Origin of the sequence: Kitasatospora sp. NPDC056138 (assembly GCF_042264695.1) — a bacterium.
Lineage (GTDB): Bacteria > Actinomycetota > Actinomycetes > Streptomycetales > Streptomycetaceae > Kitasatospora.
Genome location: NZ_JBHJVK010000001.1, coordinates 284,161 through 334,040, shown reverse-complemented (window position 1 = coordinate 334,040; position 49,880 = coordinate 284,161). Strand labels below are relative to the sequence as shown.

The 49,880-nt window shown below is 72.6% G+C and carries 45 protein-coding genes, 4 tRNA genes and 1 pseudogene (1 of these 50 running past the window's edge); 36 read left to right on the top strand and 14 right to left on the bottom strand.

The window, feature by feature from the left end; all coding sequences use genetic code 11:
• Positions 1–226: 226 nt before the first annotated feature.
• Complete coding sequence (locus ACFC1R_RS01495; protein ID WP_375930844.1) at positions 227–868, bottom strand: TetR family transcriptional regulator; 642 nt, start codon at positions 866–868, stop codon at positions 227–229.
• A gap of 338 nt (positions 869–1,206) precedes the next feature.
• Between ACFC1R_RS01495 and ACFC1R_RS01490 the strand changes: the two genes are divergently transcribed.
• Positions 1,207–3,477: a PQQ-binding-like beta-propeller repeat protein gene (locus ACFC1R_RS01490; RefSeq protein ID WP_375930841.1), complete on the top strand. Its 2,271-nt coding sequence runs from the start codon at positions 1,207–1,209 to the stop codon at positions 3,475–3,477.
• Between the two features lie 80 nt (positions 3,478–3,557).
• Here the strand turns inward: ACFC1R_RS01490 and galE are convergent, their stop codons facing one another.
• On the bottom strand, positions 3,558–4,541 hold the full coding sequence (galE, locus tag ACFC1R_RS01485; protein ID WP_375930838.1) for a UDP-glucose 4-epimerase GalE: 984 nt from the start codon (positions 4,539–4,541) through the stop codon (positions 3,558–3,560).
• A 207-nt stretch (positions 4,542–4,748) separates the two neighbouring features.
• Here galE and ACFC1R_RS01480 point away from each other — a divergent pair, with 207 nt between their 5' ends.
• The 4 genes from ACFC1R_RS01480 to ACFC1R_RS01465 all read left to right on the top strand — a co-directional run bounded on the left by ACFC1R_RS01480 (position 4,749) and on the right by ACFC1R_RS01465 (position 11,922).
• Positions 4,749–6,371: a glycosyltransferase gene (locus ACFC1R_RS01480; RefSeq protein ID WP_375930835.1), complete on the top strand. Its 1,623-nt coding sequence runs from the start codon at positions 4,749–4,751 to the stop codon at positions 6,369–6,371.
• Positions 6,372–6,558: 187 nt separating this feature from the next.
• Positions 6,559–9,513: a CDP-glycerol glycerophosphotransferase family protein gene (locus ACFC1R_RS01475; protein WP_375930832.1), complete on the top strand. Its 2,955-nt coding sequence runs from the start codon at positions 6,559–6,561 to the stop codon at positions 9,511–9,513.
• Entirely contained in the window at positions 9,510–10,652 is a 1,143-nt protein-coding gene (locus ACFC1R_RS01470; protein WP_375930829.1) for a glycosyltransferase, read from the top strand. The genes ACFC1R_RS01475 and ACFC1R_RS01470 overlap by 4 nt, the downstream gene beginning before the upstream one ends.
• 160 nt (positions 10,653–10,812) lie before the next feature.
• Positions 10,813–11,922 (top strand): S1C family serine protease, encoded by a 1,110-nt coding sequence (locus tag ACFC1R_RS01465; RefSeq protein WP_375930927.1) that lies wholly within the window; start codon positions 10,813–10,815, stop codon positions 11,920–11,922.
• Between the two features lie 148 nt (positions 11,923–12,070).
• Here ACFC1R_RS01465 and ACFC1R_RS01460 read toward each other — a convergent pair whose 3' ends face one another.
• Positions 12,071–13,270: a sensor histidine kinase gene (locus ACFC1R_RS01460; protein WP_375930924.1), complete on the bottom strand. Its 1,200-nt coding sequence runs from the start codon at positions 13,268–13,270 to the stop codon at positions 12,071–12,073.
• Positions 13,271–13,578: 308 nt separating this feature from the next.
• Between ACFC1R_RS01460 and ACFC1R_RS01455 the strand changes: the two genes are divergently transcribed.
• From ACFC1R_RS01455 to htpX, 11 genes are all read left to right on the top strand, one after another.
• Complete coding sequence (locus ACFC1R_RS01455) at positions 13,579–13,986, top strand: NADH-quinone oxidoreductase subunit A (protein ID WP_375930826.1); 408 nt, start codon at positions 13,579–13,581, stop codon at positions 13,984–13,986.
• A gap of 71 nt (positions 13,987–14,057) precedes the next feature.
• Complete coding sequence (locus tag ACFC1R_RS01450) at positions 14,058–14,639, top strand: NADH-quinone oxidoreductase subunit B (RefSeq protein WP_375930921.1); 582 nt, start codon at positions 14,058–14,060, stop codon at positions 14,637–14,639.
• Complete coding sequence (locus ACFC1R_RS01445) at positions 14,636–15,844, top strand: NADH-quinone oxidoreductase subunit C (protein ID WP_375930823.1); 1,209 nt, start codon at positions 14,636–14,638, stop codon at positions 15,842–15,844. The genes ACFC1R_RS01450 and ACFC1R_RS01445 overlap by 4 nt, the downstream gene beginning before the upstream one ends.
• The gene (locus ACFC1R_RS01440; protein ID WP_375930820.1) at positions 15,841–16,800 is read left to right on the top strand and encodes an NADH-quinone oxidoreductase subunit H; all 960 of its coding nucleotides are present in this window, start codon (positions 15,841–15,843) and stop codon (positions 16,798–16,800) included. The genes ACFC1R_RS01445 and ACFC1R_RS01440 overlap by 4 nt, the downstream gene beginning before the upstream one ends.
• A complete protein-coding gene (locus tag ACFC1R_RS01435; RefSeq protein ID WP_375930817.1) occupies positions 16,800–17,378 on the top strand; it encodes a NuoI/complex I 23 kDa subunit family protein in 579 nt (192 codons plus the stop codon). Before ACFC1R_RS01440 ends, ACFC1R_RS01435 begins: the two co-directional genes overlap by 1 nt.
• Positions 17,375–18,064, top strand: coding sequence for an NADH-quinone oxidoreductase subunit J (locus tag ACFC1R_RS01430; RefSeq protein WP_375930814.1), 690 nt, complete (start codon positions 17,375–17,377; stop codon positions 18,062–18,064). Before ACFC1R_RS01435 ends, ACFC1R_RS01430 begins: the two co-directional genes overlap by 4 nt.
• Positions 18,065–18,070: 6 nt before the next feature.
• Entirely contained in the window at positions 18,071–18,439 is a 369-nt protein-coding gene (gene nuoK, locus ACFC1R_RS01425) for an NADH-quinone oxidoreductase subunit NuoK (protein ID WP_375930812.1), read from the top strand.
• Complete coding sequence (locus ACFC1R_RS01420) at positions 18,436–20,472, top strand: NADH-quinone oxidoreductase subunit L (RefSeq protein ID WP_375930809.1); 2,037 nt, start codon at positions 18,436–18,438, stop codon at positions 20,470–20,472. The genes nuoK and ACFC1R_RS01420 overlap by 4 nt, the downstream gene beginning before the upstream one ends.
• Before the next feature lie 52 nt (positions 20,473–20,524).
• Positions 20,525–22,111: a NuoM family protein gene (locus tag ACFC1R_RS01415; protein ID WP_375930806.1), complete on the top strand. Its 1,587-nt coding sequence runs from the start codon at positions 20,525–20,527 to the stop codon at positions 22,109–22,111.
• Between the two features lie 81 nt (positions 22,112–22,192).
• The gene (locus ACFC1R_RS01410; protein ID WP_375930918.1) at positions 22,193–23,743 is read left to right on the top strand and encodes an NADH-quinone oxidoreductase subunit N; all 1,551 of its coding nucleotides are present in this window, start codon (positions 22,193–22,195) and stop codon (positions 23,741–23,743) included.
• A 127-nt stretch (positions 23,744–23,870) separates the two neighbouring features.
• Complete coding sequence (gene htpX / locus ACFC1R_RS01405) at positions 23,871–24,734, top strand: zinc metalloprotease HtpX (RefSeq protein ID WP_375930803.1); 864 nt, start codon at positions 23,871–23,873, stop codon at positions 24,732–24,734.
• 7 nt (positions 24,735–24,741) lie between these two features.
• Here htpX and ACFC1R_RS01400 read toward each other — a convergent pair whose 3' ends face one another.
• The 5 genes from ACFC1R_RS01400 to ACFC1R_RS01380 form a co-directional block, all read right to left on the bottom strand.
• Positions 24,742–25,197, bottom strand: coding sequence for a hypothetical protein (locus tag ACFC1R_RS01400; protein ID WP_375930800.1), 456 nt, complete (start codon positions 25,195–25,197; stop codon positions 24,742–24,744).
• Positions 25,198–25,308: 111 nt separating this feature from the next.
• Entirely contained in the window at positions 25,309–25,677 is a 369-nt protein-coding gene (locus ACFC1R_RS01395) for a hypothetical protein (RefSeq protein WP_375930797.1), read from the bottom strand.
• 65 nt (positions 25,678–25,742) lie between these two features.
• Positions 25,743–26,384 carry a hypothetical protein gene (locus tag ACFC1R_RS01390; RefSeq protein WP_375930794.1) on the bottom strand — a complete coding sequence of 214 codons (642 nt, stop codon included), beginning with the start codon at positions 26,382–26,384 and terminating at the stop codon, positions 25,743–25,745.
• 65 nt (positions 26,385–26,449) lie between these two features.
• Positions 26,450–27,025, bottom strand: a complete 576-nt coding sequence (locus tag ACFC1R_RS01385; protein WP_375930791.1) for a TerD family protein — start codon at positions 27,023–27,025, stop codon at positions 26,450–26,452.
• A 264-nt stretch (positions 27,026–27,289) separates the two neighbouring features.
• A complete protein-coding gene (locus tag ACFC1R_RS01380) occupies positions 27,290–28,873 on the bottom strand; it encodes an LCP family protein (protein WP_375930788.1) in 1,584 nt (527 codons plus the stop codon).
• A gap of 317 nt (positions 28,874–29,190) precedes the next feature.
• Between ACFC1R_RS01380 and ACFC1R_RS01375 the strand changes: the two genes are divergently transcribed.
• The 6 genes and pseudogenes from ACFC1R_RS01375 to ACFC1R_RS01350 all read left to right on the top strand — a co-directional run.
• On the top strand, positions 29,191–29,598 hold the full coding sequence (locus ACFC1R_RS01375; RefSeq protein ID WP_375930786.1) for a BlaI/MecI/CopY family transcriptional regulator: 408 nt from the start codon (positions 29,191–29,193) through the stop codon (positions 29,596–29,598).
• A 353-nt stretch (positions 29,599–29,951) separates the two neighbouring features.
• Positions 29,952–30,353, top strand: a complete 402-nt coding sequence (locus ACFC1R_RS01370; RefSeq protein ID WP_375930915.1) for a YccF domain-containing protein — start codon at positions 29,952–29,954, stop codon at positions 30,351–30,353.
• Between the two features lie 276 nt (positions 30,354–30,629).
• The gene (locus tag ACFC1R_RS01365) at positions 30,630–30,833 is read left to right on the top strand and encodes a cold-shock protein (RefSeq protein WP_375930783.1); all 204 of its coding nucleotides are present in this window, start codon (positions 30,630–30,632) and stop codon (positions 30,831–30,833) included.
• 250 nt (positions 30,834–31,083) lie between these two features.
• A complete protein-coding gene (locus ACFC1R_RS01360; RefSeq protein ID WP_375930780.1) occupies positions 31,084–31,986 on the top strand; it encodes a squalene/phytoene synthase family protein in 903 nt (300 codons plus the stop codon).
• A 217-nt stretch (positions 31,987–32,203) separates the two neighbouring features.
• Positions 32,204–32,566, top strand: coding sequence for a nuclear transport factor 2 family protein (locus ACFC1R_RS01355; protein WP_375930777.1), 363 nt, complete (start codon positions 32,204–32,206; stop codon positions 32,564–32,566).
• Between the two features lie 16 nt (positions 32,567–32,582).
• Positions 32,583–32,714 (top strand): annotated as a pseudogene (locus ACFC1R_RS01350) (LysR family transcriptional regulator); the annotation flags it as partial.
• Between the two features lie 56 nt (positions 32,715–32,770).
• Here the strand turns inward: ACFC1R_RS01350 and mug are convergent.
• Positions 32,771–33,331: a G/U mismatch-specific DNA glycosylase gene (mug, locus tag ACFC1R_RS01345; RefSeq protein ID WP_375930774.1), complete on the bottom strand. Its 561-nt coding sequence runs from the start codon at positions 33,329–33,331 to the stop codon at positions 32,771–32,773.
• 122 nt (positions 33,332–33,453) lie between these two features.
• On the opposite strand from mug, the gene ACFC1R_RS01340 reads away from it, so the two are divergent.
• Positions 33,454–33,927: a hypothetical protein gene (locus ACFC1R_RS01340; protein WP_375930771.1), complete on the top strand. Its 474-nt coding sequence runs from the start codon at positions 33,454–33,456 to the stop codon at positions 33,925–33,927.
• 499 nt (positions 33,928–34,426) lie between these two features.
• On the opposite strand, the gene ACFC1R_RS01335 is transcribed toward ACFC1R_RS01340, so the two are convergent.
• Positions 34,427–34,915, bottom strand: a complete 489-nt coding sequence (locus ACFC1R_RS01335; RefSeq protein WP_045304362.1) for a YajQ family cyclic di-GMP-binding protein — start codon at positions 34,913–34,915, stop codon at positions 34,427–34,429.
• Between the two features lie 261 nt (positions 34,916–35,176).
• Between ACFC1R_RS01335 and ACFC1R_RS01330 the strand changes: the two genes are divergently transcribed.
• Positions 35,177–35,257: transfer RNA gene (locus ACFC1R_RS01330), tRNA-Tyr, on the top strand.
• Positions 35,258–35,414: 157 nt separating this feature from the next.
• Here ACFC1R_RS01330 and ACFC1R_RS01325 read toward each other — a convergent pair.
• The gene (locus ACFC1R_RS01325) at positions 35,415–36,014 is read right to left on the bottom strand and encodes a superoxide dismutase (RefSeq protein ID WP_375930768.1); all 600 of its coding nucleotides are present in this window, start codon (positions 36,012–36,014) and stop codon (positions 35,415–35,417) included.
• Between the two features lie 488 nt (positions 36,015–36,502).
• Between ACFC1R_RS01325 and ACFC1R_RS01320 the strand changes: the two genes are divergently transcribed.
• The 4 genes from ACFC1R_RS01320 to ACFC1R_RS01305 all read left to right on the top strand — a co-directional run bounded on the left by ACFC1R_RS01320 (position 36,503) and on the right by ACFC1R_RS01305 (position 41,908).
• Positions 36,503–37,075 (top strand): universal stress protein, encoded by a 573-nt coding sequence (locus ACFC1R_RS01320; protein ID WP_375930765.1) that lies wholly within the window; start codon positions 36,503–36,505, stop codon positions 37,073–37,075.
• A gap of 11 nt (positions 37,076–37,086) precedes the next feature.
• The gene (locus ACFC1R_RS01315) at positions 37,087–37,488 is read left to right on the top strand and encodes a hypothetical protein (protein ID WP_375930762.1); all 402 of its coding nucleotides are present in this window, start codon (positions 37,087–37,089) and stop codon (positions 37,486–37,488) included.
• 244 nt (positions 37,489–37,732) lie between these two features.
• The gene (locus ACFC1R_RS01310) at positions 37,733–39,604 is read left to right on the top strand and encodes an APC family permease (RefSeq protein ID WP_375930759.1); all 1,872 of its coding nucleotides are present in this window, start codon (positions 37,733–37,735) and stop codon (positions 39,602–39,604) included.
• Positions 39,605–39,913: 309 nt separating this feature from the next.
• Positions 39,914–41,908, top strand: a complete 1,995-nt coding sequence (locus ACFC1R_RS01305; RefSeq protein WP_375930912.1) for an APC family permease — start codon at positions 39,914–39,916, stop codon at positions 41,906–41,908.
• A 348-nt stretch (positions 41,909–42,256) separates the two neighbouring features.
• Here the strand turns inward: ACFC1R_RS01305 and ACFC1R_RS01300 are convergent, their stop codons facing one another.
• Positions 42,257–43,552: a hydrolase gene (locus ACFC1R_RS01300; RefSeq protein WP_375930756.1), complete on the bottom strand. Its 1,296-nt coding sequence runs from the start codon at positions 43,550–43,552 to the stop codon at positions 42,257–42,259.
• Positions 43,553–43,808: 256 nt separating this feature from the next.
• Between ACFC1R_RS01300 and ACFC1R_RS01295 the strand changes: the two genes are divergently transcribed.
• The 6 genes from ACFC1R_RS01295 (at position 43,809) to ACFC1R_RS01270 (ending at position 46,611) form a co-directional block, all read left to right on the top strand.
• Positions 43,809–43,881 (top strand) — tRNA-Thr (locus ACFC1R_RS01295).
• Between the two features lie 43 nt (positions 43,882–43,924).
• Positions 43,925–43,997, top strand: a tRNA-Met gene (locus ACFC1R_RS01290).
• An 82-nt stretch (positions 43,998–44,079) separates the two neighbouring features.
• Positions 44,080–44,244, top strand: coding sequence for a 50S ribosomal protein L33 (gene rpmG, locus ACFC1R_RS01285; protein WP_006604855.1), 165 nt, complete (start codon positions 44,080–44,082; stop codon positions 44,242–44,244).
• A 141-nt stretch (positions 44,245–44,385) separates the two neighbouring features.
• The gene (locus tag ACFC1R_RS01280; protein WP_375930753.1) at positions 44,386–44,844 is read left to right on the top strand and encodes a MaoC family dehydratase N-terminal domain-containing protein; all 459 of its coding nucleotides are present in this window, start codon (positions 44,386–44,388) and stop codon (positions 44,842–44,844) included.
• A 5-nt stretch (positions 44,845–44,849) separates the two neighbouring features.
• The gene (locus ACFC1R_RS01275; RefSeq protein ID WP_375930750.1) at positions 44,850–45,272 is read left to right on the top strand and encodes a MaoC family dehydratase; all 423 of its coding nucleotides are present in this window, start codon (positions 44,850–44,852) and stop codon (positions 45,270–45,272) included.
• Between the two features lie 298 nt (positions 45,273–45,570).
• Entirely contained in the window at positions 45,571–46,611 is a 1,041-nt protein-coding gene (locus ACFC1R_RS01270) for a UDP-N-acetylmuramate dehydrogenase (protein WP_375930747.1), read from the top strand.
• A gap of 319 nt (positions 46,612–46,930) precedes the next feature.
• On the opposite strand, the gene ACFC1R_RS01265 is transcribed toward ACFC1R_RS01270, so the two are convergent.
• Positions 46,931–47,950: an adenosine deaminase gene (locus tag ACFC1R_RS01265; protein WP_375930744.1), complete on the bottom strand. Its 1,020-nt coding sequence runs from the start codon at positions 47,948–47,950 to the stop codon at positions 46,931–46,933.
• Positions 47,951–48,041: 91 nt separating this feature from the next.
• On the bottom strand, positions 48,042–49,280 hold the full coding sequence (locus tag ACFC1R_RS01260) for a pyridoxal phosphate-dependent aminotransferase (protein ID WP_375930741.1): 1,239 nt from the start codon (positions 49,278–49,280) through the stop codon (positions 48,042–48,044).
• A gap of 249 nt (positions 49,281–49,529) precedes the next feature.
• On the opposite strand from ACFC1R_RS01260, the gene ACFC1R_RS01255 reads away from it, so the two are divergent.
• Both ACFC1R_RS01255 and secE read left to right on the top strand, forming a co-directional pair.
• A tRNA-Trp gene (locus tag ACFC1R_RS01255) sits at positions 49,530–49,602 on the top strand.
• A gap of 148 nt (positions 49,603–49,750) precedes the next feature.
• Positions 49,751–49,880, top strand: partial view of a preprotein translocase subunit SecE gene (secE, locus tag ACFC1R_RS01250; RefSeq protein ID WP_375930738.1) — the start only. Its footprint extends 230 nt past the window's final position; only the first 130 of its 360 coding nucleotides appear in the window; the start codon lies at positions 49,751–49,753; the stop codon falls past the right edge of the window.

The following is a 49,880-nucleotide window of genomic DNA, read 5'->3' as shown; positions in this document are numbered from 1 at the left end:
TTTTGTTTATAGTCCCCGGGCCTTCCGCTGACGTGTGGTCCGGCGCCCGGGCCCCGGGCCCGGCCCGGGCGGGGGGGGGGGGTAAATACCGCTAGCCCCCCCCCCCCACGGTCGTCTCAAGCGCGTCGCGGCACGTCGGCGAACCTCCCCCGAGGACACAACCGCCGTCCGACGCACCCCGGACAGGAGGCCGGAGTTGCGCGCTGGGTGGGTGGTGGGACAGCTGTTACTTGGGCGGCTTCTTACCGGTGACGCCCAAGTAGACCTGCAGAGCCAGATTCGGCTTGAGGTCCTTGACCTTGACGCCCCACGAGGTGAAGGCCTTCGAATGCTCCGCCGCCGAGGCGAGCAGCGAGACCAGCGCGCCCGAGACGGCGGCCGGATCGACCGTCTTGTCGGTCTTGCCCTGGTTCGCCCTGACGGCTTCGGTGAGCGGCGACACCACCGAGTTGAGGACCTTCATGCGGATCTTGAAGAACCGCTTGTCCCCCTCGGCTGCACCGAGAGTGACGACTCGGAGAATGGCGTCGTTCTTGCGCCAGAAGGCAAGGAATCCGTCCACCAGTTCTTCCGAAGTGGCGAAGCCGGTCTTTCCTGCCCAGGACTTTCCATCGACGAGCTCTTTGAGCCCGGCGCTGTCCTCGGCCATTTCCTCGGCGATCTCGAGGACTGCGCCCTCGACATCCGGGAAGTACTGGTAGAAGGTCGCGGGGGAGGTACCCGCCATACGGGCGACGTCGATGACCTTGACGTCCCGGTAAGGCGACGTGCTGAGCATCTCGCGGAGGCAGTCGAGCAGCTTCTGCCGCGTCTCCTGTCCGCGTCGCCCGGCGACGCGACCGTCGACGGTGCGAACTTGTCCTGTCATGCCGTCAGCTTACCGTGGCACGATCTTGTCGCGATTCGGTGATGCGACTATTACTCCGCCCGAGGGTGGTTCGCAGCGTTCATCCGGGCGCTCGGAGTGATATTCGGAGTGCATCCGAAGCCCCCCCGTGTGCTGATGACCCCACAGCGTGACGGCAGGTCGGCTGAGGGGTCCTCGGGTCGCTCAGAGTGATCGTCAGAGTCGGCTCCGGAGGGCCGCCGGGCAGCCCTGGCCCGGGCGTGTCACTGGCGGGGGAGATTGGATCCGGCGGGGCGGGCATTGGAGAATCGGGGCGGCGACCCGGCCAGGGTCGCCGCATACGGGGAGGAGGCAGCGGAGTGGACCAGCTGACGGCGCACGATCCGAGGCGGATCGGGCCCTTCGAGGTGCTGGGGCGGCTCGGCGCGGGCGGGATGGGCCTGGTCTACCTGGCGCGGTCGGCGTCCGGCCGACGGGTGGCCATCAAGACCGTCCGGGGGGAGCTGGCCGAGGACGAGCTGTTCCGGGTCCGCTTCGCCCGCGAGATCGCCGCCGCCAAGACGGTCGGCGGTTTCTACACGGCGGCCGTGGTGGATGCCGACGCCGACGCGCCGGTGCCCTGGCTCGCCACCGCCTACGTGCCCGCGCCCTCCCTGGAGGACCTGGTCACCGAGTGCGGGCCGCTGCCGGTGGACGCCGTCCGCTGGCTGATCGCCGGGATCGCCGAGGCCCTGCAGTCGATCCACACGGCCGGCCTGGTGCACCGCGACCTCAAGCCGTCCAACGTGCTGGTGGTCGAGGACGGCCCGCGCGTGATCGACTTCGGGATCGCCGCCGGAGTCTCCAGCGCCCGGCTCACCATGACCAACGTCGCCGTCGGCACCCCCGCCTACATGTCCCCCGAGCAGGCCAGGGACAGCCGCAGCGTGACCGGGGCCAGCGACGTCTTCTCACTCGGCTCGCTGCTGGTCTTCTGCGCCACCGGGCACCCGCCCTACCGGGGCGGCAACCCCGTCGAGACGGTCTTTCAGCTGCTGCGCGACCAGCCGGACCTCTCCGGACTGCCGGGCGAGCTGGTGGACCTGGTGCGGGCCTGCATGCGGCCCGCGGCCGAGCACCGGCCGACGCCGGCTCAGATCCAGTCCGAGCTGGCCCCGCACCTGTTCTCCCGGGACGACGCCTCCGGCGACGCGGGGGACTGGCTGCCCGCCAGCGCCATAGCCCTGATCGAGCAGAAGCGCGGCCGCCGCCCGGCCGCCCCGCCCCCGCCGCCGACCCCGGTGGTGCCGCCCCGGCCGCCCGCGCCGCCGCCGGCACCCCCGCAGCCGCCGGCCCGCAGTGGCGTCTTCGACGAGGAGGTGGCCACCGAGAAGCTGGCCGCCCGCCGCCGGCCGCCCGCCGGCCAGGGCTCGGCCGAGGTGCAGCTCTCCGGTGCGGCCGTGCGGATAGGGCCGGGACCGCGCGCCGACCAGACCGGTGCGGCCGACCCGGCCGGTGCCGGGACGGACTGGGTGCGCCGCGCCACCCCGCCCCCGGCAGCCCGCTGGCGGCCCTGGCGGTTCCGGATGTCCAACGACGTCTGGGGCACCCCGGTGGTCGCCGACGGCACCCTGTTCGTCTCCAGCTTCGAGGTGCACGCCCTCGACATCGGCTCCGGTCAGCGCCGCTACAAGACCCGCGACGTGGCCTGGGCCCTCACCGTGGACTCCGGCCGGGTGCACGCCGCCGACGGCCCGCACCTGTACACCGTGGACGTCGCCGACGGCACCGAGCGCTGGCGCAGCTCCCTGGACGGCTGGGTGTACTCGCTGGACGCCGCCGCCGGCGTGCTCTGCTGCGGCATCAGGGGCGGCGGTGTCCAGCTGCGCTCGGCCGCGACCGGCGCCGAGCTGTGGCGCGCCGACGACGCGCAGCAGGACTACGAGAACCCGCAGTCCGGCCCCGCGCTGGTGGCCGGCGCGCTGTACTACCACGGTGGCGGGCGGCTGCACTGCGTCGATCCGCGCGGCGGTGGAGCACGCTGGTCGGTGCCGGTCGGCGAGGACGTCCCGTCCCGGCCGGTCGAGCGCTCCGGAGTGCTGTACGTCACCGCGGGCCACCGGGTGCACGCGCTGGACGCCGCCTCGGGGCGGGAGCACTGGCGCTTCGACGCCGCCGTGGTGCTCTTCACCCCGCCCTCGCTGGACGGCGGTTCGGTGTACGTCGCGGACTACCTCGGCACCGTGTACGCGCTGGACGCGGTGAGCGGGCGGGAGCGTTGGCGCGGCCGCACCGGCAGCCGGCAGGGCGCCGAGCCGGTGGTGGTCGCCGACGGCACCGCCCTGGTCGGGGCCGGGGACACCCTGCATGCCTTCGACACCGCCTCGGGCCAGGAGCGCTGGCGCTACACCGCCAGGGGCGAGATCGTCGGCTCCCCGGCGGTCGCGGACGGCCTGGTCCACCTCGGCAGCCGGGACCACTCGCTGCACACCCTGGACCTGGCCTCCGGACGCCTGCGCTGGGAACTGGGCACCAAGGGCGAGCTCACCGGCTCCCCGGTGGCGGTCGGCGGCCGGGTCTTCGTCGGCAGCAAGGACCGCTGCGTCTACGCCCTGGACGCCTTCTACGGCACCGCCGTGCCCCAGGGGTGAGGCTTTTCACGGGCGGAAGGCCGGCCCTGACGGGCCGGCCCGTGCCACCGGAGGGCCGGGTCGGCCCGCAGGGGGCCGTCTCAGCCCTGGCGGGCCTCCGGGTGGCGGCTGAGCCACCCCTCCCAGGCGGAGGCGACCATGGTGTCGACGTCGTACTCGGCCGACCAGCCGAGCTCCTTGCGGATCAGGTCGGCGGCGGCCACCACCCGGGCCGGGTCGCCGGGGCGGCGCGGGGTGACCTCCGGGGCGGTGTCCCGTCCGGTGATCCGGGCGATCACGGCGAGCATCTCGCTGACCGACACGCCCTCGCCGCGCCCGATGTTGAGGGTCAGGCTGACCGGCTCGGTGGCGGCGTTGAGCCGCTTCACCGCCGCGACGTGCGCGGAGGCGATGTCCGAGACGTGGATGAAGTCGCGGATGCAGGTGCCGTCCGGGGTCGGGTAGTCGGCGCCGAAGATCAGCGGCGGCTGCCCGTCCGTCAGCCGCTGGAAGACCATCGGGACCAGGTTGGTGACGCCGTCGTCGGCCAGCACCGGCGAGGCCGCGCCCGCGACGTTGAAGTAGCGCAGCGACACCGTGGAGAGGCCGTACGCCTTGGCGGAGGCGTCCAGCAGCCACTCGCCGACCAGCTTGGTCTCCCCGTAGGGGTTGATCGGCGCGCACGGCGTGTCCTCGGTCACCAGGTCCACGTCCGGCATCCCGTACACGGCGGCGGAGGAGGAGAACAGCACCTTCTTCACGCCTGCCGCGACCGAGGCGGCCAGCACCGTGCGCAGGCCCTCCACGTTCTCCAGGTAGTAGTGCAGCGGCTCGGCCACGGACTCGCCGACCTGCTTCTTCGCAGCGATGTGCAGCACACCGGTGACCTCGTGGGCGCGCAGCGCCTCGTCCAGGGCGGCCCGGTCCAGGGTCGAACCGACCACCAGGGGCACGCCCTCGGGCAGCCGGTCCCGGGAACCGCTGCTCAGGTCGTCCAGCACCACGACCCGCTCACCCGCCGCGACCAGTTGGTGCACCACATGTCCGCCGATGTAACCGGCTCCGCCGGTGATCAACCATGTCATGGCGGGAATCCTATGCCGGGTGCCGACGGTGGGGGCGGCCCGGAGCGGACCTCCCGGTGGACGGGCGCGTCCGGCACCTCGGGGGAATCGGACGGCTGACATGCACGGTCCGGTACGATCGCAAGCGATTATTGGGATCACCGGGCGGCCCGTCCCTTCCCCTGAGTGACGCGGATAATGGCTGTGATGGAGGGGGTAGGGGCCCGAATGGCCAGTAGCAATTTCGGCAAACCTCCTCGGGTCAGCGTCGTGGTGATCGTCTTCAACGACGCCGAGCGGATCGCCACCGCCGTCCGGTCCGCGCTCTCCCAGGGCGAGGCGGTCGCCGAGGTCGTGGTGGTGGACGACGCCTCCACCGACGCCACCCCGGAGCGGCTGGCCCGGCTGGCGGCTGCGGACAGCCGGGTGAGGGTCCTCACCAGGACGGAGAACAGCGGCGGCTGCGGCACCCCGCGCAACCAGGGGCTGACCGCCGCGCGCGAGCAGTACGTGATGCTGCTGGACAGCGACGACGTGCTGCCGCCCGACGCTGCCCGCACCCTGCTGGACACCGCCGTCGCGGAGCGGGCCGAGGTGGTCGCGGGCGTCTGCGTCCGCCGCGAGCTCCCGGCGGGCACCGACTCGCCCTGGCAGCGCGACCTCTTCCCGGCCGACGGCGCGCCGCCCGAGCGCTACGACGGCATCGGCGGCCGGCCGGAGTTCCTGCGCGACACGCTCAGCGTCAACAAGCTCTACGAGCGCGACTTCCTCGACCGCCACCAGGTGCGCTTCGCCGAGGGCGCGGTGCACTACGAGGACTTCGTCTTCACCGCCCTGCTCTACTCCGCCCGGCCCCGGCTGGTCGCCATCGCGGACACCGTCTACCTCTGGCACGTCCGCCGTGCCGCCGGGCGGCAGTCCATCTCGCTCCGCCGCGACGAGGTACGCAACTGGCAGGACCGGGTGGACGCGCACACCGAGGTGGTCCGGATCCTGCTCGACGCCGGCCAGCCCGAGCTGGCCCGCGCCGCCCGGACCAAGTTCGTCGACCACGACCTGCGGATGTACGTCCGTGAGCTGCGCCACAAGCCCGCCGGGTACCGGGCCGAGTGGTGGCAGATCGCCCGCGCCCACCTGAGCTCCTTCGAGCCCGCCGCGCTGGCCGCCGCCACCCCCGCCGGCCGCTGGGTGGCCGAGCTGCTGCTGGCCCGCCCCGAACCGGTCACCGGCGCCGAGCTGCGCCGGATGGGCGAGCTCGCCGCCAACCCGCCGCGGCTCGCCCCGCCGTACCCGGTCGACGCCGACGGCCGTCCGGAGCTGGCCGAGGGCGTCCCGCTGACCGGCCTCACCGAGCTGCCCCCGGCCCAGCTGCCGCTGGCGGTGGACGGCGTGGTCAAGCTCGCCTCCTCCTGCGCGGTACGGCTGCGGGTGCACGACGCGTACGGACTGGTCTCCGCCGCCGAGCCGGTCGGCGCCACGCTGGAGCTGCGCACCAGGGTCGGCCCGCCGCTGACCATCCGCTACCCGCTCCAGCTGACTGCGCACCCCGAGGACGGCTGGATCGCCACCACCTCGGTGGACAGCTTCGAACTGCGGGACGTCGGCGAGATGACCGCCTGGGCGATGCGGGTCAAGGTCCGCTACGCCGACGGCAGCCGCGCTCTCACGGCGGTCCGCTCGGCGACGCCCGCCAAGCGGCACGTGGTGTTCCGCCCGCCCGCCAGGATCGCCCTGGTCCAGGTGTACGAGACCGGCAACGGCGAGCTGGGGCTGCGGGTCGCCGACGGCGTCCGGGGCGGCTGGGAGGTCGTCCGCAGCCGGTTGCGCCGCGCGCTGGCCCGCAGGGGCTGAGCCGGGGGTCCCTCCGGGCGGTGGGCGGGGGCAGGTCCGGCGGATGGCAGAATTTACGGGACTCCTCAGGGATCCGCACCATGTCCTGCCAAGCGGAGATCGCCCGGTGGTCCGCCGCCGGTCGACAACGCCCGAGGTCCCGGCGCTGCCGGGAGCTGTGCTCACCGACGACAAGGACCCTCGTTCCATGCCCTCCAGCCAGGCGACGCCGCTGGTCAGCATCATCGTGATCGTCTACAACGACGCAGCCCGGCTGCCACGGGCCGTCGCCTCCGCCCTGCGCCAGTCGCTGCGGGGCGTCGAGGTGCTCGTCGTGGACGACTGCTCCACCGACGACAGCTTCGCGGTCGCCCAGCGGCTCGAGGCCGAACACCCGGGCCGGGTTCGGGCGCTGCGCCTTCCGGAGAACAGCGGCGGCTGCGGCGGCCCGCGCAACCACGGCATCGCCGAGGCGCGGGGCGAGTTCGTGATGTTCCTGGACAGCGACGACGAGCTGGACGACCACGCCTGCCGCAACCTGTACGAGGCGGGCACACGGACCGGCGCGGAGCTGGTCTCGGGCCTGAGCGTCCGCCGTTTCGTCGGCAACCGGAACGGCAAGACCGACCGCTGGTACCCCTGGATCTACTCGCGCACCCGGACCCTGGACTCCGTCACCGAACTGCCCGACCTGCTGGTCTGGGACACCCTCTCGACCAACAAGGCGTACCGGCGCAGCTTCCTGACCAGGACCGGGCTGCAGTTCCCGCTCGGCATCCTCTACGAGGACCTGCTCTTCTCCTCGCAGGCGTACCTGGCCGCCGAGCGGATCACCCTGATCCCCAACCGGGTCTACTTCTGGGACCAGTGGCCGCAGGCCAAGGACAAGGGCGGGGCCTCGCTCTCCAACCGCCGCCACGAGATCCGCAACTTCACCGACCGGCTGGAGATCCACCGCCGGATCGACGCGATGCTCGCCGACCGCGGCATGGTCGAGCTCAAGTACCGCAAGGACCTGAAGTTCCTCAAGCACGACCTGGTGCTGCACCTGCGCGACCTGCCGTTCCTGCCGGAGGACTTCCGCCGGGAGTTCGCCGAGCACGCCCGCGGCTACCTGGCGGGCCTGGACCCGGAGGCGGTCGCCGAGAGCCCGGCCATCCAGCGGATCTGCGCCTACCTGCTGTCCCGGGGCGACTGGGAGAACCTGCTCCCGGCCGTCGACACCCTGCTCAACCGGGACAAGCTCGCCAGCCCGCTGGTGGAGCGGGACGGCCGGATCTTCTGGTGCGACGGCCACCTGGACGACCCGGAGGGCCGCCGGGTCCTGGAGGTCACCGACCACGGCTACCACGCCAAGGCGCTCGGCCAGCTCTTCCTGCGCAACCGGCTCACCCGCTACGCCGTCGGGCCGCAGGGCGTCGAGCTGGCCGGCCGGATCGTCAACCCGCTCGGCCGGATCCCGGCCGACGCCAAGATCTCCGCCAGGCTGGAGTTCACCGCCCGCCGCAAGGCGATCAAGTCGAAGTCCACCTTCCCGGTCCGCGAGGTCAGGCACGACGGTGACGGCATCGTCTGGTCCGGCACCGCGGACCTGGCCAGGGCGCTGCGGCCGCTCGGCGTGATCGACGGTGTCTGGGACGTCCGCTGCGTGCTCACCGTGAACGGCGAACGCACCAGCACCCGGCTCACGGTCGGGGACGTCGACCTGGCCGCACCCCCCACCGCGCCGGTCCGCCCCCGGCTCACCCGGCTCACCGGCGACCGCCTGGAGCCGCACCGCTCCGCCCGCGGCCACCTCGCCTTCGAGCTGACCGCCGAGGGGAGCATGGCCCGCCGGGGCACCGACCTGATCGAGCGCGCCATGCGCGGCGAGGCGGGCCCGATCGCCAACACCGCGATGGACCGGGCCCGCCGCGGCCTGCGCGGCGCGCTCAGGCTCAAGCGGCAGCTGAACAACGGCGACACCAAGCTGAAGGTCTACCACCAGCTGCTGCGCCGGCTGCCGGTGGTCAAGGGCCAGGTGGTCTTCGAGAGCCACCAGGGCAAGCAGTACAGCGACAACCCGCGCGCGGTCTACGAGGAGCTGGTGCGGCGCGGGGCGCCGATGAAGGCCGTCTGGTCGTACGCGGGCAGCTCGGCGGGGTTCCCGTCCGGGGCCACCCTGGTGAAGCGCTGGTCCTGGGAGTACCTGCGGGCGCTCGCCCAGGCCGAGTTCTGGGTGGACAACCAGGGCTTCCCGTACCGGCTGCGCAAGCGGCCGGAGACCACCTACGTTCAGACCTGGCACGGCTCGGCGCTCAAGAAGATGGGCTTCGACCTGGCCTCGGTCAAGCGGCAGACCCCCGACCAGCAGGCCCAGTACCTGGCCGGGCTGGACCGATTCGACCACTTCGTGGTCCGCTCCGAGCACGACGTGCGGACCCTGGCGCCCGCGTACCGGATCGGCGAGGACCGGCTGCTGCGGGTCGGCTACCCGCGCAACGACGTCCTGCGGTTCGAGGGCGTGGCCAAGGACCGCCAGCTGGCCGGTGAGCTCGGCATCGACCTGACCAAGCCGGTGGTGCTCTACGCGCCGACCTTCCGCGCGGACGCGTCCGGGCGGGTCCGTTCCTTCGAACTTCCCTTTGACGTCGAGGAGTTCGCCGAGCGCTTCGGTGACCGGATGACGCTGCTGGTGCGCTGCCACTACCTCAACAAGGTGGTGCTGCCGCCCTCGGTGGACGGCAGGGTGATCGATGTCTCCGCCGTCCAGGAGGTCACCCCGCTCTACCTGATGGCGGACGCGCTGATCACCGACTACTCGTCGCTGATGTTCGACTACGCGCTGCTGGACCGGCCGATGCTGTTCTTCGCCTACGACTGGGAGGAGTACGCCGAGGACGTCCGCGGCACCTACTTCGACCTGCTGCGGGAGGCGCCGGGCCCGGTGCTGCGCGACGCCGGGGAGCTCTACGAGGCGCTCGGCGACCTGGACCTGGTCGGCAAGGAGTACGCGGACGCCCGGCGGCAGTTCGTGGCCGAGTACGGCGAGTACGACCAGGGCGACGCGGCGGCGAGGATCGCCGATCTGATGTTCGGCGCCCGGAGCGCGCCCGGGGCGCCCGGGGCGCCCGCGGTGCCCGCAGCGCCCGGTGCCGAGACGGAGCAGGAGGCCGGTCGATGAGCCGCGACATCTTCATCGTCAGCAACAGCGTGGACGAGCTGGGCGGTGTCGCCAGCTGGTCGCACCGGATGGCCGAGCTCCTCAGTGCCGAGGGCCACCGGGTGCAGCTGATCGGCATCGCCCCCGCCGTCCTGCACAAGGACTTCGGCGACGACCTGCCGTACGGCATGACCACCCTGTACCGCGAGCGCCCGCCGTCCGCGTGGACCCCGCGCCACCCCTGGCAGCACCTCGACGCCAGGGCCCGCCGCCAGGAGGCGCGGCGCTCGGCCGGGGTGCGCGAGGCCGCCGCCCGGATGAGCCGGATGTTCCAGGAGGCCCGCCCCGGCGCGGTGGTCGTCGTCACCCAGGTCTGGGCGATGGAGTGGGTGGTGCAGGCCGACCTGAAGGGCCTCCAGGTGATCGGCATGACCCACGAGTCGTACGAGACCTGCCGCGCCACCTCGCGGTACGGCCGGGTCAAGCGCTACTACGCGGACGTGGACCGGCTGGTGGCGCTCACCGGGGAGGACGCCGACGCCTGGATCCGCGACGGCATGAACAGCGCCTGCGGCATCCCCAACCCGCTGCCCTTCCCGCTGCCCGAGACGGTGCCGCCGGCCGGGAAGACCGTGGTCAGCATCGGGCGACTGGCCCAGGAGAAGGGCTACGACCTCCTGCTGGAGACCTGGGCGGCGGTCGTGGACCGGCGGCCCGGCTGGCGGTTGAAGATCTACGGCCTGGGCGAGGAGGAGGCGGCGCTGCGGGCGCAGTGCACCGAACTCGGCCTGGACGACTCGGTGGAGTTCCCCGGGCGGACCGACGACGTGCCCGGGGCACTGGCCGGGGCCTCGGTCTTCGCGATGTCCTCGCGCGGCGAGGGCTTCCCGATCTCGCTGATGGAGGCCATGGCCTGCGGCGTGCCCTGCGTGTCGTTCGACTGCGCGCCGGGTGTCCGGGAGATCATCCGCGACGGCGAGGACGGCCTGCTCGCGCCGACCGGCAACACCACTGCCCTGGCCCGCCAGCTCGGCCGTCTGATGGACGACCGGGAGCTGCGCGACACCATGGCGGAGAAGGCGCGCGAGGCGATCGTCCGCTACGCGCCCGAGCAGGTGACGGCCCGCTGGGAGCAGCTCTTCGACCTGCTGGACGCCTAGGGCGCGGCCCGCCCCCGGGGGCGGGCCGTGCGGGCGCGTCGCTCCGGAAAATCGGACATACCGGTGGAATGCTGACAAAGTCGGCCGTTCGCCGCGGCTTCACCCTGTCCGGAACCGGAGGCAGCCCAAGGTGTACCCCAAGAAGGAACCCATCCGTCCGATTCCGGCAGGACCCCGCCCCACCGGCCCGAGGCTGCTGCCTGCGGCAACCGCCCTCGCGCTGGCCGGCCTGCTGGTGAACGGCTGCACCGGCGGCACCTCGTCCTCCTCGACCGCCTCCTCGTCCTCCGCCGGTCCGTCCGCCAGCCCGTCGGGCTCCACCCTCCCGTCCGGCAACGGCGGGGTGCAGCTGCAGGAGGACTACCAGAAGGTGATCAGCAACGTGCTGCCCTCGGTGGTGCAGATCACCACCCCCAACGGCCTCGGCTCCGGCATCGTGTACGACACCGAGGGCAACATCGTCACCAACGCCCACGTGGTCGGCGCCGCCCAGACCTTCTCCGTCAGCCTGGCCAACAGCAGCAGGAGCCTGGCCGCCACCCTGGTCGCCAGCTACCCCGACTCCGACCTCGCGGTGATCAGGCTGAGCAGCCCGCCGGCCGGTCTCCGGCCGGCCGCCTTCGGGGACAGCAGCAAGGTCGAGGTCGGCCAGATCACCCTGGCCATGGGCAGCCCGCTCGGGCTCTCCTCCAGCGTCACCCAGGGGATCGTCTCGGCCATCGGCCGGACCGTCACCGAGCCGAGGAGCCCCGACTCGCAGGGCGCCACCATCGGCAACATGGTGCAGACCTCGGCCGCCATCAACCCGGGCAACAGCGGTGGCGCGCTGGTCAACCTGAACAGCCAGGTGATCGGGATCAACACACTGGCCGCCGTGGACCAGGAGGCCAACGGCAGCGCCGCACCGGGCATCGGCTTCGCGATCCCCGCCGCCACCGTCACCAGCATCGCCGACCAGCTGATCAAGGAGGGCAAGGTCACCAACTCGGGCCGGGCCGCCCTCGGCATCACCGCCAGGACGTACTTCAACGCCGACTTCCGGCCCGCGGGTGCCGTCGTGGTCGGCACCACCGCGGGTGGCCCGGCAGCCGCGGCGGGGCTCCAGGCGGGCGACGTGATCACCAAGCTGGGGGACACCGATGTCACCTCGCTCGGCGGGCTGACCACCGCGCTGGCCTCGCTCCAGCCGGGCAGCAAGGTCACCGTCACCTATGTGCGGGACGGCCGGAGCATGACCGCCGACGTCACGCTCGGCACCCTGGAGGGCTGAGCGACCCGGAGGGGCCGGGCCGGCTGGGCGCGGCAGCCGCCCGCGGCGCCGAGCCCCCGAGCGCCGAGCCCCGTCACGACCCCGGGCCCGGCAGCCGCACCGCGCAAGGGTGGTGGCTGCCGGGCCCGGCCGTGTCCGGTGCGGGGTGTCAGCGTGCCCTGGTCCGCCAGGGGAGCTCGACGGTGATGCTGGTCGGGCCGCCCGCCGGGCTGTTCACCAGGAAGAGTCCGTCCACCGCGCCGATCCGCTCGCCGAGGCCGGCCAGGCCGCTGCCCGGGTAGGCGGCGGCGCCGCCCCTGCCGTCGTCCTGGACCTGGACCATCAGCCGGTCGCCGGACCGCCAGACGTCCACGGTGGCGGTGCGGGCACCGGAGTGCTTGGAGATGTTGGTCAGCAGCTCGCTCACCGTGAAGTAGGCGATGCCCTCGACCGCGGAGTCCGGCCGCTGCACGGTACCGTCCTGGCGTTCGAGGTCGACCTGCACCTTGACCCCGCCGGGGACGGTGCAGCGGGCGGCGACCGCCGAGAGCGCGGCGTCGAGGCCGCGGTCGGTCAGTACGGCCGGGTGGATGCCCCGGGCGAGGTCGCGCAGCTCCTGGAGGGCCAGCTTCACCTCGCCGTGTGCGGCGCCCACCATCTTCGCGGCGGCCTGGACGCCCTCGGGGTCCGGTGCCTCGGCGGAGTCGGCCAGTTTCTCCTTGGCGAGCCCGAGGTCCATGGCCAGGGCGACCAGCCGGGCCTGGGCGCCGTCGTGCAGGTCGCGCTCGATCCGGCGCAGGTCGGCGGCGGCGGTGTCGACCACCGCGCCCCGGTCGTCCTCCAGCTCCTTCACCCGCTCGGTGAGCGCTCCCGGGGCGAGCAGGCTGCCGATCAGCATGCCGTCCACCGTGCAGAGGAAGCGCACCGCCCAGGGCAGCACCGGCCAGCCGACCACCAGCAGCACCAGGGTCAGGGTGAAGCTGAGGATGCCCCAGGGCAGCAGCAGGACGGAGTAGAGCGCGGAGCGCCAGTTCAGCCAGTCGGTCAGCGCGGCGATCACCCAGCCCGCCAGGCCGGGCCGGGCGAGCACCACGGGACCCGGCCCGGGGACGTCGAGGTCGAAACCGACCCGGGCCCGGCGGCGGGCCAGCGCGCCGAACGCCCGGCAGCCGGCCAGTCCGGCGGCGAGCAGCGGCAGCCCGATCACCGTGATGGAGAACCCCAGCCCGGCGGTGAGTGAGACTACGGTGAAAGCGAAGCCGCCGAGACCGATCGGCAGGTTCAGCAGCAGATGCTGCACCTGGCGCCACATCGCCGCCCCGTACAGCGGGGGACGGGTCGGCGGTCGGCTCGGCGGCGCGTCGTTCATGGCGTTGGCCCTCTCGGTGGACTGTTGGGTCCAGCATTCCGGGTCGACGGGGTCCGGGGCCATGGGGGTGATCGGCGTCCGCGTCAGGGGGTTATCCCCACTTCCCGACCGACCTGACGGAGAGGCGCCGGGAGGAGGTGGTGTCCCGGTCGGTGTCCACCGGATGTCTTGAAGATCGGGCAGGGTGTGGGGACAGTACACCGCTGCGCTTAGACTCGCGCCGTAGCGATGGTTATGAGCGCGTAAAAAGAGGCAGGGCGAGCCCACCGGTAGTGGTGGGGCCGCAGCCGATCTGGAGGCGAAGAAGTATGGAGGGGCCGCTGGCCGCTGCCGACCCCGCCGTGGGCGGCGGTTACTTCGACGCGTACGCGGCGGTGGGCCTGCTGGCCGTCGTCGGTGTGCTCTTCGTCGCGGTGGCCTTCACCGCCAACCGTCTGCTGCGGCCGGTGGTGTACTCACCGGAGAAGCTGCTCACCTACGAGTGCGGCGTAGACCCGGTCGGCGCGGACTGGGCGCACACCCAGGTCCGCTACTACGTCTACGCCTTCCTGTACGTGATCTTCGCAGTCGACGCGATCTATCTCTTCCCCTGGGCGACGGTCTTCGCCGCCGCCGGGTTCGGTATGGCCACCCTGGTGGAGATGTTCGTCTTCATCGGTTTCCTCGCGGTCGGGCTGCTCTACGCCTGGAGGAAGGGCGTTCTGGAATGGACGTGACCCGCAACGTGACGCACAGCGTGACGCACAGCCACTCGCACGGCTCCGCCGACGGACCGGTCCAGCTCGGCCTGCCCGACCCGGCACGGCCGGGTGCGGTCGAGCCGCGCCGACTCGGCCCGCTGGCCCGGCTCGCGCCGGACCCGGTGAAGGTGGTGCTCAACTGGGGGCGCCGCTACAGCCTCTGGTGCTTCAACTTCGGCCTCGCCTGCTGCGCGATCGAGTTCATCGCCGCGTCGATGGCCAAACACGACTTCATCCGGATGGGTGTCATCCCGTTCGCGCCGGGACCGCGCCAGGCCGATCTGATGATCGTCTCGGGCACGGTGACCGACAAGATGGCCCCGGCCGTCAAGCGCCTCTACGAGCAGATGCCCGAGCCCAAGTACGTGATCTCCTTCGGAGCCTGCTCCAACTCGGGCGGCCCGTACTGGGACTCGTACTCCGTCACCAAGGGCGTGGACCAGATCATCCCGGTCGACGTCTACGTGCCCGGCTGCCCGCCGCGGCCGGAGGCGCTGCTCCAGGGCATCCTCAAACTGCAGGAGAAGATCGCGGCCGAGTCGCTGCCCGCGCGGTACGCGGCCCCCGCGTCCGCACTGCGCCGTCCGCTGGTCCCCGGGCCCGCGCAGACGCCGGAGGGCGAGAAGTGATCCCGCGCAGCGCTGACGAGGTCGCGGCCGCGATCGGTGAGTGGGCCACCGCCGCCGAGGCGTACGAACTGCTGACCGTGGACGTCCCGGCCGAGCACTGGATCGAGGCGCTCACGGCCGCCCGTGACGAGCTCGGGCTCGGCTTCTTCGACTGGCTGAGCGCGGTGGACGAGCTGGCCGACGGCTTCTCGGTCGCCGCCCACCTGGCCGCGCCCGGCGAGCCGGGCGTACGGCACCTGGTGGTGCGGACCCGCGTCCCGCGCGGGGCCGCCGCGCTGCCGACCGCCGTCGAGGTCTACGCCGGTGCCGCCTGGCACGAGCGGGAGACCCACGAGATGTTCGGCATCGACTTCACCGGTCACCCGCACCTGGTCACCCTGCTGCTGCCGGACGGCTTCGAGGGCCACCCGCTGCGCAAGGAGTTCGTGCTGGCGGCCCGCGTCGCCAAGGACTGGCCCGGTGCCAAGGAACCGGGCGAGAGCGACCACGGCGGCGGCCCGGCCCGGCGCAAGATGCAGCCCGCCGGTGTGCCCGACCCCAACGAGTGGGGCCCGCTCAAGGGCACCCTGCCGCCCGCCGCCGAGCGCCCGGCCCGCGCGGCCCGGGGGCCGCGTGCGGCTGCGGGAGCCGCTGCGGCGGCCGGTGCCGCCGAGGGCGGGCCCGCCGTGCGGGCGGATCGGCCGCGTCGGACCCGCAGCATCAGCGAGGGTTCGGTCAGCCAGGCGGGGGAGGGCGCCGCCGGGGTGTCCGCCGCTGCCGAGGGTGCGGGCGTCGGGGGTGCTGCGCCGATCCGCGCGGATCGGCCGCGTCGGGCGCGGAGCGTGAGCGAGGGTTCGGTGAGCCAGGCTGGGGAGGGTGCGCCGGCCGAGAAGCCGGAGGCGCCCGCGCGCCCGGGGGTGGCCCGTACGCAGTCCTCGGACGCGCCGTGGCACGCCCCGGTCCCGGCCACGGGCCCCGAGCCGGCACCGGAAACCCCGGTGGCACCGGCAACCCCGGCGGCGCCAGCGGTACCGGAAACCCCGGCGGCACCGGCGGCACCGCCGTCCGCTGACGGGACCGCGGCCGGGGAACCGGCCGAGAGCCCGCACCGGAAGTCCGCCGAGCAGCCTGCCGACCGGCCCACCGACCGGCCCACCGAACAGTCCGCTGAACCGTCCGCTGAACCGTCCGCCGACCAGCCCGCCCAGAACGGAGACAGTGCATGAGCCTGCTCGACACGCTGCTCCGCTGCGTCGCCGTGGTGGTCGTCTTCCTGACCTTCCCGCTGATCATCGGCCAGACCGAGCACAAGGTGATGGCCCACATGCAGGGCCGCCTCGGCCCGATGTACGCGGGTGGCTTCCACGGCTGGGCACAGCTGGTCGCCGACGGCGTCAAGTTCGCGCAGAAGGAGGACGTGGTCCCGCTCGACGCGGACCGCAGGGTCTTCCAGCTGGCTCCGGCCGTCGCGCTGCTGCCGTACATGCTCGTGCTGCTGGTCATCCCGGTCGGTCCGGAGGGCTTCGTCGGGCAGGCGGTGGACGCCGGTCTGATCTTCGTACTCGCGGTGATGGGCATCGGCGTGCTCGGCTCGCTGATGGCCGGCTGGGCGTCCGCCAACAAGTTCTCGCTGCTCGGCGGTCTGCGGACGGCCGCTCAGCTGATGTCGTACGAGCTGCCGATGCTGCTCGCCGCCGCCTCGGTGGCGATGGCGGCGGGCACGCTCTCGCTGCCGGGCATCCTGGGCGCCTTCCACTGGTGGTGGGTGCCGTGGCAGCTGATCGGCGCGTTCGTGTTCTTCACGGCCGGCCTGGCCGAGCTGCAGCGTCCGCCGTTCGACATGCCGGTGGCCGACTCCGAGATCATCTTCGGCGCGTACACCGAGTACACCGGGCTGCGCTTCGCGTTCTTCCTGCTCTCCGAGTACGCGGGCATCCTGGTGATCTCCGCGCTGACCGCGGTGCTCTTCCTGGGCGGCTGGCACGGTCCGGTGCCCGAGAGCCTCGGCTGGCTGTGGACCCTGCTCAAGACCTTCGCACTGGCCTTCGTGGTGATCTGGCTCCGGGTCACCTACCCCCGCCTGCGCGAGGACCAGCTGATGCGTTTCGCGTGGACCTGCCTGATCCCGCTCGCGCTGCTCCAGCTGGCCATCACCGGCGTCGTCAAGGTGGCGATCTCCTGATGAACATTCCAGGCAGTGGTCTGGCCAAGGGCCTGGCCGTCACGCTGCGGACGATGACCAAGCGGTCGGTCACCGCGCAGTACCCCGAGGTGCAGCCCGAGCTGCCGCCGCGTACCCGTGGCGTGATCGCGCTGCTGGAGGAGAACTGCACGGTCTGCATGCTCTGCGCCCGTGAGTGCCCCGACTGGTGCATCTACATCGACTCCCACAAGGAGACGCTGCCCGCCGCCGAACCGAACGCGCGCGCCCGCACCCGCAACGTGCTGGACCGCTTCGCGATCGACTTCTCGCTCTGCATGTACTGCGGCATCTGCATCGAGGTCTGCCCGTTCGACGCGCTCTTCTGGTCGCCCGAGTTCGAGTACGCGGAGACCGACATCCTGGAGCTGACGCACGAGCGGGACCGGCTGCGCGAGTGGATGTGGACGGTGCCGCCGCCGCCCGCGCTCGACCCGGCGGCCGAGGACCCCAAGGAGATCGCCATGGCCCGCAAGGCCGCCGACAAGCTGGCCGCCGCGGCCGAGGCCGCTGCGGCGGAGGCTGCCGCGGCCGGGCCTGCCGGGGGTGAGTCCGCATGAGTCCGCTGGCTGCTGCCGGTTCGCTGGACCCGGCTGCCCGCTCCTTCCTCTCGCCGACCGGTGTGGAGATCGTCTTCCTGCTGGTCGGCCTGGCGGTGCTGGGCTCCGCCGTGATCTCGGTGACGACCAGGCAGCTGGTGCACGCCGCGCTCTGGCTGGTCGTCGCGCTCGGCGGGCTGGCGATCGAGTTCCTGCTGCTGACCGCCGAGTTCATCGCCTGGGTGCAGGTCCTGATCTACCTCGGTTCGGTGATCGTCCTGGTGCTCTTCGGGCTGATGCTCACCAAGGCGCCGATCGGCCGCTCACCCGACGCGAACTCCGGCAACCGCTGGGTGGCCCTCGGGGTGGCGCTGGCGGCCGCGGGCACCCTGGTCACCCTGGTCGTGGACGCCTTCCGGACCTCCTGGGTCGACCTGGGCGCCGGTGGCGGCAGCACCAGGGTCACCGGCGAGTACCTGTTCCGGTACTGGGTGCTGCCGTTCGAGGCGCTCTCGGTGCTGCTGCTGGCCGCGCTGGTCGGCGCGATCGTGCTGTCCCGGACGGGCAAGGGACGGCTGCCGAAGCCGCGCGCCGGAAAGCTCCGCGCGGGCAAGCCGGTCGGTACCAACGGCCGGGCCGCGAGTGCCACCACCCGGCCCACCGCCACGCGGCCCACCGCCTCGACGCCCCCTGCGCAGGAGAGCTGACCGCCGATGCACCTCGTGTACCCAGCCGTCCTGGCCGCGCTGCTGTTCAGCGTCGGCGTCTACGGCGTGCTCGCCCGGCGCAACGTCGTCCTGGTGCTGATGTCCGTCGAGCTGATGCTCAACGCCGTCAACCTGAACCTCGTCGCCTTCGACGCCTGGCTGCGCGACTCGCTGCACGCCGGGCAGGCGCTCACGCTCTTCACCGTCACCGTCGCCGCCGCCGAGATCGGCCTCGGCCTCGCCATCGTCCTGCTGGTCTTCCGGACCAGGGGCACGGCGGACGTCGACCGGCTCACCGCGCTCGGCGACCCGAACGAGGACGCCCCCGAGAACGTCCCGGAGGCCGCCGTGCAGAACGACAGGGCCGTCGCATGAACCTCGCCCTCCCTGCCCTGGTCCCGGCGCTGCCCGCGCTCGGTGCGGCCGCGATCCTGGCCACCGGCCGCCGCGCCCCCGGCTTCGCCCGGCCGCTGGCCATCCTGCCGGTGGCCGCCTCGGCCGTGCTCGCCCTGGTCGTCGCCCTCCAGCTGGGCACCGGCCAGAGCCTGGACGCCGCCACCCGGCTCACCCCGACCGGTGGCCCCGACATCTCGCTCGCCATCCACCTGGACGGCTTCAGCTCACTGATCTCCCTGCTGGTCGGCCTGGTCGCCACCTGCGTGCAGGTCTACTCCACGGCCTATCTGAAGGACGACCCGCGCTACCCCTCGTACGCGGCGCTGGTCTCGCTCTTCACCGCCGCGATGTTCCTGGTCGTGTACTCCGGCGACCTGATCGTGCTGCTGGTGGGCTGGGAGATCATGGGCATCTGCTCGTACTTCCTGATCGGCCACCACTGGGAGAGCGCCGACGCCCGCTCGGCCTCGCTCAAGGCCTTCCTGGTCACCAAGCTCGGCGACATCCCCTTCCTGTTCGGGATCTTCCTGCTCGCCGGGGACGCCGGGACGTTCCGGATCAGCGGCGTGCTGGAGGCGGCGGCCGGCGGGAAGCTCGGCCACCCGACCCTGATCGCGCTGCTGCTGCTCGCCGGGGTCGCCGGCAAGAGCGCGCAGTTCCCGCTGCACACCTGGCTCCCCGACGCGATGGCCGGTCCGACGCCGGTCTCCGCGCTGATCCACGCCGCCACCATGGTCGCCGCCGGCATCTACCTGGTCGCCCGGCTGCTGCCGGTCTTCCTGCTCTCCGGAGCCGCGCTGGTGGTGCTCTCGGTGATGGCGGCCGTCACCATGGTCGGGTCCGCCCTGTGCGCGCTCGCCCAGGACGACCTCAAACGGGTGCTCGCCTACTCGACCGTCGGCCAGCTCGGCTACATGGCCGGAGCGCTGGCCAGCGGGGACCGTGACGCGGCCGTCTTCCACCTGGTCAGCCACGGTGCCTTCAAGGCGCTGCTGTTCCTCACCGCCGGCGTGGTGATCCACAGCGCGCACACCAACTCGATCTCCGCCATGTCCCGGATGCCGGGCCTGCGCAGGCGCGTCCCCGACGCCTACTGGACGATGGGCATCGCCCTGGTCGCCCTGGTCGGGCTGCCGCCGTTCGCCGGGTTCTTCAGCAAGGAGGCGGTGCTCACCGCCGCCGAGCACGCCGCGACCGGCGAGGCCCTCACCAACGGACTGGGCCCCGCCTCGGCGGTGCCCGCCGCCGCCGGGTGGATCGTGCTGGTCTCCGGCGCGCTCACCGCGCTGATCACCGCCGCGTACGCGACCAGGCTGTGGCTGGTCGCCTTCCACTCGCCGTCGGCCGCGGCCGCAGCCTCCGTCGCCCCGGCTGTCGAGCGTGCGGACGGCCGTGCGGACGGCCACGCCGCGGGCGCGCCGTACTCGCCCGAGATCGACGAGGCCGACCCGACCCAGGCCGAACCGCCCGCCATGCGCTGGCCGCTCTGGGTGCTCGCCGTCCCGACCATGGGGTTCGGCGTCCTCGGACTGCGCTCCGACTGGCTGCCCAGCCTGCTGGACGGCGGCTCGCTGCGGCCCTCCACCGGCACCGCCGTGATCGGCACCGGCCTCGCCCTGGCGGGGATCCTGATCGCGTACGCCGCCTGGAGCTCGGCCAACGCCCGCGCCGCCCGCACGGCGCCCACCGGGCAGACGCCGGCCCCGGCGGACGCTTCCGCCACCGATCCCGGGCGGACTCTGCTCGGCCCGCTCTTCGGCCCCGCCCGGCAGGGCTTCCACGTGGACCGGCTCTACAGCGTGCTCTTCGTCCGTCCGACGGCCGCAGCCGCGCAGCTCGTCCGCTTCCTGGACCGCGAGGTCGTCGAGACCTACGTGCGCGGCGCGGGTGGCGGCGCCAACCTGCTCGGCTGGCTCGTCCGGCGCGCGCAGAACGGCAACGCGCAGGCCTACCTGAGCGCCCTGCTCGCCGGTGTCGTCCTGCTCGTCGTCCTGGTGGCGGTCGGCTCATGACCCGTACGCCCCCCTCCTCCCCGTCCACCGCAGCACGCCCTTGGAGCCCCCGATGAACGCAGTCCTCATCGCCCTCCTGCTGCTGCCCCTGCTCGGTGCCGTCGCCACCCTCGCGCCGCTGGGCGCCGACCCGCAGGCCGCCGACCGGCGCGCGCTGCGGCTCGGGGTGGCGGTCACCGGTGCCGTCCTGCTGCTCACCGTCGTGCTCGCGGTCGGGTTCGACCACGGCGCGCCGAGCCGGATGCAGGCCGTCACCGACCTGCGCTGGATCCCCGCCATCGGCGTCCGCCTCCACCTCGGGGTGGACGGCATCTCGCTGCCGCTGATCGTGCTCACCGCCCTGCTCACCTTCCTGTGCGCGGTGTACTCGACCAAGCGCCTGCCGGACGGGGAGGGCACCCCGAGTGCCCGCTCCTTCACCGGGCTGCTGCTGCTCCTCGAAGTCGGCATGCTGGCCACCTTCGCGGTGCTCGACCTGGTGCTGTTCTTCGTGGCCTTCGAGATCGTGCTGATCCCGATGTACTTCCTGATCGCCCGGTGGGGCAGTGGACAGCGGGTGCCCGCCGCCAACCGGTTCATCCTGTACACACTGCTCGGCTCTGCCGTGATGCTGCTCGGCTTCCTGCTGATCGGCACCGAGGCCGGCACCTTCGACATGACCGAGCTCGCCGCCGCCCACGGCAGCGGGCTCAGCCACACCACCCAGGTGATCGCCGCGCTCGCCATCGTGGCCGGCCTGGCGGTGAAGGCCCCCGCCTGGCCGCTGCACAGCTGGCTCCCGGACGCGCACACCTCGGCCCCCACCGTCGGCTCGGTGCTGCTCGCCGGCGTGCTGCTGAAGATGGGTACGTACGGCCTGGTCCGGGTCCTCCTCCCGATCGTGCCGGACGGCACCGCCACCTTCGCCCCCTACCTGGGCGCGCTGGCGGCCGTCGGCATCGTCTACGGCTCGCTGGCCTGCCTGGCGCTGGCCCGCCCGGGCGCCAAGGGCGACCTCAAGCGCCTGATCGCGTACTCCTCCGTGGGCCACATGGGCTTCGTGCTGCTGGGCATCGCCTCCCTCACCCCGGTGGGCGTCAACGGCGCGCTCTTCGCCAACATCGCCCACGGCCTGATCACCGGCCTGCTCTTCTTCCTGGTCGGCGCCGTCAAGGACCGCTACGGCACCGCGGACCTGGACACGCTGGCGGGCTCCACCGGCGCGGCCCTCTACGGCCGGGCACCACGCATCGGCGCGCTGCTCGCCTTCGCCGCCGTCGCCAGCCTCGGCCTCCCCGGGCTGGCGGGCTTCTGGGGCGAGCTGCTCGCGATGTTCGGGGCCTTCGACCCGGCCGCCGGGCTGTCGCGCCCCGCCTTCGTGACGTACATGGTGATCGCCGGACTCGGCACCCTCCTCACCGCCGGATACCTGCTGCTCGTGGTCAAGCGGGTCTGCATGGGCGACCCGTCCGCCCCGCCCGCCGGCCGGCCGACGGGGGCCGGGCAGCCCGCCGTGGTCGCCGAGATCCCCGACATCCGCCCGTACGAGGCCGTCAGCTGGAGCCCGCTCGCCGCGCTCACCCTGGTGGCAGGGCTCTGGCCCGCCCTCCTGCTCGGCCTGTCCGACCCCGCCGTCAAGCACCTCCTCGGAGGTGGCTGACCGATGCCCGGCACCCTGCTCGGCTCTCACCTCCTCCTGGGGCAGCCCGCCATGACCTCGCCCGTGCCCGTCGTGACCTCGATGGCGACCAGCACCCCGCTGGCCACCGCCGCCCCGGGCAGCTTCGTCCAGTCGATCGACTGGGTGGCCATCGCGCCCCCGCTGATCGCCGCCCTGGCCGCGCTGGGTGTGCTGCTCGCGGACCTCTTCCTCCCGGCGGACCGGAAGAGAGTGCTCGGCTGGCTCTCCGTCGGCGGACTCGCCCTCGCGCTCGTCGCACTCCTCCCACTGGCCCACGGTGACGCTCGGTCGACCTTCTGCCTGCGGAACGTAGCAGCCGCCACTGACAACGCGGCGCTGAACAGCGGGTCGTGCTCGTACGTCGCCGACCACTTCGCGCTGGCCTTCCAACTGCTGGCGCTCGGCGGCGGGCTGATCGCGGCGCTGCTCTCCGTCCACACCGTGGACGAGGAGAAACTGCCCGGCGGCGAGTACTGGTTCCTGCTGCTCAGCAGTGCCACCGGGGCCGCCCTGCTGCCCGCCTCCCGGGACCTGGCGACGTTGATCATCGCCCTGGAGGTGGCCTCGCTGCCGGCCTTCGCGCTGGTCGCCCTGCGCCGGGACGGCCGGGGTGCCGAGGCCGCGCTGAAGTTCTTCCTCTCCTCGGTCACCGCGACGGCCGTGATGCTGCTCGGCGTCAGCTTCGTCTACGCCGCCACCGGCAGCCTGCACCTGTCCGCCATCGCCGACGGCCTGACCCACGCCCCGGCGCAGCTCAGGACGCTGGCCGAGGCGGGCGCCGCGCTCACCCTGGTCGGCTTCGCCTTCAAGGTCGCTGCCGTCCCGTTCCACTTCTGGCTGCCCGACACCTACACCGGTGCGCCGGTCCCGATCGCCGGCTACCTGTCGGTGGTCGGCAAGGCGGCCGGTCTCTCCGGCCTGGCCCTGGTCACCACGATCGCCTTCCGTCCGTACGGCCACACCTGGGGCCCGGCGCTGGCCGTGCTCGCCGCGCTGACCATGACGGTGGGCAACGTGGCCGCGCTGCGCCAGCGCGGCGGCACCCCGCACAGCGCCGTCCGGCTGCTGGCCTGGTCCTCGGTCGGCCAGGCCGGTTACCTGCTGGTCCCGCTGGCCGCCGCCGGGTACTCCGACGCGGCCGAGCCGATCGGCGCCACCGTCGTGTACGCGCTGGTCTACGGGGTGGTGAACCTCGGTGCCTTCGCCGTGGTCGCCGCGGTCGGCCGCAGCGCCGGCAGCCGCCTGGACGACTACGCGGGCCTGTTCGCCCGCCGCCGCTGGACGGCGCTCGCGCTCGCCTTCTTCCTGCTCTGTCTGGCCGGGCTGCCCCCGGGCATCGTCGGTCTGTTCGGCAAGGTGGTGGTCTTCCGGGCGGCCGTGGACGCCGGTCTCGGCTGGCTGGCCGTGGTGATGGCGGTGAACGTCGTGATCGCCCTGTACTACTACCTGGTCTGGGCCGCCAAGCTGTTCGCCCCGGCGGAGCAGCCGGTCACCGACCGGCGGCTGCCGGCCCCGCTGGCGGCCACCCTGGGCCTGACCGCCGCCGTCGCGGCCGTGCTCTCGGTGGCCCCGCAGCTGGTGCTCCAGGTGGCCCAGGGCAGCCTGTTCTGAGGCGGCGCCCGGCCCGGGCGGGTGCCCGGCGGGTGCACAGGGGAACGAACTCGGCGCGTCCCGCCGTTGATCTCACCAGAGGGATGTGAACCGAAGGCTTCCCACCGCACCACTTGGAGGGCCTGCCGTGCACCGCCAGCACAACGGGTTGAGAACGGCCGCGCTGCTCGGCGGTCTGTCCGCACTGATCCTGCTGATCGGCAGCTTCTTCGGGCGTACCGGTTTCGTGCTCGCTCTGCTGGTCGCCCTCGGCACCAACGCGTACGCGTACTGGAACAGCGACAAGCTGGCCCTGCGCGCGATGCGGGCCCGCCCGGTCAGCGAGATCGAGGCGCCGCAGCTGTACCGGATCGTCCGTGAGCTCTCCACCTCGGCCCGCCAGCCGATGCCCCGCCTGTACATCTCGCCGACCCCGGCGCCGAACGCCTTCGCCACCGGCCGCAACCCGCGCAACGCCGCGGTCTGCTGCACCGACGGGATCCTGCAGCTGCTGGACGAGCGGGAGCTGCGCGGGGTGCTCGGCCACGAGCTCAGCCACGTCTACAACCGGGACATCCTGATCTCCTCGGTGGCCGGGGCGCTGGCCTCCGTGATCATGTTCCTGGTGAACTTCGCCTGGCTGATCCCGTTCGGCCGCAGCGAGGACGACGACGGGCCCGGCCTGTTCGGGATGCTCGCCATCATGATCCTGGGCCCGCTCGCCGCCACCCTGATCCAGCTCGCCGTCAGCCGCTCCCGCGAGTACCAGGCCGACGCGGACGGCGCCCGGATCACCGGCGACCCGCTCGCCCTGGCCGGCGCCCTGCGCAAGCTGGAACTGGGTACCCAGCGGCTGCCGCTGCCGCCCGAGCCGCAGCTCCAGACGGCCAGCCACATGATGATCGCCAGCCCGTTCCGCCCGGGCGAGGCCGGGGCCCGCCTGTTCTCCACCCACCCGCCGATGGCCGAGCGGATCGCCCGCCTGGAGCGGATGGGTGGCTACCACCGCTGAGCGCGGGTCAGACGTTGGAGGAGTGGTAGAGGCAGAGCGCCCAGAGGATGAAGGCGTCGATCGCGATCACCACCAGTGACCAGATCGGGTAGTACGGCAGGAAGATGAAGTTCAGCGCTAGGCCGACGGAGACCACCAGGATGGCGAGCACCCGTCCCCAGGCGGTTCCCTTGACCACGCCGAAGCCGACGGCCGCGATGACCAGGCCCCACACGATGTGGATCCAGCCCCAGGCGGTCAGGCTGAACTCGAAGGTGTAGTGCTGGGTGGTGACGTAGACACTGTCCTTGGCCACCGCGACGATGCCCTGGAGGATCCCCAGTAATCCGTTGACCAGCATCATCACCCCGGCGAACAGCACCACGCCGGTGACGATGCCCGCCTGGTCCAGCCGGTGCGGGGCCCCGGCCTGGGCGGGGGCGGGCTCCGACGGTTCGTGGATCGGACCTGAAGCCTGGGACATGGCTGCCTCCCTGCTGCTGTGGACGATTCAACAGAAATGATTCGTCCCTCATGTCCAGCGTGGGAGGCTGCCGCGACCTCGCAACTCGTCGGGCCGAAGCGGCCTGCGGCACTACCGCCGGCGGAAGATCCGCTTGAGCGCGAAAACGATGGCGACGATCAGGCCGATCGCGAAGAGGACGATCAGCAGGATCACCACGATCACCGCGACGCCGAGCTTCTTGAAGAAGCCGCCCTTCTTCTTGGTGCTCGTGCTGCCCTTGGCCTTGGCGAGCTGCCGAGTGCCCTGCTCCGCCTGGACCGGTGCCTGGACCTGGGCCTGGGCGACGGCCGCAGGGGCGGCGGCGGGTGCGGCGGCGGCCGGCGCGACGGCGGCTGCACGGGCCGTCACGGGGGCGGCCTGGGCTGCGGTCTGCTGTCCCATCAGCAGCGCGGCCAGCAGCAGAGCGGGCACGGCCCCTGCGATGCGGCGTATGTTCACGGTCGGGTCCTCCGGGTCTTTCGAGCGGTTCGGCGGGCCGGCTCCTCGACCGGCCCGGCCCGAGGCTACTGGAGCCGGAGGCGGAGGAAGGGCAGCAGTCCCCGCTCCAGCAGCGCCGTCCGCCAGGCCTCGCGGGCCTGCCTGAGCTCCTCGGAGCGGCTGCCGCCCGGCAGCGCGTCCGACTGGGCGGCGCGGCGCCGGGCGGCAGTGGCCAGCAGGCCCGAGACCCCGGCGACGACGCAGACCCCGGCGACCACGACCGCCGCCCAGCCCGCGGTGAGCAGCGAGTCGGCCAGGTGGCGCTGGGACTTGGCGAGTCCCAGCGCGTACCCGAGGAGCAGCAGGATCCCTGCGGCGGTGACGGTGAGGAGGGGGACCAGGACGGCCAGCACGCCCATCAGGCCGCCCGCCCGGTCCTGGTCGATGCCGCGGGGGTCGCCGGACCCGGTGGACCCGGTGGCATCGGAGCTGCCGCGGACCCGCAGGTACTCCAGGTACTCGTCGGCGGCGGCTGCCGCGATCTCGCCGGTTGCCGTGCGGGCGAGGAGCCGGAGCTGCTCGGTGCACAGGTGCGGGTTCCGCTGCAGCGCGTCCCGGATCTCCGGCCGGGCGAGGGCCTGCCGGAGGGTCAGTTCGAAGTCGGCCCGGTCCTGCTGGGGCAGCTGGGGCGGGTGGTTCAGCTGTGGCGGGTGGTGAAGTCGGTCCATGCGTTCCCCCGGGGTCGTGACTGGGAAGGGAGCGACCGTCGGCCTGTCCGGGCCCGCCGGTTCGCTCAGACGTTGACGCCGTAGTCGAGGGCGATGCCGCGCAGGCCGGAGGCGTAGCCCTGGCCGATGGCGCGGAACTTCCACTCGGCGCCGAGGCGGTACAGCTCGCCGAAGACCATGGCGGTCTCGGTGGAGGCGTCCTCGGTCAGGTCGTAGCGGGCGATCTCGGTGCCGGTGGCCTGGTCGACCACGCGGATGAAGGCGTTGCGGACCTGGCCGAAGTTCTGCAGCCGGGTGTCGGCGTCGTAGATGGAGACCGGGAAGACCACCTTGGCGGCCCCGGCCGGGATGGCCGTCAGGTCGACCTTGATCTGCTCGTCGTCACCGTCCCCGCCACCGGTGAGGTTGTCGCCGCTGTGCTCGACCGAACCCTCGGGGCTGCGCAGGTTGTTGAAGAAGACGAAGTGCTGGTCGCTCAGCACCCGGCCGGCCTCGTTGCAGAGCAGTGCGCTGGCGTCGAGGTCGAAGTCGGCGCCGGTGGTGGAGCGGACGTCCCAGCCGAGGCCGACGATGACGGCGGTGAGGCCGGGGGCCTCCTTGGTCAGCGAGACGTTGCCGCCCTTGGAGAGCGTGACTCCCATGATGCCCCTCCTGGAGTTCCTGGCCTCGGTCCGGCAGGGACGGACGTCGGCTGTGCTGCCGGCCGTGGTGCGGCCGGCCCGGTCAATGAATCTACATCACTGTAGATAAAGCGAGAATGCAACGAGGGGGGAATAGTTTTGCCGGAGCTTGACGGGGTGTCGGTCCGGCCGCGCGCCTGACCGTCGATCGGCTGCCGGTCCACCGTCGGCCGGTCGCCGATCAGCTGTCGATCAGCCGCCGGTCAACTGTCCACCGGTCGCCGGTCAGCCGTACGAGACGTTGCTGCACGGGTCGTCGTCGGCGGAGCGGGCCGCGCCGCTGACGCTGGTCGGCAGCGGCCCCGACGGCACGGCCGCCGCGCTCGGCCCGCCCGCGGCGGCGAAGTCCCGGCCCAGGATCAGGCTGATGCCCGAGTGGCCGACGGCCGTCAGCCGGGCGCCGGGGAAGAGCTGGGCCACCGTCTCCGCCTTGGCCTTCTCACCGGTGCCGTACTCGACGACGGTGGTGGCGTGGTCCTGGCCCGCCGCGTTCGCCTTGCCGGTGATCGTGAACTCGGCCTTCTCCAGCAGGTCGGCGGCCCTGGTGGTCAGCCCCGGCGTGGTGGTGCCGTTGTAGACGGCGACGCCGATGCCGGTCCCCTTCGCGGTGGGCTGGGCGGACGGGCTCGGCGCGGCGTCCGTGGGCGGGGCGCCGGGGGCGCTCGGGGTGCCGCTGCTCGCGTCCTGGCCGTCCAGGGTGCGGTCGGCCTTCAGTGCGGCCCAGAGCTGGTCGATGTCGGGGTGCACCAGCGCGACCCGGGCGCCGGCGTACTGCCAGGGCGCCGTGAGGAACTTGATGTCGTGCAGGTCGATGTCCTTCAGCGACATCCCGAAGGAGAGCAGCTTGCTCGCCGAACCGAGCCCCGGGTCGACGGTCAGCGACTTGGTGGCCGCGTCGGCGAGCGGGAGCAGGTTGGTCGGGTTCATGCCGTTGCCCTTGACGCTCTTGATCAGCGAGGAGAGGAACGCCTGCTGACGCTTGGTGCGCCCGATGTCGGAGCCGTCGCCGATCCCGTGCCGCAGCCGTACGTAGTCCAGCGCCTGCTGGCCGGACACCTTCTGCGGGCCCTTCGGGAATAGCAGCTTGCCCTGGTGGCCGAGGTTGGGGTCGAGGTCGCCCTCGTGCACGGCGTTCGGGAGACAGACGTCGACTCCGCCGACCGCGCTGGTCATGGCCGCGAAGCCCTGGAAGTTGACGACTATGGTGTGGTCCACCCGCAGGCCGGTCAGCTTCTCGACGGTGTTCTGGGTGCAGGCCGGGTTGCCCTGGTCGCTGTCGCCGACCGAGAAGGCGCTGTTGAACATGGAGTTGGACTGCGGTGCGGTCCACTTCCCGTCCGCCTTGCACGGGGGGATGTCCACCAGCGAGTCGCGCGGGATCGAGACGCCCACCGCGTGCTTGTGGTCGGCGTAGACGTGCAGCAGGATCGTGGTGTCCGAGCGAGCCCCGCCCTCGGCGCCGCCGCCGAGGTCCTTGTTGGCGCCGTCGCGGGAGTCGGAGCCGATCAGCAGCAGGTTCACCGGGGTGTTGCCGTTGGCGTCCGGGCCGACCGCGGCCGGACGGTCGGCGCTGAGGCCGCCGCCGTCGAAGGTGTTGATGTTGGCGTTCAGCTTGTAGTAGATCCCGGCCGCCGCGAGGACCGCCAGCGACGCCGTCGCCGCACCCGCCCAGAGGACGATCTCCTTCTTGCTGCGCCGCCGCTTCGGGCCGCGCCCGGGCCGCGCCGCTTCGGGTATGGAGGGCTCGGCGGAGCGTTCCTCGGGTGCCGGACGGCTGCGTCGAGGTGTACGCGATTCCGGGGCGGTCATGCGCGCAACCTTTCACGGCGGGAGGAGGGAGGGGTCTCGCCGGTGCGGGGCGGACGCGGCGGTCTGGCCGCCGCGACGCGTGGATGAGAGGGGGCGGGCGAGCACGACGACGGGCCGCCCGGGTCATCTTCTACAGTGGTGTAGAAGACCAGCGAAGCATACAAAGTCAACACGGCGAAGTCACCCCTGCCGGTTCCACCCGGAACCGGACCGGGGCAGCCCTCCGCACCGGCCGTCGGTCCGGGTCCGCTCAGTAGGATGAACACCGCGCCCCGGCCCGGCGGGGTGGCAGCAGCTGAGGGAGAGGTCGCGTCGCCATGGACGAGGAGCTGAACGCACCGGCGAGGGACCCCCGGGTGCGCCGCCGGGGGCAGGGTGAGCTGGAGGCCCAGGTGCTCGCCGTCCTGCAGGGCTCGCCGGAGCCGGTGACCGCGGGCTGGGTCCAGGAGCGCCTCGACGGAGGTCTCGCCTACACCACGGTGATGACCATCCTCTCCCGCCTGCACGCCAAGAACGCCGTCTCCCGCACCCGGGCCGGCCGTTCCTACCTCTGGCTCGCCTCCTCCGGCCCGGCCGGGCTCGCCGCACTGCGGATGCGCAGGGTCCTCGATAGTGAGGACGACCGTGACGCGGTGCTGGCCAGCTTCGTCAGCGCCCTCCTCCCGCACGACGAGGACCTGCTGAGGGCTCTGCTCGACAGCGCGTCGGACGACGGCGAGAGCTGAGCGGGGCGAGCCGCCCGCCCTCGCGCCCAGGCGCCCGCCGCCGGAGTCCCCTGCCGGTGTCGGACGTTGACGGTCCGCCGGCGCCTCCGGGGTGGCTCGCCGACGGTCGACCGGAACACGGGCGGCGCGGTGACCGGTGTCCTGTCACGGGCCGTCGGCGAGGTTCGGCTGCTCCGCCGCGTCCGCCCCGCGCCCCGGCTGCCCGGTCGACTGCCGGAGGAGCCCAGGAGCCCAGGAGCCCAGGGGTCGGTGGTCGCCGAGCTCCGGGCGGACGGTGCCTGCGGGCGTCCCACGCGCGCGTCGCGTGCCCGCTCGTCCGGTTCGGCGGGGCGCCGCGTGGGAAACTGGTGGGTGTGAAGCTGATCGAATTCGTACTCAACGTCCTCTGGCTGATCTTCTGCGGAATCTGGATGGCCATCGGCTACGCCCTCGCCGGGATCATCTGTTGCGTGCTGATCATCACCATTCCGTTCGGTATCGCAAGCTTCCGCATCGCCGGGTACGTCCTGTGGCCGTTCGGGCGGACGACGGTGGAGCGGTCCGATGCCGGGGCGGGGTCGTTCGTCGGCAACGTGATCTGGTTCATCTTCGCGGGCTGGTGGCTGGCTCTGGCGCACATCGCGACCAGCATCCCGCTGTTCCTGTCGATCATCGGGATCCCGTTCGGTTGGGCGAACCTGAAGATGATCCCGATCTCGCTGATGCCGCTGGGCCGCGAGGTCGTCACGACGGACGAGCGGTTCGGCGGGCGCTGAGGCGGCGCGGCACGCCGGGCGGTGCCCCCGCCCGGCCCCGGGGCGCCGGGGTCGAGAATTTTTCGATCCGAACGCCGTTTTTCCTCGCCGGAGGGATTTGCGTGCTACTCTGGCAAAAGTTGCAGTTTTGGTTCCCGTGAAATTATGTGCGCCTGTGGCTTCATTCCGCGGCGCATTTTCTTATTTTCGAGTCCGGATTTCTCCGGGCGGGTGATCAGGGCGACGACGCTTCGTTCCGCACAGTGCGGGGCGCTTGACTCACCCAAGGAGAATTCCATGGCCACGGGCACCGTGAAGTGGTTCAATGCCGAAAAGGGTTTCGGTTTCATCGCGCAGGACGGCGGCGGCGCCGACGTCTTCGCCCACTACTCCAACATCGCCGCGCAGGGTTTCCGCGAGCTCGTCGAGGGCCAGCAGGTCCAGTTCGACGTCACGCAGGGCCAGAAGGGCCTGCAGGCCGAGAACATCGTCATCATCTGACCTGACGTCGATGTGCGCGGCCGCCTGTGCCGCACCCCGTGGGGCCCGCAGCCGAGCTGCGGGCCCCACGGGCTTTTCCCCGCCGTACGGCTCTCCCGCGCCGGGCGTCCTCCGTGCGCCGACGGTCCCGCTGGGGCCGGCCGGCGGCGGGCCGCGGCCCGAGCGGGGCCCGCAGAGGCCGCCCGGGGGCCTCGGCGCGGTTCGGTACGGTGAGGACGCCCCCCGTTCTGCCGAAGGAGAAGACCCCGCCGTGCCCACCTGGCGCCGTACCCTGACCGCCGCCGGAATCACCGAGGCGCCGGTGCGCTCGGCCTACACCGCCGCCGCCCGGCGGGTGCTGCGGCGGGAGCAGGCCCCGTACCTGGCGCTGCGGTTGCTGGCGGACCCCGCACTGGTGCCGTACCTGGCGGCCGGGCTGGCGTTCATGAACCTGGTGGACGACGTGGCCGAGCGCGGCTCGGTCGAGCAGCGGGCGGCAGGTCTGGGGGAGTTGAGTGCCCGGACGTCCGAGGCGCTGTCGTCCGGGCGCAGCACGGATCCGGTGCTGTCGGCCTACGCGCACGCGGTGGCCGCCCGGCGCCTGCCGGCCTCGTGGGTGTCGGCGTTCCTGGACGGGGCGGCCGGTGTCGAGGCGGCCTTCACCGGCTTCGACACGGACCGCGACTACCAGGCCTACCTGGACGACTACGCCTGCCCCGGTCTGCTGGTCTTCGCCGGACTGCAGTACGAGGGCGGGCCGGATGCGCGGGCCGCGGCCGGCTGGCGGCGGTTCGTGGACGCGGCGCAGCGGGTGGACTTCCTGGCCGACCTGGCCGGGGACCTGCGGGACGGTCGGCTGTGCATCCCGCGCGACCGGTTGGACCGGCACGGGGTCACGCGCGCTCAGCTGGAGCGGGGAGCCGACGGCCCGGAGGTACGGGCGCTGCTCGCCGAGCTGTGCGGGCAGGCGGGCGCCGCGCTCGACGGGGCCAGGGACGTGGTCGAGCTCAGCGTGCCGGGTCTGCGGCCGGTGGCGCGGGCGATGGTGGAGCTGATGGAGTGCCAGTTGCGGTCGGTCGAGCGCGCGGGGGCGCGGGCGCTCCGGCGGGACGTCGGGTACGGCGTGGTGGCGCCGCTGCGGGTGCTGACGCGGGCGCGGCGGTCTTCCCGGTAGGCGGGGACTTCACGGGGACGGGAGCGGGAGCGGGTACCGGGCCGGGCAGGATGCCGCGAGCGGCGCAGCAGGCGACGCGGACGCCGCAATCCATAATCAGAAGTGCTGGTAGGCAGAAGATCCAGCTGTTGGACGTATGGTTGCTCGGGGTGGAGAGTGGTGGTGCGGCGGGCCGGAAGGCAGGCGCCGCAAGGGAACCGACGGGGAAGGACGTCTCATGACCGACACCGCTGTGCAGGTGGCCGCCGCCTACTTCGAGGCCTGGCGGACGAAGGACTTCGCCGCTCTGCGGGAACTGCTCGCCGACGACGTGACCTTCGAGGGCCCGCTCGGCCGGGCGGCCGGCGCGGACGAGTGTCTGAAGGGCCTGGAGGGGATGGGGCGGCTGGCGCAGGACCTCGTGGTCCAGCGGATGGCTGGTGCCGGCACGGACGTACTGACCTGGTTCGACCTGCACACCAACGTGACGGACCCGTTCCCGGTGACCAACTGGAGCCGGGTGGAGAACGGCCGGATCACCCGGGTCCGGGCCACCTTCGACCCGCGTGCGCTGCTGGCCGCACTGGAGCCGCGCGACTGACCTGTCGGCCCGGGGCGGCCCGCAGCCGCCCACCCGCTCGGTCGGGTACGTCACCACGCCCGAACTCGCCCGCACCGTGGCCGTCCGGGCCCTGGTCCGGGAGCTCCGTTCGGCCGACCTCCCCGCCGGACCGGCCGCCACGGTCTGACCTCCCGGGCCTCGCACCGGCTGAACTCCGGTGCCCCGCAACGTTCGGGCCGCGCGTCAGTCCGTGGGCGGCAGCGCCTCGCGCAGCGCACGGAACTCCGCCGCCAGGCCGTCCAGCGTGTAATGGGCGTTCAGGCCACTGGGGTTGGGCAGTACCCACACCTCGGTGTCACCGATCCGCTCCTCCTGGTGCCCGATCCGGGCCCGCGGCCGGCTGAAGCCCGTCCGGTACGCGCCGATCCCCAGCACGGCCAGCGCGTGGGGGTGGAGCCGCTCGACCCGCTCCACCAGTGCCGCACTGCCCTGCCGGTACTCCTCGGCGGTCAGCTCGTCCGCCTTGGCCGTGGTGCGGGCCACGACGTTGGTGATGCCGAGGCCCAGGGCCGGCAACTCCTGCTGCTCGTCCGGCCGGAGCCGGCGCGGCGTGAAACCCGAGCGGTGCAGCGCGGGCCAGAAGCGGTTGCCGGGCCGGGCGAAGTGGTGGCCGGTGGCGCCCGACCAGAGGCCGGGGTTGATCCCGCAGAAAAGCACCCGCAGCCCGGGGGCGACGACGTCCGGGATGGTGGTGTTCCGGGCGGCGGCGAGCTGCTCGGGGGTGGGGCGGATCGGGTCGGTCATCGGGCCAGTCTGCCGGGTGGGGTTCCGTCGCCGCATTCCCGGTACTCGACAGAAGATCTAATAAATAGTCAGTTCGATTATTCTTGTGGCCCGGTATGCCGTAAGTAGCGCAGAATGACTGAGTGTCATACGAACTCAGAGCGCTGCTCGCCTCGGTCGAACTGGCCAATGTCGTGGCCGCGGAGGTCCGGCTCGCGCGGGCCGTGCGGCTGGAACAGGAACTGGCACTGATCCCGCTGACGGCCGAACTGCTCGGCGTCCTCGACCAGCCCGAAGACGCTGTCGTGGCGGGTTTCGACTTCTTCCCCGGCGGTTTCGGCCGACGCCTCGGCGCCTGGTCCAAGGCCGGTCCGATCGCCTACGTCGAGGCCGACTACTTCGGCGGCCGGGGCAGCCAGCGGGGTGCCGTCTGGGTGGACGGAAAGATCGAACTCGGCCCGCTCGGCGTCGTGGCCGGCGAGCCCTTCCCCGCCGAGGGCAGCCCGATATCGCAGGTGCTGCGCCGGCTCGGTGCCCACCACCCTTGCGGGGAGGACGAGTTCGAGGCGGTCGGCCTCGGCCGGCACCGCCACCTGGAGGGCTGGCTGGGGCGCTGATCCGGGCCGGCCCGGTGGCCCGGTCGCGGTGCGGCGGGGCGTATCGCCATCGGGCGTACGTTCCGTGTGCGAGCGGTGGCCGGGTGCCAGGGGGTGCCCCGACGTGTGGTGCCGGCGACATGCCTGAACTCCGTGGATGAGGAGAACGCACCGCATGCGCGCCACCCGGGCGGCCGCCGTTCCGGCCGCACCCCTTGCGCTGGCCACAGTCGCCACAGCGTCCGCCATCGTCGCCCGGGCGGCCGATGCCGCGCGTGCGACCACCCCCTGTTCCGCCCCGCCCCGGATGGGCCTGCCGCCGGACGGCCCGCCGCTCCCGACGCCGGGGTCCCGGACGTCCAGGGTGCCCCGGCGGGGTGCTCGACCCCGTCAACGGGCTCGCCTGCCGGGCTCCGCTGCCGGCTCCCGCACCGGCCGGCGGCTGGCCGGCCCCGGCACGCGCCTCGGCCCCGGACCGCGCACGGTCCGGGGCCGAGGCGTGCGCCCGTGCGGCGCCGGGTCAGCGGTAGTTCACGAACTGGATCGCGAAGTCGAGGTCCTTGCCCTTGAGCAGCGCCTGGACCTCCTGCAGGTCGTCCCGGCTCTTCGAGGTGACACGCAGCTCGTCGCCCTGGACCTGGGCCTTGACGCCCTTGGGGCCCTCATCGCGGATGATCTTCGCGACCTTCTTGGCATCGTCCTGGGAGATGCCCTCCTTCACGTCCGCGAAGATCTTGTACTCCTTGCCGGAGAGCTGCGGGTCGGCCGCGTCCAGCGCCTTGAGCGAGAGCCCGCGCTTGATGAACTTGCTCTGGAGTACGTCCAGGATCGCCTTGACCCGCTCCTCGCCGTTGGCCTTCATCTCGATCTTCTCGCCCGACCGGCTGATCTCGGCGCCGACGTTCTTGAAGTCGAAGCGGGTGGCGATCTCGCGGGAGGTCTGGTTGATCGCGTTGTCGACCTCCTGCCACTCGACCTTCGAGACGATGTCGAAACTGGAGTCGGCCATGGTGTGTTGGTCTCCTTGATGCTCTGGCTTCACTAGTCCGCGCCCGCCCGTGCGGGGCAGGTGCCGCCCCAGCCTATCCAGCACCGCCCCCGCCCGCCCCCGACAGCCACGCGGTCGCCGTGATCGCCCCCGGGTCCGGCGGGCACCCGCGCGGGCACCCTGCGGACACCTGGCGAGTGCCTATCGAGTGGCGGACCACCCCCATCCATCAGGTATGGTTTACCACGTCGAACGGGGCAGCCCCCGGGAGACGCAATCCCTGGCTGGTTGCCCGAGCGGCCAAAGGGAGCAGACTGTAAATCTGTCGCGCAAGCTACGCAGGTTCGAACCCTGCACCAGCCACCGGATAACGGAACGGCCCCTGATCAGCGGAAACGCCAATCGGGGGCCGTTTTCGTCGTGCCCGACCGCCAGCCCGGCCGATGGCTGTCGGGAGTGGCTGTCGGGGGGCCGCCGACGGCCGGGGCCGCCCTGGTGCGGGCCCCGGCCGGACGGCGTGTCAGGCCTGGGTGGCGGCGAAGCGGGTGCTGACGTCGGTCCAGTTGACGACGTCCCAGAGGCGGGTGACGTAGTCCGGGCGGACGTTCCTGTACTGCAGGTAGTAGGCGTGCTCCCAGGCGTCGAAGGCGAGCAGCGGGGTGGTGCCCTGGCCGACGTTGCCGTGGTGGTCGTAGACCTGCTCGACGATCAGGCGCTTGCCGAGCGGCTCCCAGGAGAGGATGCCCCAGCCGGAGCCCTGGACGCCGACGGTGGCGGTGGTGAGCTGCTTCTTGAAGGCGTCGAAGCTGCCGAAGTGCTCGGTGACGGCGTCGGCGAGGGCGCCCTCGGGCCGGTCGCCGCCCTCGGGGGAGAGGTTCTCCCAGAAGAGCGAGTGCAGGACGTGGCCCGAGAGGTGGAAGGCCAGCGTCTTCTGCAGGCCGACCAGCCCGCCGAACTGCTCCTTGTCGCGCGCCTCGGCGAGCTGCTCGATGGTGTCGTTGGCGCCCTTGACGTACGCGGCGTGGTGCTTGGAGTGGTGCAGTTCGAGAATCTCCGCCGACATCGCGCGCTCCAGCGCGGAGTAGTCGTACGGAAGGTCGGGGAGCGTGTACTGACCCATGGTTGCGAAGGCTCCTAGTCACTGTGGTTCAGCCGTGCTGCACAGGTGTTCGCCGTGCCCGGCCAACACTATTGCGTATAGCTTGCAATTACATCTGAATGGCATCAGAGTGTTGCGCGGGGGTGGGCGGCCAGTCAGCCTCCCCGCCGAAGACCGTCCCCGGCGCACCGCCGGGAGTCCTCCGCCAGAGCTGATCGTCTTCCCAACCGGCGCCCGCCGGGACACCTGGCCGCCCCCCCCTCGCCCATCCCGCGGCACCCGATCCGCCGCCCCTTTCCGCCCTGCCCCGCCCCGCCACGCCTCGGCCTGCCGGGATGTGACGGGCCGTCGGCGACGGCGGCCCCGTCCACGCGCCGTCAGGGGCGCGTACGGATCTCCGGCCGCCCCGTCAGGGCTCCGTCAAGGAGAGCCGCACGGCCCGCCACCGCTGCTTCGCTGGGAGAGGTCGAGCCGGACAAGGCCGGGTCGGGCCGAGCGGAGGGACGGAGATGGAGCACAGCCGGGAGGACGGGGCGCAGCGCCGCCTGGTGGTCGGCGTCAGCGGATCGCTGGGCAGCCTGGCCGCGCTGCACCGGGCCGTCGCCGAAGCCCGCCGCACCGGTGCCGAGGTGCTCGCCGTGCTCGTCTGGGAGCCCCCGGGCGGGGAGCACGGCTACCGGCGCTCGCCCTGCCCGCCGATGCTCGCCGCCTTCCGGGACGCCGCCGTCGAGCGGCTGCGCACCGCACTGGAGGAGGCCTTCGGTGGCGCGCCGGCCGATCTCGGGGTGCGCTTCCAGTCCCAGGCGGTCCGCAGTGAACCCGGTTACGCCCTGGTGCAGTTGGCCGACCGGCCGGGCGACGTCCTGGTGGTCGGCGCCGGCCGCGGCAGCCGGCTGCGCCCCTCGGTCGCGCGGTACTGCCTGCGGCACGCCGCCTGCCCGGTGCTCGCCGTGCCGAGGCCCGCGCTCCAGCGCGAACTGGAGCACCGTCGGCCGTGGTCCGTCCGCAACCTCCGGACGCTCTGGCACCCGCGAACGCCGGAGACGGTCGAGGAGGACCTCGAACTCGCCTTCCGGCACTGAGGGGGCGGGCCGTGCAGCTGTACCGGGCCAGGCCCGGTAGCCACTGGTACCGTCCGGTCACCTCGCGCCTCGCACCGGACATGTCGGCAGCCCTCGGGCTGGTCGGCGGGGCCGCGCTGGCCGGGGCGCTCGCCGGGGTCGGCGAGCTGCGGCCGGGCTGGTTCGCGCTGGGCGCGTATGCGGCTCTCTGCGGCGTACTGGGTGCGGTCTCACGCCCTGCGGCGGCACCGCTGATCGCCGGTGCGGGCTGGCTCTTCTTCGACGGCTTCGTCGTGCACCGCTACGCCCAGCTGGGCTGGGCCGGTCTCGGGACCGAACTGGCCCGCTTCGCGTTCCTCGCCGCCGCAGCCCTGGTCGGCTCGCTCCCGGCCGCCCTGCCGCGCCGCAGGGTACGCGTCGAACACCTCGTCTGAAGCCGGTCCGACGCCCGGCCCGAAGCGGGTCCGACGCCCGGCCCGGAGCGGGGTGCCCGGCCCGGGGCCGCCGAAGGCCGGCCGGTCGGGCGCCAGGGGCCGTGCGGGGGCAACCGCCGTGCGGAACCGCCGTCAACACGGCGTCAGTTCGCCCGGTCGCTGCGTCAAGAACCCGTCAGGAGCGGCGGCGGGCGCGTCCGGCCCGGTGACGATCAGAGCACATCGAACAGTGGAGGTCAGGCCGATGCCCGGCACCGACATGCAGCGTCCGGCGAGTCCCCTCGCCGCGGACGAGGAGCCACCTGATACCGGCGCCCCGTACGAGGAGGAGCGCTCCCGCGACAAGCTGACCGCCCTCGGCGGCCTGGCCGCCCTGTCGCTGGACGCGATGGCCTCCGTGGCCTACGGGCCGGAGTCGATCGTGCTGGTGCTCGCGGCGGCAGGGGCGTACGGCCTCGGGTTCACGCTCCCGGTCACCGTCGCCATCGCCGTGCTGCTGGGCGTGCTGGTGGCCTCCTACCGCCAGGTGATCGCCGCCTTCCCGGACGGCGGCGGCTCGTACGCGGTCGCCAAGGCGCACCTCGGCCGCCGGGCCGCGCTGACCGCCGCCGCTTCGCTGGTCATCGACTACATCCTGAACGTCGCGGTCTCCGTCACCGCCGGCGTCGCCGCGCTGACCTCCGCCGTCCCCGAGCTGTACGACGATCGGATCTGGCTCTGCCTGGGCGTGCTGGCCCTGGTCACCGCGGTGAACCTGAGAGGCGTCGCCGAGTCCGCCCGCTGGTTCATGGCCCCGACGGCCGTCTTCGTGCTCGCCATCCTGGCGATCATCGTGGCCGGGCTGTTCCGGTCCACCCCCGCCAGCACCGCGGCCGCCGCCGGACACGCCTCCACCCTGGCCGACAATGCCACCACGGTCGGCGCGCTGCTGCTGCTCAAGGCGTTCGCGGCCGGCTGTTCGGCGCTGACCGGTGTCGAGGCGGTGGCCAACGCGGTCCCGTCGTTCCGTGCCCCCCGGGTCAGGCGCGCCCAGCACACCGAGGTCGCGCTCGGCGCGCTGCTCGGCGTGATGCTGATCGGCCTGGCCGTGCTGATCGGCCGCTTCCACCTCCAGCCGGTCGAGGGCGTCACCGTGCTCGCCCAGCTGGCGGACGCCTCGCTCGGCCACGGCTTCGGCTTCTACCTGGTGCAGTTCTCCACCGTGATCCTGCTGGGCCTGGCCGCCAACACCTCCTTCGGCGGCCTGCCCGTGCTGATGCGTCTGCTGGCCCGCGACAACAACCTGCCGCACGTCTTCGCCCTGCGCGCCGACCACCAGGTGCACCGGCACGGCGTGCTCTTCCTCTCGCTGGTCTCGGCCGTGCTGCTGGTCGGCTCCGGCGGGGACGTCAACAGCCTGGTGCCGCTCTTCTCGATCGGCGTCTTCGTCGGCTTCACCATCTGCCAGGTGGGCATGGTCAGGCACTGGAACGGCGAGCGCGGGCCCGGCTGGCGCGGCAAGGCGCTGCTGAACGGCTTCGGCGCGCTGCTCACCGGTACCGCCACCCTGGTGGTCACCGGCACCAAGTTCACCGAGGGCGCCTGGGGCATCTGCCTCGCGCTGCCGCTGCTGGTCGCGCTCTTCGAGCTGGTCCACCGCACCTACGAGCGGATCGGCGAGCGGCTGGAACTGGGCCGGGTGCCCGGTGCGGTGACCAGGCAGCGCTCGCTGGTCCTCGTCCCGGTCACCGCGATCTCCCGGCTGACCAGGGACGCCCTCTCGGCCGCCGTCTCGCTCGGTGACGAGGTCATGGCCGTGACCGTGGTCCACACCAGTCCGGACGCCGAGGACCGGCAGGCCGCGGAGGCGCTGCGCCGCGACTGGGAGCTGTGGCAGCCCGGTGTCCCGCTGGTCGAGGTGACGGACGCGCACCGCAGGCTCGGCGCCCCGCTGGCCGCGTACGTCAACGAGCTCGGTGTCGAACGGTCCTACGAGCGGATCACCGTACTGATCCCCGAGGTCGAGCCGGCCAAGTTCTGGCAGCGCGCGCTGCAGAACCAGCGCGGCGCGGTGATCGACCGGGCGCTGCGCCGCCGGACCGACGCGGCGGTCTGCCGGCTGCGGCTGCGCATGTAGCGGGCGGCCGAAGGCTGGGAGCGGACTGGGAAGAGGCTGAAAACGGCCTGGAAGGTAACTGTTAGCCCATATGCCCGATTACAGCTCGACATCTTGACGCACCCTTAACGCCGGGCCCGCGCGCCGCCGCGAGCCCGGCGAAAGCGACTGCCCCTACTGCTCCGACCTGCGGAAACGTTACTCCGAATGGGCGGGCGAAGGGCGCGCCGCGCGCCTCGGAGGCCCATTGCCCCGTCACGCGAGAGCCCTACGCTCGCTGATGTGTTCAACGTGCCCCAGGCGCTCAAGCGCCTTGTGATCGGTAAGGCCATGCGCAGCGAGGAGCTGGGCGAGACGCTGCTCCCCAAGCGACTGGCCCTGCCGATCTTCGCTTCCGACCCGCTCTCCTCGGTGGCCTACGCCACCCAGGAGATCCTGCTGGTGCTCACCGTCGGTGGCACGGCCTTCCTGTACCTGACTCCGTGGGTCGCGGCGGGCGTCGTCCTGCTGATGGCGGTCGTGGTGATGTCGTACCGGCAGGTCGTGCACGCGTACCCGAGCGGCGGCGGCTCGTACGAGGTGGTCTCCAAGAACCTCGGCGACAACGCCGGTCTGGTGGTCGCGGCCTCGCTGCTGGTCGACTACGTGATGACGGTCGCGGTCTCGGTGGCGTCCGGCGTCGACAACATCATCTCGGCGATGCCGAGCCTGGCCGACTACCGGGTCGAGCTGGCGGTCGCCTTCGTGGTGCTGCTGGCCGCGATGAACCTGCGCGGCGTACGCGAGTCCGGCAAGGCGTTCGCGGCGCCGACGTACCTGTTCATCGGCGGCATCCTGCTGATGGTGGTCACCGGCTTCGTCAAGGTGCTCTTCGGACACGCTCCGGTCGCCTCCAGCGCCGGGATGGGCATCATCCCGGTGGACGGCAAGGACACCCTGGCCGGGCTCGGTCTGCTGATGCTGGGCCTGCGGGCCTTCGCCTCCGGCTGCACCGCGCTCACCGGCGTCGAGGCGATCTCCAACGGCGTCCCGGCGTTCCGCGCCCCCAAGTCGAAGAACGCCGCGACCACGATGTCCGTCATGGGCATCACCGCCGTGGTGATGTTCGTCGGCATCACGGCGCTGTCGCTGATCACCAAGGTCCACTACGTCGACGACGCCTGCCAGCTCACCGGCGTCCCCGGCGACTGCAAGACTTTCGCCCAGCCGACCGTGATCGCCCAGCTGGCCTCCTCGATCTTCGGCGGGGACCACAGCATCCTCTTCTACCTGATCCAGGCGGTCACCGCGCTGGTCCTGATCCTGGCCGCCAACACCGCCTTCAACGGCTTCCCGCTGCTGGCCTCGATCCTCGCCCAGCACCGCTACCTGCCCCGGCAGATGCACACCCGCGGCGACCGGCTGGCCTTCTCCAACGGCATCATCGCCCTCGCGGTGGTGGCCGGCGGGCTGCTGGTGCTCTACAAGGCGGACGTCACCAGCCTGATCCACCTGTACATCCTGGGCGTGTTCACCTCCTTCACGCTCTCCCAGATCGGCATGGTCAAGCACTGGAACCGGGCGCTGGCCACCGAGGCCGACAGCACGGTCCGGGCGGCCGCCCAGCGCTCCCGGGTGATCAACGGCTTCGGCGCGGTCGTCACCGCACTGGTGCTGGTGATCGTGCTGATCACCAAGTTCACCCAGGGCGCCTGGCTGGCCGTGGTCGCGGCCGTCGTGCTGTGGGTGATGATGCGCGGCATCCGCCGGCACTACGACACGGTCGCCGAGGAACTCGCCGTGGACGATCCGCAGGCCGAGTCGGTCCGGCCCTCCCGGGTGCACGGCATCGTGCTGGTCTCCAAGCTGCACAAGCCCACGCTGCGCGCCCTCGGGTACGCCCAGGCGTTCCGCCCCGACTCGCTGGAGGCCGTCACGGTCTCGGTCGAGAAGGACGCGACCAGGGAACTGGAGTCGCACTGGGACGAGTACGACCTCCAGGTCCCGCTGAAGGTCCTGGACTCCCCCTACCGCGAGATCACCAAGCCGGTCGTCGCGTACGTCCGCACCATCCGCCGCAACAGCCCGCGTGACGCCATCGCCGTCTTCATCCCCGAGTACGTGGTCGGCCACTGGTGGGAGCACCTGCTGCACAACCAGTCGGCGCTGTGGCTGAAGAGCCGGCTGCTCTTCACCCCCGGCGTGATGGTGATCAGCGTCCCCTGGCAGCTCAGCTCGGCCGGCCGGGCGGACCACCCGTCCCGCCGGGCCCCCGGCTCGGTCCGTCGCGGCGAGCCGACGCTCAGGTCGGAGCACGAGAAGATCCCGGCACCCGAGAACGCCTGATCTGCCGCACCGCCGTCGAGGCCCCGGACAGCACCCCGCTGTCCGGGGCCTCGCCCGTCAACGGGGCGTCAGGAGCGGCCTGTGGCCCGCCAAGAGCGTGTCAGGGCGGCGGACGGCGGGTCCGCCCGCGGGTAGCGTCGTGGTCGAAGGCCGGTGCTGCTCCGTGGGGGGTGCGGCAGCCGGCCGCACGGCGGGCGTGGGGCCCGCCGGCCGCGTTGCCCGAGCGGCGGACCGGGCGCCGCCGTACGGGGAAGACGAGTACGCGTACGGCGGCCCGCGGCCCACGAGGGTGCCGCCGTGCGGTCCGCACACCCGTGCGCGCCCGTGCCCCCGTGGCCGGTCCGGGGCTCAGCCGGGCCCGCACTGGCGCGGCAGGGCGAGGGCGACGGTGTCCGCGAACTCGCGCACGGCACTGGTCCGGCTGACGATCCGTCCGCTGTGCACCACCAGTCGGCTGTGTCCGCCCGCCAGCGCCCCCGCGAGGCTGTCGCCGCGCACCGCGAGCAGCTCGGCGGGGAAGCCCGCGTCCACCCGGACCGGCGGCAGCCCGAGGGTGAGCCTCACCTGGTTGCTGACCGCCTCGTACGCGGCCTCCGGGTTGAGCACGCCGCCCGCCGCGAGCAGGTACGCGGACTCCAGCGGGTCGGCCCGGCCGACCGGGTTGCTGAGGTCGCGCAGGGCGCCGCTGCCGGCCGCGAACGGGATCCGGGCCGTGGCCAGCTCCCTCAGCAGCGCCGGCCGCAGGCCGGGGGCCGGGCCTTCGACCCCGGTGCAGCAGCCGTTCTGCGGCAGGTAGACCAGCCGGATGCCGCTGCTGGCCAGCACGGTGGAGCCGCCGGGCGCCAGGGCGCCGCACGGGCCGAGCACCACCCGGGGCCGCAGCGGGGCGAGCGCGCCCGCGAGCCGTGCCAGCTGGGCAGGGTCGGCGGCGGCGGTGTGCAGGTCCACCGGGCAGTCGGCCTCGCGGGCGGCCTCCAGCAGCACCTGGACGTACCCGACCGGGTCGGGATCGAGGTCGGGGCAGCCTCCTGCGGCGGTCGCGCCGAGCTTGAGGGCCTCGCGCAGCTGGGCCCGGCCGTCCGCCCCGGCGAGGCCGGTGAGCAGCCGGGGCATGGCGACCGCCTGGAGCTCGGCGAGCCCGCGCAGGGCCTGCCGGGCGGTGAGCACGGCCTCCAGCCGGCGCAGGCCGTGGACGTCGCCGATCCGGACGTGGGTGCGCTGGGCGGTGGCACCGTAGCCGAGCGAGGTGAGGGCCGCTTCGGTGACCCGGCGGACCAGGTCGGCGGGGGTCTCGGAAGGCGGCGTGGCCAGGGCGGCGGAGAAGGCGGCGTCGTAGTGGGCGTGCGGTTCGGCGGGGGCGGGGAGCAGCAGGTAGCCGCCCAGGTCGATCCGGGCGCCGGTGGTGGCGGTCGGAGTGCCGGGGAGGGCGGGCAGCGGGCCGAGGCTGCCGCTGGTGCCGACGGCCTGGATCCGGTCGCCGCTGATCCGCACGTCCACCACCCGGCCGTCGGCCAGCCTGGCGCCGGTGAGCAGCAGGACCGGCCCGTGGCTGAGCGGTCCCTCGTGCCCGGCGCCGGGGAACGAAGGCGGCTGGCCGGCCCGGCCCGGCCCGGGGCCGTCCGTGGGTGTGCTGTCAGCGCTCATCGGCCGGCTCCTCGCTGTCCGGCGGCCCAGGGGGCGCCCCGCGAGCCGCAAGATCACTGGTGGTCGAGCCTATGGGGAGTGGCGCCGGGGCGCTCGGAGGCTGGCAAAAGTCGTATCGGCTCGGGCCGTGGGTTCTCAGGCAGGCCCGAACGCGAGTCTCGGATCGAAGCGCCCGTGCGCCCCGCCGACCTGGGATCCTCCCCGTCGGATACGGATTTCACCTCTGGCCGGGAAACGTGTAATGTCTTCCTCGTTCGCCCCTATAGCTCAGTCGGTAGAGCGTCTCCATGGTAAGGAGAAGGTCTGCGGTTCGATTCCGCATGGGGGCTCTGGTGAGAAGGATCGCACTCCGGTGCCGGTTCGGATCATCAAAGCGGTGTAGCTCAGTTGGTAGAGCAAGCGGCTCATAATCGCTGTGTCACCGGTTCAAGTCCGGTCACCGCTACCCGCGTAGTCGATCGGGAGATCGAACTCCCGATCGGCTACTCTTGTTGTGTTCTTATTCGTTGTCCCAGGAAGGCACTCCCGTGGCTGCCACCGACGTCCGCCCGAAGATCACGCTGGCCTGCGTGGAGTGCAAGGAGCGGAACTACATCACCAAGAAGAACCGGCGCAACGACCCGGACCGTCTTGAGATGAAGAAGCACTGCCCCCGCTGCAACTCGCACACCGCGCACCGCGAGACCCGCTGACCCCGCAAGGTGTCGCCGGGCCTGTGTGACATAGGCTCTCGGCTCCAGGCCGCATCCCGCAAGGGGCGCGGCCTGGAGCTTTTTCGTATGGCTTTTCGTATGGCTGTGAACAGGCCTGACCAGTAGTCGGAGGAGTTGCCCATGCCGCTCGACCCCTCGTTCATCGGGCGGACGTACCCGCCCACCCCGCCGTACGAGGTCGGCCGGGAGAAGATCCGGGAGTTCGCCGTCGCGATCGGCGACGCCAACCCCGTGTACACCGACCCGGAGGCCGCCAAGGCGCTCGGGTACCCGGACGTGATCGCTCCGCCGACCTTCCCGTTCGTGATCACCTATCAGGCCTCGGCCCAGGTGGTCGAGGACCCGGAGCTCGGTCTGGACTTCTCCCGGGTGGTGCACGGCGACCAGAAGTTCGCGTACACCCGCCCGGTGCGGGCCGGTGACCGGCTGGCGGTCACCGTGACGATCGACTCCATCAAGTCGATGGCGGGCAACGACGTCCTCTCGGTCCGTGGCGAGGTGCACGACCAGAGCGGCGAGCACGTGGTCACGGCACTCATGATGCTGGTGGCGCGCGGCGCGGACGAGGCAGGGGAGTAGCAGTCATGGCGATCAGCTTCGACGAGGTGGCGGTCGGCACCGAGCTGCCGGCCCGGTCCTTCCCGGTCACCCGGGCCACCCTGGTCCGCTACGCGGGTGCCTCGGGCGACTTCAACCCGATCCACTGGAACGAGAAGTTCGCGCTGGAGGTCGGCCTGCCCGACGTCATCGCGCACGGCATGTTCACCATGGCCGAGGCCGTCCGCGTCATCACCGACTGGGTCGGCGACCCGGGCGCGGTGGTCGAGTACGGCGTGCGGTTCACCAAGCCGGTGCCGGTGCCCAACGACGGCGTCGGCGCGGTGATCGAGGTCACCGGCAAGGTCGCGGCGCTGCTGGACGACCGGCGGGTCCGGGTCGACCTGGTGGCGACCAGCGGCGGCCAGAAGGTCCTCGGGATGTCCCGGGCCGTGGTCCAGCTCTCCTGACGGGCGGGAGGGCCGGGGCCCGGGAGGCGGCAGCACGCCCCCGGGCCCCGGCCTTCCGCGTCTTCGCGGTCCCGCGCTTCGGGTCCCTGCGGGCGGTGTTCTGCGGCGGGTGTTCCGCAGGCTGCGCCGGCCGGCGGTTCTGCCCGGCCGCAACACCGTTGGCACAGGCGGCGACCGGAGCACCGGCCGTGACGGACGCGGGCCGCACCACCCGGACGCGGGCCGCCGGTCCGGAGCCGGGCCGGGGCGGAGCGACGTCCCGCCGAGCAGCCCGAGGGCACCCCGTAGTCTGGAGCGCGTGCTTGTAGAACACGACGCCCCGCTCGCCCCGCTGACCACGCTCCGGCTCGGTGGACCGGCCCGCCGTCTGGTCACCGCCACCACCGACGCCGAGGTCGTCAGCACCGTCCGGGAGGCCGACGAGGCCGGGCAGCCGCTGCTGGTCATCGGCGGCGGCTCCAACCTGGTGATCGGGGACGCCGGGTTCGACGGCACCGTCCTGCGGATCGCCACCACCGGCTTCGAGCTGGACGGCACCACCCTGGAGCTCGCCGCCGGCGAGGTCTGGGCGGACGCCGTGGCCCGTACGGTCGACAAGGGACTGGCGGGCATCGAGTTCCTGGCCGGCATCCCCGGCTCGGCCGGCGCCACCCCGGTGCAGAACGTCGGTGCGTACGGCCAGGAGGTGGCCGGCAGCATCACCGAGGTCGTCGCGTACGACCGCGAGGCCGGCGAGACCGTCACGCTGGACCGCGACGAGTGCCGGTTCTCCTACCGCCACAGCCGGTTCAAGGCGCAGCCGGACCGGTACGTGGTGCTGCGGGTGCGCTTCGCCCTGGAGGACGCCGCCGGACAGTCCTCGCCGGTGAAGTACGCCGAGGTGGCGCGGACGCTCGGGGTCGAGGCCGAGCGGCGCGTCGACCTGCGGACGGCGTACGAGACGGTGCTGCGGCTGCGCGCGGGCAAGGGCATGGTGCTGGACCCGGCCGACCACGACACCTGGTCGGCGGGCTCCTTCTTCACCAACCCGATCCTGACCGCCGACCAGTTCGCCGCGTTCCTGGCCCGGCTCGACGGGCGCACCGCGCCCGCTTACCCGGCGCCGGACGGCTGCACCAAGACCTCCGCCGCCTGGCTGATCGACCAGGCCGGCTTCGGCAAGGGCTGGGGCACCGGCAGGGCCACCCTCTCCACCAAGCACACGCTCGCGCTGACCAACCGGGGCGGCGCGACCACCGAGGACCTGCTGGCGCTGGCCCGCGCGATCCGGGCGGGCGTGCTGGACGCCTTCGGCGTGGAGCTGGTGAACGAGCCGGTGATGGTGGGTGTCGCTCTCTAGCGGTCTCCGACGGCGGCGTCCGCAGATCGCGGGGGCGGCGGTGGTCCGTCCGGCGGGAGTGCGCCGGGCGGGAGCGCACCCCGGGACCGGCCGGACGGCAGGGGCCGGACCGGCCGGTGCGACGGGCCGACGACGTCCGGGCCCTCGCCACCCGTCTCGGCGCGCCCGGTGCCACGCGGCCGGTTCCGGCGGTGGCGGACTGATCATCAGAATGCCTCTGCCGCAGCGGAGTTGAACCACGGGGGCGAGGGCGGACCCGCCGGGAGCCGTGAGTCGCCGTCGCCCCGCCCCGCATCGCCGCAGATCCGCCCCGGCGGGCTCAGCCGGCGAGCCAGGCGTCGATGTCGGCGAGCAGGAGCTTCTGGACGTCCTCCGGGGCCCGCGAGCCGCGGACGGACTGGCGGGCCAGTTCGGCGAGTTCGGGGTCGGTGAAGCCGTGGGCGGTGCGGGCCAGGTCGTACTGCGCGGCCAGCCGGGAGCCGAAGAGGAGCGGGTCGTCGGCGCCGAGGGCGAGCGGCACGCCGGCCTCGAAGAGCTGTCGCAGCGGGACCTCGGTGGCGCGCTCGTAGACGCCGAGGGCGACGTTGGAGGAGGGGCAGACCTCGCAGGTGATCTGGCGGTCGGCCAGCCGCTGCATCAGCCGGGGGTCCTCCGCCGCCCGGACGCCGTGGCCGATCCGGCCCGCGCCCAGGTCGTCCAGGCAGTCCCGGACGGACTCCGGTCCGGCCAGCTCGCCACCGTGCGGGGCGGCCAGCAGGCCGGCCTTCCGGGCGATGGCGAAGGCGCGGTCGAAGTCCCTTGCCAGGCCGCGCCGTTCGTCGTTGGAGAGCCCGAAACCGACCACGCCCTGGTCGGTGTAGCGGACCGCGAGCCGGGCCAGCGTGCGGGCGTCCATCGGCGACTTCATCCGGTTCGCGGCGACCAGCACCCGGATCCCCACCCCGGTCCGCTCGGAGGCGTCCCGCACGGCGTCCAGGATCAGTTCGAGCGCCGGGATCAGGCCGCCGAGCCGGGGCGCGTACGAGGTCGGGTCGACCTGGATCTCCAGCCAGCGGGAGCCGTCGCGCCGCTCGTCCTCGGCGGTCTCCAGGACCAGGCGCCGGATGTCCTCCTCGTCGCGGAGCACCGAGCGGGCGGTGTCGTACAGCCGCTGGAAGCGGAACCAGCCGCGCTCGTCGGTGGCCCGCAGCTTCGGCGGCTCGCCCGAGCTGAGTGCCTCGGGCAGCCTGACGCGGTGCTTGGCGGCCAGTTCCAGCAGGGTGGCGGGCCGCATCGAGCCGGTGAAGTGCAGGTGCAGATGGGCCTTGGGAAGGGCCCGTACGTCGCGCAGGGGATCCATTCACGAATCCTGCCGCATCCCGGGGTGATCAGGGAACCGCCCCCGTCACATCCCTCGAAGGGGTGACGGGGGCGGTGCGGGGCGCGGAGCGTCAGTCGCGGGCCTCGCCCAGCAGCTTCTGCATCCGGCTGACCCCCTCGGCCAGGTCGGCGTCGCCGAGTGCGTAGGAGAGGCGCAGGTAGCCCGGGGTGCCGAAGGCCTCGCCGGGGACGACCGCGACCTCGGCCTCGTCCAGGATCAGCGCGGCCAGCTCCGCGGAGGTCTGCGGGCGCTTGCCCCGGATCTCCTTGCCCAGCAGGCCCTTGACGGACGGGTAGGCGTAGAACGCGCCCTGCGGCTCGGGGCAGTAGACGCCCTCGATCTCGTTGAGCATCCGCACCATGGTCTGGCGGCGGCGGTCGAAGGCGGTGCGCATCTCGGCGACGGCGTCCAGGTTGCCGGAGACGGCGGCCAGGGCGGCGCGCTGGGCCACGTTGGAGACGTTCGAGGTGGCGTGCGACTGCAGGTTGGCGGCGGCGGACACGATGTCCTTGGGGCCGATCAGCCAGCCCACCCGCCAGCCGGTCATGGCGTAGGTCTTGGCCACGCCGTTGACCACGATGCACTTGTCGCGCAGCGCGGGCAGCAGCGCGGGCAGCGAGGTGAACGTGGCGTCGCCGTACACCAGGTGCTCGTAGATCTCGTCGGTGAGCACCCACAGGCCGTGCTCCAGCGCCCACTCGCCGATCGCCCGGGCCTCGGCCTCGGTGTACACCGCGCCGGTCGGGTTGGACGGCGAGACGAACAGCACGACCTTGGTGTTCTCGGTGCGGGCCGCCTCCAGCTGCTCCACCGAGACCTTGTAGCCGGTGGACTCGTCCGCGACGACCTCGACCGGCACGCCGCCGGCCAGCTGGATCGACTCGGGGTAGGTGGTCCAGTACGGCGCCGGGACGATGACCTCGTCGCCCGGGTCGAGGATCGCGGCGAAGGCGTTGTAGATCGCCTGCTTGCCGCCGTTGGTGACCAGGACCTGGGAGGCGTCCACCTCGTAGCCCGAGTCGCGCAGCGTCTTGGCGGCGATCGCGGCCTTCAGCTCGGGCAGGCCGCCCGCCGGGGTGTAGCGGTGGTTCTTCGGGTCCTGGCAGGCGGCGACCGCGGCCTCGACGATGTAGTCGGGGGTCGGGAAGTCGGGCTCGCCCGCGCCGAAGCCGATCACGGGTCGGCCGGCGGCCTTGAGGGCCTTGGCCTTGGCGTCCACCGCGAGGGTCGCGGACTCGGCGATGGCGCCGATCCGGGCGGAGACGCGGCGGTCTGCGGGGCGGACGGGGGCGGGGGTGGAAGCGCTCATACCTGCATCGTTGCAGAGTCGGGGACGGCCGGGCACGACGGTTTCAGCATGTGTGCCGGTCCGTCCACGATGTGTGCGGTCACGGGGGTTCTCCGGCGGGACTTCGGCCGAAGGGGTTCGACCAATCGCCGAAGAACCCGTACACTCACTGCTCGATGGCTCCCGAACTGCGGATCCTCCGGGGCGTACACCACGCAACGGTCCGGATGCGGTAGGTTGGTGGTCATCTCCGGAGCCGCGAGGCACCGTAGGGCAATAGCTCAATTGGTAGAGCACCGGTCTCCAAAACCGGCGGTTGGGGGTTCGAGTCCCTCTTGCCCTGCTGCTTGATCCGACTTAAGCCCGTTCGCTCCACAGAGCGAGCGGGCTTGATGCGGAGAGGGCCCAAACAGCACTGCTTTCGCCGGATCGCCCGTGTTGCACAGGCACGCAAGCGACGCTCGGCAGGACCCGGATTCAGGTGAGGACGAGTGACGGAGACCACGGGCTCCACCGCAACGCCTGAGAGCGGCAACCCCGAGGGTGCCGACGGCGCTGGCGAGACCACGTCCGCCGACGGCAGGACGCTGTCGCGGCGCGAGCGCAAGCGGGCCAACAAGG

What these genes read in the sequence shown, in the direction of transcription:
- ACFC1R_RS01355 (WP_375930777.1), top strand. Translation starts at nt 32,204, where the DNA reads ATGACCGACACCGCTGTGCAGGTGGCCGCCGCCTACTTCGAGGCCTGG.
- ACFC1R_RS01440 (WP_375930820.1), top strand. Translation starts at nt 15,841, where the DNA reads ATGAGCCTGCTCGACACGCTGCTCCGCTGCGTCGCCGTGGTGGTCGTC.
- ACFC1R_RS01460 (WP_375930924.1), bottom strand. Translation starts at nt 13,270, where the DNA reads ATGAACGACGCGCCGCCGAGCCGACCGCCGACCCGTCCCCCGCTGTAC.
- ACFC1R_RS01455 (WP_375930826.1), top strand. Translation starts at nt 13,579, where the DNA reads ATGGAGGGGCCGCTGGCCGCTGCCGACCCCGCCGTGGGCGGCGGTTAC.
- nuoK (WP_375930812.1), top strand. Translation starts at nt 18,071, where the DNA reads ATGCACCTCGTGTACCCAGCCGTCCTGGCCGCGCTGCTGTTCAGCGTC.
- ACFC1R_RS01335 (WP_045304362.1), bottom strand. Translation starts at nt 34,915, where the DNA reads ATGGCCGACTCCAGTTTCGACATCGTCTCGAAGGTCGAGTGGCAGGAG.
- ACFC1R_RS01320 (WP_375930765.1), top strand. Translation starts at nt 36,503, where the DNA reads ATGGAGCACAGCCGGGAGGACGGGGCGCAGCGCCGCCTGGTGGTCGGC.
- ACFC1R_RS01325 (WP_375930768.1), bottom strand. Translation starts at nt 36,014, where the DNA reads ATGGGTCAGTACACGCTCCCCGACCTTCCGTACGACTACTCCGCGCTG.
- ACFC1R_RS01470 (WP_375930829.1), top strand. Translation starts at nt 9,510, where the DNA reads ATGAGCCGCGACATCTTCATCGTCAGCAACAGCGTGGACGAGCTGGGC.
- ACFC1R_RS01375 (WP_375930786.1), top strand. Translation starts at nt 29,191, where the DNA reads ATGGACGAGGAGCTGAACGCACCGGCGAGGGACCCCCGGGTGCGCCGC.
- ACFC1R_RS01400 (WP_375930800.1), bottom strand. Translation starts at nt 25,197, where the DNA reads ATGTCCCAGGCTTCAGGTCCGATCCACGAACCGTCGGAGCCCGCCCCC.
- ACFC1R_RS01410 (WP_375930918.1), top strand. Translation starts at nt 22,193, where the DNA reads ATGGCGACCAGCACCCCGCTGGCCACCGCCGCCCCGGGCAGCTTCGTC.
- ACFC1R_RS01415 (WP_375930806.1), top strand. Translation starts at nt 20,525, where the DNA reads ATGAACGCAGTCCTCATCGCCCTCCTGCTGCTGCCCCTGCTCGGTGCC.
- ACFC1R_RS01300 (WP_375930756.1), bottom strand. Translation starts at nt 43,552, where the DNA reads ATGAGCGCTGACAGCACACCCACGGACGGCCCCGGGCCGGGCCGGGCC.
- ACFC1R_RS01365 (WP_375930783.1), top strand. Translation starts at nt 30,630, where the DNA reads ATGGCCACGGGCACCGTGAAGTGGTTCAATGCCGAAAAGGGTTTCGGT.
- mug (WP_375930774.1), bottom strand. Translation starts at nt 33,331, where the DNA reads ATGACCGACCCGATCCGCCCCACCCCCGAGCAGCTCGCCGCCGCCCGG.
- ACFC1R_RS01420 (WP_375930809.1), top strand. Translation starts at nt 18,436, where the DNA reads ATGAACCTCGCCCTCCCTGCCCTGGTCCCGGCGCTGCCCGCGCTCGGT.
- ACFC1R_RS01275 (WP_375930750.1), top strand. Translation starts at nt 44,850, where the DNA reads ATGGCGATCAGCTTCGACGAGGTGGCGGTCGGCACCGAGCTGCCGGCC.
- ACFC1R_RS01435 (WP_375930817.1), top strand. Translation starts at nt 16,800, where the DNA reads ATGAACATTCCAGGCAGTGGTCTGGCCAAGGGCCTGGCCGTCACGCTG.
- ACFC1R_RS01280 (WP_375930753.1), top strand. Translation starts at nt 44,386, where the DNA reads ATGCCGCTCGACCCCTCGTTCATCGGGCGGACGTACCCGCCCACCCCG.
- ACFC1R_RS01495 (WP_375930844.1), bottom strand. Translation starts at nt 868, where the DNA reads ATGACAGGACAAGTTCGCACCGTCGACGGTCGCGTCGCCGGGCGACGC.
- ACFC1R_RS01480 (WP_375930835.1), top strand. Translation starts at nt 4,749, where the DNA reads ATGGCCAGTAGCAATTTCGGCAAACCTCCTCGGGTCAGCGTCGTGGTG.
- ACFC1R_RS01265 (WP_375930744.1), bottom strand. Translation starts at nt 47,950, where the DNA reads ATGGATCCCCTGCGCGACGTACGGGCCCTTCCCAAGGCCCATCTGCAC.
- ACFC1R_RS01430 (WP_375930814.1), top strand. Translation starts at nt 17,375, where the DNA reads ATGAGTCCGCTGGCTGCTGCCGGTTCGCTGGACCCGGCTGCCCGCTCC.
- ACFC1R_RS01380 (WP_375930788.1), bottom strand. Translation starts at nt 28,873, where the DNA reads ATGACCGCCCCGGAATCGCGTACACCTCGACGCAGCCGTCCGGCACCC.
- ACFC1R_RS01260 (WP_375930741.1), bottom strand. Translation starts at nt 49,280, where the DNA reads ATGAGCGCTTCCACCCCCGCCCCCGTCCGCCCCGCAGACCGCCGCGTC.
- ACFC1R_RS01475 (WP_375930832.1), top strand. Translation starts at nt 6,559, where the DNA reads ATGCCCTCCAGCCAGGCGACGCCGCTGGTCAGCATCATCGTGATCGTC.
- galE (WP_375930838.1), bottom strand. Translation starts at nt 4,541, where the DNA reads ATGACATGGTTGATCACCGGCGGAGCCGGTTACATCGGCGGACATGTG.
- ACFC1R_RS01305 (WP_375930912.1), top strand. Translation starts at nt 39,914, where the DNA reads ATGCGCAGCGAGGAGCTGGGCGAGACGCTGCTCCCCAAGCGACTGGCC.
- ACFC1R_RS01390 (WP_375930794.1), bottom strand. Translation starts at nt 26,384, where the DNA reads ATGGACCGACTTCACCACCCGCCACAGCTGAACCACCCGCCCCAGCTG.
- ACFC1R_RS01310 (WP_375930759.1), top strand. Translation starts at nt 37,733, where the DNA reads ATGCCCGGCACCGACATGCAGCGTCCGGCGAGTCCCCTCGCCGCGGAC.
- ACFC1R_RS01385 (WP_375930791.1), bottom strand. Translation starts at nt 27,025, where the DNA reads ATGGGAGTCACGCTCTCCAAGGGCGGCAACGTCTCGCTGACCAAGGAG.